Source organism: Ideonella sp., assembly GCF_041918995.1.
GTDB lineage: Bacteria > Pseudomonadota > Gammaproteobacteria > Burkholderiales > Burkholderiaceae_C > Ideonella.
Genome location: NZ_JAYRUN010000001.1, coordinates 331762 through 377159, shown reverse-complemented (window position 1 = coordinate 377159; position 45398 = coordinate 331762). Strand labels below are relative to the sequence as shown.

Genomic DNA, 45398 nt, shown 5'->3' with positions numbered 1-45398 from the left:
GCCCGCCGCAGGGCGTCGATGTCTGCCGTGGCCGCGGCCGCGGAAGGGGAGGGGGAGGGGGTGGGGGCAGACTGGGCGAGGGCCGCGCAGGGGGCGGCCAGGGCGAGCGCAAGGCCCGCGGGCAGAAGCGGATGCATGAAGGGACAACTCCGGACAGGATCGACACGCACTGCCCCCGGGCGCAGGGCGGCCCGGGGGCAGTGAACGGCAGGATCAGGTCGGGAGGGCCGGGGGGGCGCGGCTGAGGTAGGCCGCCGGCGAGCGCGCGCGGCGCCCGGCGGCCAGCGGCGCATCCGGCCGCGCGAACGTGGCCGCGGGTGGTGCGGCCGCGGCCACGGCGTGCGCCAGTGGCGCGGCACCCACGGCCGAGGGCGAGCCCAGGCACACCACGCAGGCACCGAGGGAGTGGCCGGCCTTGCCGCCGCCCTCGGCCGAGCCCGTCTCGCCGAGGTGGCCGATCTCGTGCCAGGCCCCGGCCGCCTGCGCCAGCGGCAGCAGCACGGCCAGCCACACCAGCCAGGGCAGGCCGAGGCGGCGCAGGGTGGGCATCAGGGAGCGGGTGGCAGGCATGCGAGCCGCGGATCATACGGCCGGCCCGCACGAGGCAGGCATCGGGGCGACGCCGGGCCCCGGCTCAGAGCGGCATGGGCGCCGTTTCCTCCACCGTGCGCAGGGGCAGGCGCAGGTGGAAGACCGCGCCGCCTTCGGGCGCGTTGTCGGCGACGATGCTGCCGCCGTGGGCGTCCATGATCTTGCGGCAGATCGCCAGCCCGAGGCCGGTGCCGCCCGAGCCATCCTTGGTGGCGCTCGATTGCACGAAGGCGTCGAACACCTGGTCCAGCTCGGCGGCCGGGATGCCGGGCCCGTGGTCGCGCACGGTGAAGTGGATCTCGGCGGCTGCGTCGGCCGCGCGCTGCGCCGCCGCCGCCTCGACCTCGCCCCGGACCTCCACCACCCCGCCGCGCGGCGAGAACTTCAGCGCATTGGCGAGCACGTTGCGCAGCACCTGCTGGAAGCGCAGCGGGTCCACCTTGGCCACCAGGGGCGCGTCCGCCAGGTGCAGCTCGATGGCCAGGCCGCGCTGGGCGCACTGCGGCGTGAACTCGCGCACCACCTCGCGCGCCAGGCCCCGCAGGTCGGTGCGCTCCAGGTGGAAGGTGCCCACCGTGCTTTCGAGCTTGGCCACGTCGAGCAGGTCGTTGACCAGCGCGAGCATGCGCTGTCCAGCCGAGAGGATGTCGGTGAACAGCATGCGCGCGAAGTCGGGCGAGGGCGGCCGCATCAGGCCGAGCTCGGAGAAGCCGGTGATGGACTGCAGCGGCGTGCGCAGCTCGTGGCTGATGTTGGCGATGAACTCCGACTTCGCACGCGAGGCCTCCTCGGCCGCGTCGCGCGCCTCGCGCGTGGCGCGCTCGGCCTCGTGGAACTCGGTCACGTCGAAGATCGCGTTCAGCACCGCCGGCCGGCCCTGGTCGGCGCCGGGCACCAGCACCTTGGACACCATCACCTCGCGGCGCTGCCCGTCGGCCAGCGTGAGCGTGGTGGCGTAGGAGACCTCGCCGCCCTGCTGCATCAGCCGCGCGTCGTGGGCGTCGTGCACGCTGGCCTGGTCGGTGGGCAGGTACTGGCGCGCCGGCCGGCCCAGCACGTCCTCGCGGCGACGCAGCGTCAGCGCTTCCCACGCCCGGTTGACGCTCAGGTAGCGGCCGTCCGCGTCCAGGATGGACAGGGGCACCGGGCTCACCTCGAGCAGGCGCGCGTTCAACGCGCGCTGCATCTCCAGGTGCTGCTGGGCCTGCCAGGCCTCGGTCACGTCCTGCAGGCTGCCCACGAAGCCGGGTTCGCCGCCCGCCGCGTCCAGCGGGGCCACCGACAGGGCGAAGCGCCGCTTGCCCGTGCCCTGGCCGATGCGCACCTGCACGCTGCGCACGGTGCCGGCGCTGTCCGCAATGAACAGGTCGCGCACGGCACCGCGGTCGGTGCGCACGAAGACATCCGCCAGCGGCTGGTCCATCACGTCGGCCTGCACGACCCCCGTCAGCGCCTCCCAGCGCGGGCTCACGTAGCGCACCACCCCCGCGGCGTCGGTGCGCAGGATGGCCTCGTGCAGGCTGCTCACCAGCACACGCAGCTCGTGCTCCCGGCGTTCCATGCTGGCCCGGGCCTGGCTGAGCGCGCCGCCCACCGCGGCGCGCGCGCGCTGGCTGCGCCAGGCCAGCCAGGTGAGCACGCCGATCAGGGACAGGCCAGGCAGGCCGGCCATCCACAGCGGTCGCACGGCGGCGCGCCATTGCGCCTCAACCAGCCGCTGCGGGCGCTCGACGAAGGCCACGAGCGGAAAGGGCCGCGAGGCCCGGAAGGCGGTGATCTGGGCCTCGCCATCGGCGCCGGCGGCGGTGAAGGTCGCGTGCTCCACGTCGGGCAGGTAGCGGCTGAAGATCGCGTGCGAACGCACGTCGCTGCGGGGCAGCAGGCTGTCCGGCAGCTGCCCGGCGCCGCCCGCCTGGGCGATCAGCACCTGGCCCCGCCAGCTGGCCAGCACGGTGCGCACGCCCGCCTCGGACACGGCCAGGCGCTGGAAGCCCACCAGCGACGCCGGGTTGACCAGGGCCACCATGTGGGCACCGGCGTAGGCGCCTTGGCGCAGCGGATGCACGCAGGGGATGAAGCCCACGGCGCTGCGGTCGACGGTGCCGGGCACATGCCCGCCGGCCGTGAGCTCGGCGAAGTCCTCGAGCTGCCGGCCGGGCAGCCAGCTGCCGATGGCCTCCCCGCGCGCGGGGACCAGCAGGGACAGCGAGACCCGCAGGCCCTCGTCGCCGGGGTGGCTGCTGGCGACCACGCGGCCGTCGGCGTCCACCATCGCGATGGCACGCACGTACGGCAGCGCCACCAGGGCCTGCGTCATGGCCCGGCGCAGGGCCTCGGGCCCGGAGGTTTCCGCCACGCTGGCCAGGCCCCCGAGGGCTGCGCTGGTGGCCTCGAAGCTGCGCGTGGCATGGTCCTCCAGCACGCGGGCCAGCAGCTCCGAGCGGTCCGTCTCGCGCTCCACCAGGCCGACGCGTTCTTCCCACGCCCGCCAGCCGAGCGCGGCCAGCACGATCAGGCCCAGCAGCACGCCCACCAGCAGGGCGCTGCCCCCACGGGCCGCGACGATGCGCGCCAGCCAGCCGGCCGGCTCGTGGGTCTCGGGCGGCGGGGGAAACGGCGCGGGGGCGGGCGCGCCCGACGGCGGCGGGGGGCGGAGCATCAGCGCAGGACGATGGGCAGCAGGCCGTGGCGGCGGGCGGCGGCCTCGAGCCGGCCGTCCTGCTGCACGCGCTGGACGAAGGCGTCCACGGTGGCGTGCCAGGCGTCGTCGCCGGGGCGCACCGCGTAGGCGTAGGGCAGCACGTGGAAGGGCTGGGGCGGCGCGATCAGCTGCGCCCACTCCGCGTTGTCGAGCAGGCGGCGGCTGTAGGGGTAGTCGGTCATGAACACGTCGATGCGGCCGGCCTCCAGCTCACGCTCGCGGGTCGCTGGTGGCTTGATCGACACCACGCGCGCGCGCTTGAGCCGCTCGGTCATCACCGGCTCCATGAACGTGCCGGCCTGCACACCCACGGCCACCCCGGGCTGGTCGATGTCGGCCCACTGGCGCACGGCGGACGAGCCTTTCATCGTGACGGCGTAGATGTCGCTCTGCAAGTAGGGCCGGCTGAAGCGCAGGACCTCTCGACGCTGGGGCAGCATGCCCACCGCGAACATCGCCACGTCGCAGCGCTGTTCCAGCAGGTCGGCCACCAGCGTGGGGAAGGACGAATCCACGTACTGCAGCTTCACGCCGAGATCGGCCGCGAAGGCGGCGGAGAGCTCGATGTCCAGCCCGCTCAGCGCCCCGGTGCGGGGGTGGCGGTAGGTGATGCCGTAGTAGTCGGGCCAGATGCACACGCGCACGCCGCGCTGGCCCAGCACGCGCTCGAGCACGGGGCCGGCCAGGGCGGGGGCGGGCATGGCCGCCCAGGCGGCCAGCGTGGCGGCGCATCCGAGCCAGGCGATGCGGGCGGTCAGGTGGTGCAGGGCCATGGGTCAGTTCCAGTGGGCGCGCTGCGCGGGCCAGAGGTCCTCGCGCGACAGGGGTTCCCGGTGCACATGCTCGATCAGGTGCGCCACCGTCAGCCCGTCGAGGATCAGGCGCTGGCGCAGCGCCAGCAGCTCGTCGAAATGCTGCAGCACCGTGCCCGCCACCCGGGGGTCGAAGGCCCGGCCGACTTCCGCCTCGATCATCTCGCGCACAGGCATCGGTGCCATCGCCGCACGGTACACGCGGTCCATCAGCAGCGCATCGAAGCAATCCACCACGGCGACGATGCGCGCGGCCAGCGGGATGTGGTGGCCGGCGATGCCGCGCGGGTACCCGCGGCCGTCATAGCGCTCGTGGTGGCCGCCGGCGATGTCGGCCGCCATGCGGAACAGCGGCACGCGGGAATTGCCCAGGATGCGTGCGCCGATCTCGGCATGGCGGTTCATCACCTGGCGTTCCTCGGGATCCAGCGGCCCGGGCTTCTTCAGCACGCTGTCGGGGATGCCGATCTTGCCCACGTCGTGCATGGGGGCGGCCTTGCGCAGCAGCTTGGCGAAACCGGGCCGCTCGCCCATCAGGGTGGCCACGCGCTCGGCCAGGAACCCGATGCGCACCACGTGCTCGCCGGTGTCGTCGTCCTTGAACTCGGCGGCCAGGCTCAGGCGCAGCACCGATTCATAGTGCGCGCGCGATGCCTCGGCCAGGGCGTCGTTGCGCTCCTGGTACAGGCGGGCCAGGTCGTGCAGCATGCGTTCCATCTGGGCCGACGGGCCGCCAGGAAAGACGCTGCCGCCCACGTCGTCGTCCAGCTCCACCGGGCGCGTGGGCGGCAGCGGCCGCTCCAGGATGTCCACGGCGGATTCGTCGGGCTCGGCGCTTCGGTCGCCGCCCTGGGGGCGTCCGGGCGGGCTCATGCCGACACCCCCAGCTGGTCAACCAACTGCAGCAGCGTCAGGGGGCTGAAGGGCTTCACCACGTACTCGTCCGCGCCGGCCGCCAGGCCCGCGGACCGGTCGGCGCTGCTGCCGCGGGCCGTCAGCAGCACCACGCGGGTGTGCGCCAGTGCCGGCTCGGCCTTCAGGCGCCGGCAGGTCTCCAGGCCGTCCATGCCGGGCATCATCACGTCCAGCAGGACGATGTCCGGCTTCCACTGCCGTGCCGCCTCCAGGCCGATGCGGCCATCCACGGCCTCCATGATCTGGTGGTCCTCGAACTCCAGGGTGAGTCGCACCAGCCGGCGGATGTCCGGGTGGTCGTCGATGATCAGGATCTTGCTCATGTGTGCTCCGGTGTCATTTATATCATATCGGGCGCGGAAGCCCGGCTTCCCTGGGGCCGTGCGGCTTTGTATGGCGGTGTGAAGTGATAAAATTCGCATGTCGACGGGAGCACGCCCCACACAGAAGATGAGCCAGAACGACACCACCTACTCCACGCTGGAAGCGGCCCGCCTGCTGGGCATGGCCGTGCGCTCGGTGCAACTCATGGTCGACCGGGGCGAGTTGCAGGCCTGGAAGACCCCGGGCGGCCACCGGCGCATTGCCGGCACCTCGCTCGAGGCCGTGCTGCGTGCGCGCGGCAAGGCCGGGCTGCCGGCGCCGACCCCGCAGGGCGCCGCGGATGGCGGCGCGGGCGTGCGGCCGGGCAGCCGCCCGCGCGTGCTGCTGATCGAGGATTCGGTGCACTTCCAGAACCTCGTCCGGCTGCTGGTGGCACGCCACTTCCCCGAGGTCGAGCTGCATGTCGCGTCCGACGGCATCGCGGGGCTGGCGATGTGCGGCCAGCTGCAGCCGCAGGTGCTGCTGGTGGACGTGCTGCTGCCCGGCATCGATGGTGCGACGCTCATCACCAGCCTGCGCTCGCAGCCGCAGTTCGCCACCAGCCGTCTGATCGTCGTCACCTCGCTCGACGAGGCGGGCCGCGCGCCCTACGCCTTTGCCCTGCAGGGGCTGCCCCTGGTCCACAAGCCGCAACTGGCCCTGGAACTGCCGGGCCTGCTGCGGGCGGCGCTGCAGGGCGCGGGATGACCGCGCCCCCGCCCCGGGTGCTGCTGGTGGAGGACGATGCCTCCATCGCCCGCTTCGTGCAGATGGCCACGGCCGACATGCCCCTGCGCCTGGACACGGTCGCCTCAGTGTCGGCCGCGCGCGACGCCCTGGCCGCGGAGCCGGCGGCGCTGGTGATGACGGACCTCATGCTGGGCGGCGAGTCCGGGCTGGCGCTGCTGCAGACGCTGCACGCCCAGCCGGCGCTGCGCGCCGGGGCCCGCCTCGTCGTCTTCAGCGCCGGACTCACGGAGGCGGTGCGCCGCAGCCTGGAGGGCATGGACGTGTGGCGCGTGCTGGGCAAGCCGGCCTCCCTGGCGGCGCTGCGCGGCTGCATCGAGGAGGCGCTGGCGGCCGGTCCCGCCCCCGTTCCCGCCGCCGCGCCGGCGGTGCCAGTGGTCCCGGTGGTGCCGATCGTCGGCGGGCCGTCGCCGCGCACGCTGGCGCTGCAGCGCTTCGGCGGGGATGCGGCCCTGTTCGACGCCTACCGGGCGGGCTGCCTGGCGCAGTTCACCCACGACCTGGCCGAGGGCGACGATGCCGCCGCCCAGGGTAACGTGCCGGTGCTGCACCACCTGGGCCATGCGCTGAAATCGGTGCTGCGGCTCATCGGCGAGGAGCCGGCGGCCGACGACGCGGCGGCGCTGGAGCGCGCCGGCGCGGCCGGCGACGCGGCGACGGCCCGGGCCGGCTGGGCCGCCGTGCGGGCCACCCTGGTCCGGTTGCTGGCCGAGGACGCCGGCGCGGGCGGCTGATCCGCCGGCGTGCCGAGGCAGTCGGTGACACCTGTCGCACGGGGCTGACACCTCGGCGCCCGCGCGGCCATGCGCCTGGCCGCACACTGGGCGCATGCACCTGCCCATCCCCCGCCGCGCGGCCGCCACCGCCCTGCTGGCGCTCGCCGCCGCCGCCCCGCCGACCACGCACGCCCAGGCCTGCCCGCCGGAACTGCCCGTGCAGGGCGCGCCGCCGCCGCTGCCGGTCTTCCCGGCCGACAACTGGTGGAACACCGACATCCGCAGCGCGCCGGTCGACCCCGACTCGGCCCGCTACATCGCCTTCATCGACAACGGCGGCACGCGCCGCCTGCACCCCGACTTCGGCGGTGAGGTCAGGCCGGGCAGCGTGAAGGTCTACGGCTTTCCCTATGCCATCGTGGGCGGCAGCCAGCCCCTGCAGACGGTGCGTTTCCTGTATGCCGACGAGAGCGACGGCGTGGACCACGACACCGGCAAGTCCTATCCCTTCTACCCGCTGCCGGACGAGGCCATCACGCAGCCGCACTGGGTGGAGGGCGGCGCCCCGGCCGAGGTGGACCAGCGCCGGCGCAACGACCGCCACCTCCTGGTGATCGACTGCGCCAACCGCCACCTCTACGAGCTCTACAACGTGTGGTTCAACACCGCGAAGGGGCAGTGGCGCGCCGGCTCGGGCGCCTTCTTCGACCTGACCCGCAACGACCGCCGGCCCGAAGGCTGGACCAGCGCGGACGCGGCGGGCCTGGCGATCTTCCCGGGGCTCGTGCGCCACGACGAGGCCTGGAACGATGCGGTGCCGGAGATCACCCATGCCTTCCGGGTCACCGTGCGCGCCACCAACGGCCACGTGTACCCCGCCTCGCACACGGCAGGCAGCACGCCCGGGGCGCTGCCCATGGGTGCCCGGCTGCGCCTGAAGCAGACGGTGAACGGCCAGGACCCGGTGAACCGCACGAACGACCCCCACCTGCGCAAGATCTTCCGTGCCATGCAGCGGCACGGCCTGATCGTGGCCGACAACGGGTCGGACATGTACATCAGCGGCACCTTCGACGTGCGCTGGGACAACGACGTGCTCAACCCCGGCTTCGCCCTGCTGTCCGCGAGCGACTTCGAGGTGGTCCGCCTGGGGTGGCGTCCGGGCGTCCCCTGAGGGATCGACCGCCCCGCGCCGTGTTAAGGTGCAGGCGGGATGCCGTGGAGGGTATCCCGCCGTCAGCCCACCCCCGGCGCCCGATGTCCCGCAGTACCCCATCCGACGCCCACCCGGCCCCCGACCTCGCCCGTCGACTGCTCGACGCGCTGCCGCCCATGGTGGCCTACTGGGACAGCGACCAGCGCTGCCGCTTCGCCAACCAGGCCTACAAGACCTGGTTCGGCGCGGACCCCGACCGCATGCTGGGCATGCACATCTCCGAGCTGCTCGGGCCCCGGCTGTATGCGCTCAACCGGCCCTACATCGAGCGGGCGCTGGCCGGCCAGCGGCAGGACTTCGAGCGCGCCATCCCCGGCCCCGACGGCCGCGTGCGCCACAGCCTGGCCACCTACCTGCCCGACGTGGTGGGCGGCCAGGTCGAGGGCTTCATGGTCCATGTGTCGGAAGTCACGCCGCTCAAGGAGGCGCAAGCCGCGCTGAGTGGCCAGGCCGACCAGGCCCTGCGCGCCCACCGGGCCTTGCAGGAGGCGCAACGGCTCGGGGGCATCGGCAGCTGGGAGTACGACGCAGTGAGCGGCGTGTCCGTGTGGTCGGACGAGCTGTGTCGGATCTATGGCCTGCCGGCCGGCACGCGCCCCCCGCCGCTGGGCCAGCGGGCCCACATGTTCACCCCCGACAGCGCCCGGCGCCTGCAGGAGGTGGTGGCGCACTCCATGGCGTCCGGCGAACCGTACACCATCGAGCTGGAGATCATCCAGTCCTCGGGCGAGCACCGCTGGATCGAAGGACGCGGCGAGGTCGTCCGCGCGAACGACGGCCATGTGACGGGCCTGCGCGGCACCGCGCTGGACATCACCTGGCGGCGACAGACCGAGCAGGCCAGGCTGCAGCTCGCCGTGGCCGAGGCGGCCAGCCGCAACAAGTCCCAGCTGCTGTCCCGCGTGAGCCATGAGCTGCGCACGCCGCTGAACGCCATCCTCGGGTTCACCGAGCTGTGCCGGCGCCAGGCCGGCGACCAAGCCCCCCTCGCGGACTGGCTGCTGCACATCGCCAATGCGGGCCAGCACATGCTGCGCCTGGTCGACGAGATCCTCGACACCGCCGCCGCGGAGGCGGGGCGGCTGCCGCTGGCGTTGGAGGCGGTGCGCCTGCAGGACGTGCTGCCCGACAGCCTGGCCGGCGTGGGGCCGCAGGCCCAGGCGGCCGGCCTGCACGTGCAGGCGCCGGCGTCGCAGGCACTGGCGCTGCGGGTGCGCGCCGACCGCCGTCGGCTGCGCCAGGTGATCGACAACCTGCTGTCCAATGCCGTCAAGTACACACCGCGGGGCGGCCGCGTGGACCTGGACGCGCAGGCCACTGGCGACGAGGTGGTGCTGCGCGTCTGCGACACCGGGCCCGGGCTGGACGAGGCGCAGATGCAGCAGCTGTTCGAGCGCTTCAGCCGCCTGGGTGCGCAGCGCCTGGGGGTGCCGGGCACCGGCCTCGGGCTGGCGCTCTCGCGCACCTTGGCCGAGGCCATGGGCGGCCGGCTGGACGCCCACAGCCGCCCGGGCGAAGGCTGCGTGTTCGAGCTGCGGCTGCCGGCGGCCTCAGGCGACGCGGCGTGACAGCCGCACGGGCTGCACGCCCGGGCCGTCGGCCGTGAGCGTGCGCGCGCGCAGCTGGCCGCAGCCGCCGTCCACGTCCTGGCCGGCGGAGTGGCGCAGCTTGGTGAGCACGCCGGCGCGGTGCAGGGTGCGGGCCATCTCGGCGGCGCGCTCCCAGCTCGGGCGGCGCCAGGGCAGGCCGTCCACCGTGTTGTACGGGATGAGGTTGAGCACCACGCGGCGCCCGGCCAGCAGCCGCTGCAGGGCCTGCAGCTCGTCGTCGCCGTCGTTCACGCCCTCGATCAGCGTCCACTGCAGCTGCAGCGGGTAGTCGGTGGCGTCGGCGTAGGCGCAGGCCAGCGCCACCAGCTCGTCGGGCGCGATGCGCGGGGCACGCGGCAGCAGCTGCTCGCGCAGCGCCGGCCGGGTGGTGTGCAGCGACAGCGCCAGGGCCGGCTTCACGCGGCCCTGCGGCAGGCGCTCGAACGCGCGCCGGTCACCCACCGTGCTGAAGACGATCTGCTTGTGCGCCAGGCCGCCGGCCGTGCCGAGCAGGTCGATGGCGTCCAGCACCTCGTCGAGGTTGTGCGCCGGCTCGCCCATGCCCATGAAGACCACCTTGCGCACCGGCTGCCGCTGCCGCGCCAGCGCCACCTGCGCCACGATCTCGGCGCTGCCCAGCTGGCGCAGCAGGCCGTCGCGGCCGGTCATGCAGAAGCCGCAGCCCACCGCGCAGCCCACCTGCGTGGACACGCACACGCCCTCGCGCGGCAGCAGCACGCTTTCCACCGTCTGCCCGTCGGCCAGCGCCACCAGCAGGCGGGCGGAACCGTCCTCGCCCGGGTGCTCGGACACCACGCGGGCCAGCGCCGCCAGCTCCGCCTCCAGCGCGGGCAGGGCCTCGCGCAGCGTGCGCGGCAGGAAGCTCTCCACCGGCCGGCTGCCGCTGTCCTGGGGCAGCGCGTTCGACCACAGGCGCAGCACGCGCTCCGCATGCTTGGGGTTGGCGCCCAGCGCGGCCAGGCGCGTGCGCAGGTCGGCGATGCGGTGCGCCGGCGCCGCCACGGGCATCGTCATGTGGCCGCCTCCACCACCATCTGCAGGCGCTGCTGGCCCTGGAACTCGTCCACCGACAGGCGGTAGGCCAGGCGCACGCGGGCGGGCAGCGGCTCGGCATGGCCGAACCAGATGGCGTCACGCAGCTGGCCCTGGTGCTTCACGCGCAGCTTCAGGTGCTTCTCGCCCACGAGACGCTGCTGAACCACCTCCACCTCGTCGCAGAACACCGGCGCCTCGAAGCCCTGGCCCCAGACCTCGGCGTCCAGGCGCTGCACCGTGTCGACGGTGAAGTACTCCAGCGGCAGCGGGCCGTCGGTGGCGATCTGGCGGCGCAGCGCCGCGGGGGCCAGCCACTCGCGTGCCACCGCCTGCAGCGCGGCGTCGAAGGTGTCCACGTCCTCCTCGGCCAGCGTGCAGCCCGCGGCCATGGCGTGGCCGCCGAACTTGCGCAGCAGCCCGGGGTGGCGCTTGCTCACCAGGTCCAGCGCGTCGCGCAGGTGGAAGCCGGGGATCGATCGCCCCGAGCCCTTGAGCCAGCCGTCCTGGCCCAGCGCGAAGACGAAGGTGGGGCGGTGCAGCCGGTCCTTCATGCGGCCGGCCACGATGCCGACCACGCCCTCATGGAACTCGGGGTCGAACAGCACCAGCGCGGCCGGCGGCTCGCCTTCCGGCATGAGCGTGTCCAGCAGGGCCTCGGCCTGCAGGCGCATGCCGGACTCCACCTCGCGCCGCTCGCGGTTGATGGCGTCCAGCATCTGCGCGAGCTCGGTGGCGCGCGCCGGGTCGTCGGTGGTCAGGCACTCGATGCCCAGCGTCATGTCGGCCAGGCGGCCGGCGGCGTTGATGCGCGGGCCGAGGGCGAAGCCGAAGTCGAAGGCCGACGCCCGCGCGGGCTGGCGCGAGGCCGCCGCGAAGAGCGCGGCCACGCCCGGCTGCATGCGCCCGGCGCGGATGCGCCGCAGGCCCTGGGCCACCAGGCGGCGGTTGTTGGCGTCGAGCTTCACCACGTCGGCCACGGTGCCCAGCGCGACGAGGTCGAGCAGGGCGTCCAGGCGCGGCTGGCCGGCGGCGTCGAAACGGCCACGGGCGCGCAGCTCGGCGCGCAGCGCGAGCAGGGTGTAGAACATCACGCCCACGCCGGCCAGGCACTTGCTCGGGAAGGCGCAGGCCGGCTGGTTGGGGTTCACGATCACGTCGGCCTCGGGCAGCCGCACCTGGCCGTCCACCACCGCGGGCAGGTGGTGGTCGGTCACGAGCACCTGCATGCCCAGCGCGCGGGCGTGCGCCACGCCCTCCAGGCTGGCGATGCCGTTGTCCACGGTGACCAGCAGGTCGGGTGCCTGGACGCGGGCCAGGTCCACCAGGGTGGGCGTGAGGCCGTAGCCGTGGATCTGCCGATCGGGCACCAGGTAGGCCAGCGTGCCGGGTGCGGCGCCCAGCATGGCCAGGCCGCGCAGGGCCACGGCGCAGGCGGTGGCGCCGTCGCAGTCGTAGTCGGCGATCACGCAGATGCGCCGGCCCTGGCCGATGGCATCGGCCAGCAGGCGCGCGGCGGCTTCGGTGCCGTGCAGGTGGGCGGGCGGCAGCAGGTGGGTGAGGCCGTCGTCCAGCTCGGCCGCGCTGGCGATGCCGCGGGCGGCGAACAGGCGGGCCAGCAGCGGGTGCACGCCGCCTTGCTCCAGGGCGAAGGCGGTGCGCGGCGGCACGTCGCGGACGAGCAGGGTGGGCGTGGACATGGGCTACCAGAGCAGGGTCAGAGGGCCGCCAGCCAGCGGGCCGGGTCGTCGCGCCGCGGCGCCAGGGGGCCACGCTGCCACCACGGGCGGCCCCGGCCGGCGCCGGCCGTGTCGAAGACCTGGGCATGGCGCTCGCCGCACAGCGTGAGCCGCACCGGCTCGCCGGCCTGTGCGCGGGCCAGCAGGCCGGCGACGGCGCCGGCGTCGAGCGCGGCCCATGCCTCGGCCCAGGCGGTCCAGTCCTCGGCCAGTGCGGGGGCGCGCAGGCCGTCCGCCACCATCACGTCGCCGCCGGCCGCGGCGGGCGCGGGCGTGCCGGTACCGCTGAGCCAGAAGGAATTCACCGGCAGCTGCCCGGCGGCCTCGCGCGCCTCGTTCAGCGGCTGGCGGTGCAGCAGCATCTGCGCCTCGGCCTGCAGCCGGCGCACGGTGCGCGCGGCCGGGTCGCTGCCCAGCCACAGGTCGACGCTGCGGCCGATCACGCGGTCGGCCGAGGCGGTGGGCAGCGTGGCCAGGCTGGGGTGGCGGGCATACCAGCGCGTGGCGGCGCCCCAGTGCAGGCGCCAGCCATCCTCGTCGAACAGCGGCGCCAGGGCGTCGAACAGGGTGCGGGCGTCCGCCTCGTCCAGGGCCAGGTCGGCCGGGTTGGCGAGCGACACATGCTCGGCGCCGACGTGCCAGCTGGCCGGGGCCAGCAGGGCCCAGCCCATGGCGGGCTCGTCGTCCACGGGCAGGCCATCGGCGCGCGCGGCGTCGGCGCCCCAGGGCAGCAGGCCGTCCGGCGCATCCGGCCAGCCGCGGGCGCGGGCGAGCGCGCGCTCGTGCGGCGGCGTCAGGCTGAACTCGTCGCCCTCCAGGCGCTCGGCCGGCGCCAGCCGCGCCAGCAGGCGCTCCAGGGCGGGCCACTGCAGCGTGGACAGCGCCGCTCCCGCCGCGGGCGAGAGGGCGGACGCGAACGGAACCACCAGGTGCATCGCCGGATTATCCCGTGCGCCGCCGCGGCCGCCCGGGGGGCAGCAGGTAGCATGCCGCCCTTATGGGACTTCTTTCCAGGCTGCCCTACGAGTGGCAGATCGGCTGGCGCTACACGCGCGCCGGCCGGGCCGGGCGCAGCAACGGCTTCATCTCCTTCATCTCCTTCGTCTCCATCGTGGGCATCGCGCTGGGCGTGATGGCGCTCATCGTGGTGCTCAGCGTGATGAACGGCTTCCAGAAGGAAGTGCGCGACCGCATGCTCTCCGCCGTGGCGCACGTGGAGGTGATGCCGGCCTACGGCGGCGCCCTGTCGGACTGGCCCGCGCTGGCGGCGCGGGTGAAGCAGGATCCGGCGGTGGTCGCCGCGGCACCGTACGTGTCGGTGCAGTCGCTGCTGGCGCGTGGCGAGGACATGCGCGGCGTGGTGGTGCGCGGCGTGCTGCCCGAGGCCGAGCCCGGCATCACCGACCTCGGCGCGAAGCTGCAGGCCGACGGCACCCTGGCCGAGCTGCAGCCCGGCCAGTGGCGCATCGTGCTGGGCGCCGAGCTGGCGCGCGCGCTGGGCGTGCGGCGGGGCGACCCGGTCACCGTCATCGCGCCGGGCGGCCAGGTGACGCCGGTGGGCGTGAACCCGCGCCTGAAGCAGTTCACCGTGGCCGGCATCTTCAGCGTGGGCCACTACGAGTACGACTCGGGCATGGCGCTGATCCACCTGGACGACGCGGCCCGCCTGTACCGCACGGAGGGGCCCACCGGCGTGCAGCTGAAGCTGGCCGACGTGCACCAGGCACGCGACGTGGGGCTGCGCCTGGGCATGGCGCTGGGGCCCGAATGGCGCGTGCGCGACTGGACCCGCAGCAACGCCGTGTGGTTCGACGCGGTGCAGGTGGAAAAGCGCATGATGTTCATCATCCTCACGCTCATCGTGGCGGTGGCGGCGTTCAATCTGGTGTCCACGCTGGTGATGACGGTGACGGACAAGCGCGCCGACATCGCCATCCTGCGCACCATCGGCGCCAGCCCGCGCTCCATCATGGGCATCTTCGTGGTGCAGGGCGCCACGGCCGGCATCGTGGGCACGGCCGCCGGTGTGGGCCTGGGCCTGCTGCTGGCGCTGAACATCGACGTCATCGTGCCGGCCATCGAGCGCGCGCTCGGCGTGGCCTTCCTGCCCAGCAGCCTGTACCTCATCAGCAAGATGCCCAGCGACCCGCGGGCGTCGGACATCGTGCCCATCGGCGTCATCTCGCTGGTGCTGGCCTTCCTGGCCACGCTCTACCCCAGCTGGCGCGCCAGCCGGGTCAACCCGGCGGAGGCGCTGCGCTATGAGTGACGCCACGTCGGCCGTGATCGAGGCGCGCGGCCTGCACAAGCGCTTCCACGAGGGCCCGCTCGACGTGCACGTGCTGCAGGGCGTGGACCTCACCGTGCCGCGCGGCGAGACGCTGGCCATCGTGGGCGCCTCCGGCTCCGGCAAGAGCACCCTGCTGCATCTGCTGGGCGGGCTGGACGCGCCCACCCGCGGCACCGTGCAGCTCATGGGCCGGCCGCTGCAGGACATGGGCGCGGCCGAGCAGGGCGCCTGGCGCAACCGGCACCTCGGCTTCGTCTACCAGTTCCACCACCTGCTGCCCGAGTTCAGCGCGCTGGACAACGTGGCCATGCCGCTGCGCATCCGGCGCGAGCCGGTGGCTGCGGCGCGCGAGCGGGCCCGCCAGGCGCTGGCCGAGGTGGGCCTGGGCGAGCGCGTGCAGCACCGGCCGGGCGAGCTTTCCGGCGGCGAACGCCAGCGTGTGGCCCTGGCGCGCGCGCTGGTGGCCGACCCGGCCTGCGTGCTGGCCGACGAGCCCACGGGCAACCTGGACCGCGACACCGCCGACCGCGTGTTCGCCCTCATGCTGGCCCGCGCCCGCGAGCGCGGGCTCGCCTTCGTGCTGGTGACGCACGACACCGCGCTGGCGGCCCGCTGCGACCGGCAGATCCGGCTCGACGCCGGCCGCCTGGTGGAGGGCTGACGCGGTGCGCCTGGGCGGCTGGGAGGACATCCACCCGCTGGCGATCATCGTCCCGGTGACGGTGGCCATCGTGCTGCTGTTCATCCGCATCTTCGTGCTCATGCGCATGCGCGACCGCCGCCTGCGCGAGAACCGGCAGGAGACCGAGCGGCTGCGCTCGCTGGTGGTGGCGTACCGGGCCCTGGCCGGCTCCTTCACCCCCGCCGGCCCCGAGCACCGCAGCCAGGTCGAGGAGGCCTTGGCCGATGTGGTGCTGTTCGGCACCGTGCGCCAGGTGGAGCTGGCGGCGGCCTGCGCGCGCGCCCTCGTGGCGCAGGAGCCGGTGGACGCGTCCGCGCTCATCGCCGAGCTGCGCGCTGACCTGCGCCAGCAGCTGGGCCTGGAGCCCATCCCCGACAGCGTGGAGCTGCCGCCCGCCGGCCCGGGCCGCCCGCCACGCGGCGGCGCGCGGCTTGCCGGGGAGGGCGGGGAGGCGCGTGCACACAGCCGCTGGCGCCCGCCCTGACCGCCCCGCCGCCCCCCATGTGGACCGACACCCACTGCCACCTCGACGCCCGCGAGTTCGACGCCGACCGTGACGCGGTGGTGGCCCGCGCGGCCGCGGCAGGCGTGCGCATGCAGGTGCTGCCCGCCGTGGAGGTGGGCAACTTCGCCACCGTGCGTGCGCTGGCACACCGCCATGGGCTCGCCTATGCCCTGGGCATCCACCCGATGTGCGTCATGCAGGCGCGCGACGAGGACCTGGACCGCCTGCGTGATGCGCTGCGCGAGGCGCGCGACGACCCGCGCCTGGTGGCCGTCGGCGAGATCGGGCTGGACGGCTTCGTGCCCGGGCTGGACATGGCGACGCAGCAGCGCTTCTTCACCGAGCAGCTGAAGATCGCCCGCGACGCCGGCCTGCCCGCGCTGCTGCACTCGCGCCGCGCCGCCGACCCGGTGCTGGCCGGCCTGCGCCGCATCGACACGCCCGGCGGCATCGCCCACGCCTTCAATGGCAGCCGGCAGCAGGCCGACACCTTCGTGGCGCTGGGCTACCGGCTCGGCTTCGGCGGCGCCATGACGCACGAGCGGGCGCTGAACATCCGCCGCCTGGCCGCCGAGGTGGCGGACGCGGCCCCGGTGCTGGAGACCGATTCGCCGGACATCGCGCCGCAGTGGCTGTACAAGACCGCCGCGCAGCGCGCCGCGGGGGCCACCATGCGCAACGAGCCGGCCGAGCTGGCGCGCATCGCCGACACGCTGGCGGACCTGCGCGGGTGGACGCGCGAGGCGACCGCGCAGCGCGTGCGCGCCAACACGCTGGCGGCCCTGCCGCGGCTGGCGGCGCTGCTCGACTGACCCGGCCGCCGCCGGCTCAGGCGATGCGCAGCGGGATCGTCACCGGCCCGTCGTTGACCAGGTGCACCTGCATGTCCGCGCCGAACTCGCCCGTGGCCACCACGGGGTGCGCGGCGCGGGCGCGCGCCACCAGCAGGTCGTAGAGCGCCCGGCCCTGGGCCGCCGGGGCGGCGCCGGTGAAGCTGGGGCGGTTGCCGCCGGAGACGTCGGCCGCCAGGGTGAACTGCGAGACGATGAGCAGGCCGCCCGGCGTGCCGCGGCCGTCCAGGTCCTGCACGCTGCGGTTCATCTTGCCGGCATCGTCGCTGAAGATGCGCAGCTTGAGCAGCTTGGCCAGGAAGCGCTCCACCTGCGCCTGGGTGTCGGCCGGCTCGGCGCAGGCCAGCACCAGCAGGCCCGGGCCGATGGCGCCCACGGTGCGCCCGGCGATGTCGACGCGCGCCTCGCGCACGCGCTGGATCACGCCGATCACCGCGGCACCTCCTGCCCGCCGGGAGCGGGCTCGCCGTGGGCGTACTGGCTTTCCACGCCCACGGGCAGCAGCTGGATGCTGGCCCGCAGGCCGGGCACCGCCCCGGTGAGCGCCTGTTCGACCTCGTTGCGCAGCCCGGCAGCGCGTTGCAGCGTCCAGTCGGCCGGCAGGTGCATGTGCAGGTCGGCAAAGCGGCGGGCACCGGCCCGGCGGGTGGCCAGGTGGTCGAAGCGGGCCGGCCCGCGGCGCGCCTGCGCGTGCAGCACCTCCTCGATGGCGCGCAGGTGTTCGGGCTCCAGGGCATGGTCCATCAGCCCGTGCGCGGACCGGCTGACCAGCGACGCCCCTTCGCGCAGGATGTTCAGGGCCACGGCCAGGGCGCACAGCGGGTCCAGCCACTGCCACCCGGTGGCCATGACGGCGAGCAGCCCCGCCACGACGCCGGCCGAGGTCCACACGTCGGTGAACAGGTGGCGCGCGTCGGCCTCGAGCGCGATGGAGTGGTGCTGGCGGGCGGTGCGCAGCATGCCCCAGGCCAGCAGGCCGTTGATCACCGAGCTCAGCACCGACAGCCCGAGGCCCAGGCCCAGGGCCTCCAGCGGCTGGGGGTTCAGCCAGCGGTGCACCGCGGCCGCGGCGATGCCGAGCGCGGCCGCGATGATGAGCACGCCCTCGAAGCCGCTGGAGAAGTATTCGGCCTTGTGGTGCCCGAACGGGTGGTCCTCGTCGGGCGGCTGGGCGGCCACCGTCACCATGGCCAGCGCGAACACGGCGCCGGCCAGGTTGACCAGCGATTCCAGGGCATCGGACAGCAGGCTCACCGAGTCGGTGAGCCACCAGGCGCCCGTCTTCAAGGCAATGGTCGCGAGCGCCGCAGCGACAGACAGTTTCAAGTACGTGGCGACCTGCATCGCGCCATTGTCGCCGGCTGCACTACAGTCTTCGAGGGCGACGGGGGCAGGCGCGCCGCTTGCTCCGCGCCGCTCGCGGCTGTCCGTGAAGGAGAACAACCATGAAACCTCGTATGCGTGTGATGTCGTGGGCCCTGGTGGCGAGCCTCAGCTTCGCCGGGGGGCTGCAATCGGCCCAGGCCGGTGTGATCGGTGCGGAGCAGCTGTCGTCCGCCACCGCGGCCACCGCCCCGGCGCCGGAAGGCAGCGCGCGTGACGCGCTGATGCGCCACTTCGAGCGTGCCGATGTGCAGGCCGCCCTGCAGGAGCGCGGTGTCGACATGGCCCAGGCGCACGCCCGCGTGGCCGCGCTCACCGACGCCGAGGCCCAGCTGCTGCTCGACCAGATCGACAGCGCGCCCGCGGGCGCCAGCGACATCCTCGGTGTGCTGCTGTTCGTGTTCGTGCTGCTGCTGGTCACCGACATCCTCGGCCTGACCAAGGTGTTCCCGTTCACCCGCTCCACGCGCTGAACGCTCCCCTCGGCGCCGCCCTGCCATGAGCCTGCACCGCCGTGCCTGCCTGCGGGCAGCCGCGGTGGCGCCCGCGCTGGGGGTGCTGGCGGGCCTGGGCGGGTTGGGCGGCTGCGCCTCGCTGGCCGCGCCCATGAGCGACGCGCTGCGGCGGGCGCCGCCGACGGGCCTGCCGCGCCGTGTCGCGCTGGACGTGCCCTTCGTCGCCCAGGACGACGAGCTCTGCGGCCCGGCCACGCTGGCCATGCTGCTGGGTGCGGCCGGCCTGCCCGGCGACCTGGCCACGCTGACACCGCAGGTCTACCTGCCGGGCCGGCAGGGCAGCCTGCAGATCGAGATGCTGGCCGCCACGCGTCGCCATGGCGCGCTGGCGTTCACGCTGCCGCCCCGCCTGGAGGCGCTGTGCGCCGAGCTGGCCGCCGGGCGGCCCGTGGGCCTGCTGCTGAACCTGGCGCTGCCGGTGCTGCCGCGCTGGCACTACGCCGTGCTCACGGGCTACGACCTCGACGCCTGCACGGCCCGCCTGCACAGCGGCCGGCAGGGCGCGCAGGGGTGGCCGCTGGCCACGCTGGAGCACACCTGGACGCGCGCCGGCGCCTGGGCCCTGGTGGCGCTGCCACCCGGCCGCTGGCCGGTGGCCGCCACCGCGGACACCGCCGTGGCCGCGGTCGCCGCGTTCGAGCGCGGCGCCGGTGCCGGCGCGCCGGGGCCCGGGCTGGCCTGGCGCAGCGCCACGCAGCGCTGGCCGCAGTCACTGGGCCCGGTGCTGGGCCTGGCCAACTGGCACCTGTCCCGCGACGAGCTGGCCGATGCCGCGGCGCTGCTCGAGCGCGCGACGGGGCAGCACGACAGTGCGGTGGCGTGGAACAACCTGGCGGTGGTGCAGGCACGCCAGGGCCGGCGTGCGGCGGCGCGTGCCTCGATCGAACAGGCCGAGCGCCGGGCACGCGAGGCCGAGCCGCGCTGGCTGCCGGAGATCGCCGCCACGCGGCGCGAGTGGCAGCTCTGAGCGTGCCGGCGGGCGGCTGCGCCGCGTCAATCCGGCGTGACATCCGCCCGCGCCGCGGCGGAACACTCCACCGATAATTCGCCGTTTAGCGCCAGCGAGCCCCCGCCGCCCCATGCCCGACGCCCCTCAGGGCCCGCCCGTCGGCGGTCCGCACGACGACGAGATCCTGGCCCTGCCGGCCGGTACCCGCTTCGGCGAGCTGGAGATCGTCCGCACCATCGGCGTGGGCGGCTTCGGCATCGTCTACCTGGCACGCGACCATGTGCTGCAGCGTGTCGTGGCGCTCAAGGAGTACATGCCCGCCGAGCTGGCGCGGCGCGGCCTGCAGCAGGAGGTGACGCTGCGGTCCCCCGCGGCCGCCGAGGCCTTCGAGGCGGGGCGGCGCTCGTTCAACAACGAGGCGCGCCTGCTGGCCCGCTTCGACCACCCGTCGGTGCTCAAGGTCTACCGCTTCTGGGAAGCGAACGGCACCGCCTACATGGCCATGCCCTACCTGCCGGGCCGCACGCTCAAGGCCTGGCGCGAGTCACTGGCGGGGCCGCCACTGCAGGCCCAGACGCTCGCCGTCATGCTGCCGGTGCTGGACGGCCTGGCGCACCTGCACGCCGAAGGCATCCTGCACCGCGACATCTCGCCGGACAACATCCTGCTGCCCGACGGGGGCGGGGACCCGGTGCTGCTGGACTTCGGCGCGGCGCGGCGCGCCATCGGCGAGCGCACGCAGACGGTGGCCACCATCCTCAAGCCGCGTTTCGCGCCGATCGAGCAGTACGGCGAGGAAGACGGCCTGCGCCAGGGGCCCTGGACGGACCTGTACGCCCTGGGCGCGGTCCTGCACTACCTGCTGCTCGGCCATCCGCCCCCGCAGGCCACGGCGCGCGCGGTGGCCGACAGCTACCAGCGCCTGGCCGACCGCGGCGTGCCGGGCTGGTCGCGGCCGGCCCTGGCCGCCATCGACTGGGCGCTCGCCGTGCGGCCGGGTGACCGGCCGGCCAGTGCGCAGGCGCTGGTCGACGCGTTGCGCGGCGAGCGCCTGGCGCCCGACGCGGCCGCGGCGCCCGCCGAGCCGGCGGCCACGCCGCCCGACGAAGGCGACACCGACCACGTGCCGACCGTGTTGCTGGAGCTGGACACCGTGGCCGCCGTGCCGGCGGAATCCACCGTGCCCATCGACCCGGCACGCGCCGCGGCCGCCCGCCGCCGCGCCGCGTCACGCACGCCACGGCGCGACCGTCGCCAGTGGGGGCTGGCGGGCATCGCGGCCGCCGCCGTGGTGGCGCTGGTCTGGTCGTGGCCGCATCGGCGGGACGAATTGCCGTTGGAGATGCAGGAGGAGCCGCTGGCCACCGTGCCGGCGGCCGCCCCCCCGGAGGCGGACGCGCGGGAGGCCGCGTCCGGGGACACGGCCTCGTCCGGCGGTGACGCGGCGGCGTCCGCGGGGCCGGCAGGGCCCGGAATGCCCGCGGGTGCAGGGGCTGCAGGGGCTGCCGGGGCCGCAGGGGGCCCGGGCGGCCCCGCGTCGGCACGGGTGGGCATGTCGCCGGGCAAGCCGGAGCCGGTGTGGACAGGCAGCCCGCCCGGGCCGGCACCTGCCGGGCCGGTGGCGCCCGCCCCGGCCCCGGCGCGGCGGGTGGCGGCCAGCCCGTCCGATGCGTGTGCCGGCGAAAGCGTGCTGCTGAGGTGGCGCTGCATCGAGCAGCGCTGCAACGAGCCGGCGTGGCAGGCGCATGCCGAATGCCGCACCGGCGAAGGGCGCCGCGCGGGCTCGCGCAACGCCAGCTGAGCCGCGGGCGCGGCCCGGCGCTCAGGGGGCTCAGCGGCCGGCGATGCCCAGCAGTTCCACGTCGAAGTGCAGCGTCGCGTTGGGCGGGATGACCCCGCCGGCGCCCTTGGCGCCATAGGCGATGCCCGGCGGGCAGACCAGCTTGGCCTTGCCGCCGACCTTGATCTTCTGCACACCCTCGGTCCAGCAGGGGATGACGCGATTGAGCGGGAACTCGGCCGGCTGGCCGCGGGTGTAGGAGCTGTCGAACTCCTTGCCGTCGGGGAAGGTGCCGCGGTAGTGCACCTTGACGGTGTCGGTGGCGGCCGGGGCGGGCCCCGCGCCTTCCTTGAGGTGGCGGATGACCAGGCCGCTGGGCCAGGTCTGGCTGCCATCGGGTGCCACCACCGGCTGCGGCGCGCCGGGCGCCATGGCGGTGGCGGAGGATGGCTCCACCTGGGCCTGCGCGGCCAGGCCGCCGATGGCGGCTACGAGGATGAGGACGGACGTGAGTCGGATGCGGTTCATCGGGATCTCCGTTGAACGGAAGGACGAAGAGCGCCGCCCGGTGGGGCGGCCGCTCAGGACAGGGTGACGCGCGCGAACTTGCGCTTGCCCACCTGGACGATGAAGGTGCCGCGGTCGAGCTTCAGGCCCTTGTCCGAGACGACCGATCCGTCGATGCGGACGCCGCCCTGGTCCACCAGGCGCAGCGCCTCGCTCGTGCTGGGCGCCAGGTTGGCCGCCTTGAGCAGCGCGCCGAGCCCCAGGGGCGCGCCGCTCAGGGCGAGCTCCGGGATCTCGTCCGGGATGCCGCCCTTGGCACGCAGCTGGAAGTCGGCCTCGGCGGCATCCGCGGCGGCCGCATTGTGGAAGCGCGCGGTGATCTCCTTGGCCAAGGCCACTTTGGCGTCCTTGGGATTCCGGCCCGCCGCCACCTCGCGCTGCAGCGCCGCGATCTCCGCCTCCGAGCGGAAGGACAGCAGCGTGTACCACTTCCACATCTGCGCGTCGCTGATCGACAGGATCTTGGCGAACATGGTGTTCGCCGGCTCGGTGATGCCCACGTAGTTGTTCTTGGACTTGGACATCTTCTCGATGCCGTCCAGGCCTTCGAGTAGCGGCATGGTGAGAATGCACTGCGGCTCCTGGCCGTACTCGGCCTGCAGCGCGCGGCCCACCAGCAGGTTGAACTTCTGGTCGGTGCCGCCGAGCTCCAGGTCGCTCCTGAGCGCCACCGAGTCGTAGCCCTGCATCAGCGGGTACAGCAGCTCGTGCACAGAGATCGGCGTGCCGGCCTGGTAGCGCTTGGTGAAATCGTCGCGCTCCAGCATGCGTGCCACCGTGTACTTGGCGGCCAGCTCGATCATGCCGCGCGCGCCCAGGGGGTCGCTCCACTCGCTGTTGTAGCGGATCTCGGTCTTCGACGGATCCAGCACCAGGCTGGCCTGGGCGTAATAGGTCTGTGCGTTGGCGGCGATCTGCTCACGCGTGAGCGGCGGGCGTGTCACGTTGCGGCCGGAGGGGTCGCCGATCATCGAGGTGAAGTCACCGATGAGGAAGATGACGGTGTGGCCCAGGTCCTGCAGCTGGCGCATCTTGTTCAGCACGACCGTGTGGCCCAGGTGGATGTCAGGCGCGGTGGGGTCCAGCCCCAGCTTGATGCGCAGCGGCTGGCCGGTGGCTTCGGCGCGCTGCAGCTTCTTCACCCAGTCGGCCTGGGGCAGCAGCTCGCTGCAGCCGCGCAGGCTCACCGCCAGGGCATGCTGCACCGTGTCGCTCAGGGGCGGGGTAGGAGGGGCGGAGCTTGCGGCGTCGGACATACGGCGGTGACAAAGTGCAAACAGGGGATGGCTGATGTAGCGGCTTGGCTATACTCGCGCGCACGCCTGGATCGGGCTCCGGCGCCTCGAGCGCCGCCCCGGCCAGCCAGCCGGCCGGGCCACCACGAAGGTGGCCGGGCAAGCGGCAGATTCTACGGGCCGGCCCCACCCAGGCCCCCGGCCCCTCTCGAGCGCTGCATTGGCCCGGCCCGTCCGATCCCCGTGCAGCGTGTGTTGGACACCCAGGCGGTGCCTGCCGCGGCCCAAGAAGCCGCGCCCAGCGTCCGCCGCCTTCGTGGAACCCCCGGATGCCCCTGGAACCCTCTGCTGCGCCCGGCCTGCCGGCCTCGCTGCGCACCGCGGCCCTCGCCGCCCGCGAATTCCTCGCCGCCCACCGCCGCGGCGTCGTCACCACCCTGGCGGTGCTGATGACCGGCTTCGGCGTCACGGCCTTCGGCATCGCGCCGCTGGCCCCCGACGCGGCCGAGCTGCCCCGCCGCACCATCACCGAAGCCGTCGAGCCGGAGAACCTGCTGGAGCAGGCCAACGCCCTGGCCGAGCTGCCGCTGCAGCTGCGCCGCAGCGAGACCACGCGGCCGAGCGACACTGCGGACACCCTGCTCAAGCGGCTGGGTGTGGCCGACGCGGAGGCCGCGCGCTTCCTGCGCACCGACCGCCACGGACAGCGTGTGCTGGCCGGCCGCGCCGGCAAGATGGTGTCGGCCGAGACCGACGACGACGGCCGCCTGCGTTCGCTGGTGGCCCGCTACCCGGCCGAGGACGACGGTGGGGTGGCCGGTCCGGCGCGGTTCAACCGCCTGACCATCGAGCGCGCCGCCGACGGCAGCTTCACCACCATGCTGGAAACGGCGCCGCTGGGCAGCACCACGCGCCTGGCCGGCGGGGTGATCCGCAGCTCGCTGTTCGCCGCCACCGACGACGCCGGCATCCCCGACGCCGTGGCGGTGCAGATGGCCGAGATGTTCGCGGCCGAGATCGACTTCCACCGCGAGCTGCGCCGGGGCGACGAATTCAGCGTCGTCTACGAAGCGCTCACGGCCGACGGCGAGCCCATCACCTGGAACCAGGGCACCGGCCGCGTGCTGGCCGCCGAGTTCGTCAATGCCGGCGAGGCGCACCAGGCGGTGTGGTTCCAGGGTGCCGACGGCAAGGGCGGCTACTACGACTTCCGCGGCGAGAGCAAGCGCCGGGCGTTCCTGGCCAGCCCGATGGAGTTCTCGCGCGTCACCTCCGGTTTCGCCATGCGCATGCACCCCATCCACAAGGTCATGCGCGCGCACCTGGGCACCGACTACGGCGCGCCCACCGGCACGCCGGTGCGCACCGTGGGCGACGGCGTGGTCGAGTTCGCCGGCCGCCAGAACGGCTACGGCAACGTGGTGATCGTGCGCCATGCCGGTGGCCGCAGCACGCTCTACGCCCACCTGTCGCGCATCGACGTGAAGAACGGCTCCCGGGTGGACCAGGGCCAGCGCATCGGTGCCGTGGGTGCCACCGGCTGGGCCACCGGCCCGCACCTGCACTTCGAGTTCCGCGTGAACGGCGTGCACCAGAACCCGGTGAAGATCGCCAAGGCCTCCGAGGCCGTGGTGCTCGACGCCTCGCAGCGCCCGCGCTTCCAGCAGGTGGCGCTGGCGCTGAAGACGCAGCTGGACGTGGCCGACGACCTGCGCGGCGTGGTCGGCCGGGAGTGACCGCCGGCCCCGGCCCGGCGGGCGGGCTGTTCATCGGCCTGATGTCGGGCACCTCGCTGGACGGGGTGGACGGCGTGCTGGTGGCCTTCGAGCCCGGCGCCGACCGTGCGCTGGAGGTGCGCGCCCATGCGCACCGCCCCTTTACCGCTGGGCTGCGCGCCGAGCTGATGGCACTGAACACCCCGGGCGGCGCCGACGAGCTGCACCGCGCCGCCCTGGCGGCCAATGCGCTGGCACGCGTGCAGGCCGAGGTGGTGCAGGCGCTGCGGCCCCCCGGGGCCGCAGCGGCCATCGCCGCCATCGGCTCGCACGGCCAGACCGTGCGCCACCGGCCGCGTGAGTTCGACGGCACGGGCTACACCCTGCAACTGAACAACCCCGCGCTGCTGGCCGAGCTGACCGGCTGCACCGTGGTGGCCGATTTCCGCCCGCGCGACGTGGCGGCCGGCGGGCAGGGCGCGCCGCTGGTACCCGCCTTCCATGCCCGGGTGTTCGGGCTGCCTGGCCACCCCCGCGCCCTGCTGAACCTGGGCGGCATCGCCAACCTCACGCTGCTGCCGGCCGCCGACGACCCGGCGGGCGTGGTGCGCGGTTTCGACTGCGGCCCCGCCAATGCGCTGCTCGACCATTGGGTGCAGCGGCAGCGCGGCCCAGCCTTCGACGCCGACGGCGCCTGGGCCGCCACCGGCCAGGTGCAGCCGGCCCTGCTGGCGCGCCTGTGCGCCGAGCCCTTCCTGCACCAGCCACCGCCCAAGAGCACCGGCCGCGACCTGTTCCACGCGGGCTGGCTGGACGCCCACCTGCACGCCCACCTGGCGGCGCACGGCAGCCTGCGCCCCGAGGACGTGCAGGCCACCCTGGCCGAGTTCACGGTGGTGGCGGCGGCCGACGCGCTGCGCGCCCATGCGCCCGGCGTGCCCGAGTTGCTGGTGTGTGGCGGCGGTGCCCTCAATGCCCATCTGATGCAGCGCCTGGCCGTGGCGTTGCCCGGGGTGGCCGTGCGGTCCACCGCCGAGGCCGGCCTGCCGCCGCTGCAGGTGGAGGCCGCGGCCTTTGCCTGGCTGGCGCGCGCCTGCCTGGCCGGCGAGCCCGGCAACCTGCCGGCCGTCACCGGGGCCCGCGGGATGCGGGTGCTGGGCGCGGTCCACCCGGCCTGAGCGCAGGCGGAGGGCGCCGCGGGGCGCGCTTGGCGCCCTGCTGCGGTGCAGCAAAGGTGGCACAGGCCGTGCTTGCCACGGCCGCAGTGCCCCGTGCGGCGCCGGCCCACCCTGCCGGACCGCGGCCGGGGTTGGCCATGGCGATCCACCCCGCCACGCCCCTGGAGGACCTCATGCACCCCGCCACTGCCTGCATCCGCCCCACGATCCGACGCCGCGGCGTGCCGCGCGGCACCTGGGCCGCCCTGGCGCTGGCCTGCACCTCGATCACCGCCCTGGTGGCGGTGATGATGCTGGACACCGAGATGCCGCCGCCCGCGGCCACGCGCACCGCCCAGGTGGCGGGCACCACGGCGGCGCGTTGAACGGCTGAAGGGGCCGCTCCGGCCGATCAGCTGCGGCGCACCCGCCGCAGCTCGTCCAGCACCAGGCAGATGGCGCCCAGCGTGATGGCGCTGTCCGCCAGGTTGAAGCTGGGAAAGGCACGGCCGGCGTAGTGCAGCTGGATGAAGTCCACCACGTAGCCGTGCAGCAGGCGGTCGATGACGTTGCCCAGCGCGCCGCCCAGAATCATGGTGACCGCGAAGCAGAACAGCGTCTGGCCGGGGTGCTTCTTCAGCATCCAGACGATGAGCGCCGAGGCCACCAGCCCCAGGCCGATGAAGAACCAGCGCTGCCAGCCCGAGGCGCCGGCCAGGAAGGAGAAGGCCGCCCCGGTGTTGTGCACCCGCACCACGTTGAAGAACGAGGTGACCGTGCGGCTTTCGCCGTACTGGAAATCGCCCAGGATCAGCGTCTTGGTGAACTGGTCCAGCAGGATGACCACCAGCGCCAGGCCCAGCCACAGGGCCAGGCCCGGCGTGCTGCCGGCAGCGGAGGAGCGGCGGGCGGTGGCCATCAGGCGATGTGGCGGGTTTCGCCCGCGCCGTGCAGGTTGGTGTCGCAGCGGCCGCACAGCGTGGGGTGCGCGGGGTTCGTGCCCACGTCGTCGCGGTAGTGCCAGCAGCGCTCGCACTTGGGCGCCGTGGCCGGGCTCACCTGCACGGCCAGCGTGTCACCCTCCACCACGGTGGCGGCGGAGGTGATGGTGACGAAGCGCAGGTCGTCGCCCAGGCTGCGCAGCAGGGCCGCGTCTTCCGGCGGGCAGGTCAGCGTGAGCGTGGCCTGCAGCGAGGCACCCACCGCGCCGGTGGCGCGCACCGCCTCGATCTCCTTGTTGGCCAGCTCGCGGATGGCGCGGATGCGGCCCCAGCGCTCGAGCAGCCCGGCGTCGGGCGCCGGCAGCGGCCAGTAGGTCTCGGTGAAGATGGTCTGGCGCGAGGCCGTGCCGTGGGCGAAGACCTGCCAGGCCTCCTCGGCGGTGAAGCTGAGGAAGGGCGCCATCCAGCGCAGCATGGCCTGGGTGATGTGCCACAGGGCGGTCTGCGCGCTGCGCCGCGCCAGGCTCTTGGGCGCGGTGGTGTAGAGCCGGTCCTTCAGCACGTCCAGGTAGAACGCGCCCAGGTCTTCCGAGCAGTACACCTGCAGCTTGGCCACCACCGGGTGGAACTCGTAGGCCGTGAAGTGCTTGAGGATGTCGGCCTGCAGCTCGGCACAGCGCGCCAGGGCGTAGCGGTCGATCTCCAGCAGCTCGTCGCCCGCCACGGCGTCGGTGGCCGGGTCGAAATCGCTCACGTTGGCCAGCAGGAAGCGCAGCGTGTTGCGGATGCGGCGGTAGGCGTCCACCACACGGGCCAGGATCTTGTCGTCGCCGGCGATGTCGCCGGAGTAGTCGCTGGCGGCCACCCACAGGCGGATGATCTCGGCGCCCAGCTTCTGGCTCACGGCCTGCGGGTCGATGCCGTTGCCCAGCGACTTGCTCATCTTGCGGCCCTGGCTGTCCACGGTGAAGCCGTGGGTGAGCAGGCCGCGGTAGGGCGCGCGGCCTTCGAGCGCACAGGCGATCAGCAGCGACGAGTGGAACCAGCCGCGGTGCTGGTCGTGGCCTTCGAGGTACAGGTCGGCCTCGGGGCCGCTGTCGTGAAAGCCCGCGGTGCCGCGCGCGTCCTGCGCATGGGTGCCGCGCAGCACGTGGCTGAAGGTGGAGCCGGAGTCGAACCACACCTCCAGGATGTCGCTGCTCTTGGTGTAGTGCGGCGCGTCCTCTGCGCCCAGGATCTCCTCGGCCGTGACGCGGCTCCAGGCCTCGATGCCGCCGCGCTCGACGATGTCGGCCGCCTGGTCCAGGATCTCCATGGTGCGCGGGTGCAGCTCGCCCGAGTCCTTGTGCAGGAAGAAGGGCAGCGGCACGCCCCAGCTGCGCTGGCGCGAGATGCACCAGTCGGGCCGGTTGGCGATCATGTCGCGCAGCCGCGCCCGGCCGTTCTCGGGATAGAAGCCGGTCTGGTCGATGGCGTCCAGCGCCATCTGGCGCAGGGTCTTGGGGGCCTTGTCCTTGGTGAACACGCCCTGGCCTTCGTCCATGCGGATGAACCACTGCGCCGCGGCGCGGTAGATCACCGGCGTCTTGTGGCGCCAGCAGTGCGGGTAGCTGTGGGTGATGGTCTCGGTGGCCATCAGCCGCCCCGCCTGGCGCAGGGTGTCGATGATGACCGGCGCTGCCTTCCAGATGTTCTGGCCGCCGAATAGCGCCAGCTCCGGCGCATAGCTGCCGTTGCCCTGCACGGGGTTGAGGATCTCGTCGTAGGCCATGCCGTGCGAGACGCAGGACATGAAGTCGTCCAGGCCGTAGGCGGGCGACGAGTGCACGATGCCGGTGCCGTCGTCCGCGGTGGCGTAGTCGGCCAGGTAGATGGGGCTCAGCCGGTCGTAGCCGGCATCCACGTGGGCCAGCGGGTGGCGGAAGCGGATGCCGCCCAGCTGCTCGCCCAGCGTGGTGGCCACCACCTGGCCGGTCAGGCCGTAGCGGGCGAGGCACTTCTCGACCAGCTGCGTGGCCAGCAGCAGGAAGGCGGTCCGGCCGTCCTTCTGCGTCTCCACCAGCGCGTACTCGATCTTCGGGTTGAGGTTGAGCGCCTGGTTGGCAGGCAGCGTCCAGGCGGTCGTCGTCCAGATCACCGCGAAGGCCTCGCCGGCCAGCGCCGGCAGGCCGAAGGCCGCGGCCAGGCGCTCGTTCTCGGCGCACAGGAAGGCGACGTCCAGCGTCTGGCTCTTCTTGTCCGCGTACTCGATCTCGAACTCGGCCAGCGACGAGCCGCAGTCGAAGCACCAGTACACCGGCTTCAGGCCGCGGTAGACGAAGCCGCGCTCCATCACCCGCTTGAAGGCGCGGATCTCGCCGGCCTCGTTGGCGAAATCCATGGTGCGGTAGGGCCGGTGCCAGTCGCCCAGCACGCCCAGGCGCTTGAAATCGGCCATCTGCTGGGCGATCTGCTCGGTGGCGTAGGCGCGGCTCTTCGCCTGCATGTCGTCGCGGCTGAGGTTGCGGCCGTGCTTCTTCTCGATGGCGTTCTCGATGGGCAGGCCGTGGCAGTCCCAGCCGGGCACGTACTGCGCGTCGAAGCCGGCCAGCTGCCGGGCCTTGACGATCATGTCCTTGAGCACCTTGTTCACGGCGTGACCCATGTGGATCTGGCCGTTGGCATAGGGCGGGCCGTCGTGCAGGATGAACTTGGGCGCGCCGCAGCGCGCCTCGCGCAGGCGCTGGTAGGTGCCTTCGTCCTCCCACTGCGTCACCCAGCCCGGCTCGCGCCTGGCGAGGTCGCCGCGCATGGGGAAGGGCGTGTCGGGCAGGTTCAGCGTGCGGCGGTAGTCGGGGGTCGCGTCGGTCATGGCGGGGGCGCGCTCGCTTGTTGGGCGCAAGGCGCGCGGTGTCGGGCGGTGCAGGCGGCGCAGCGACCCCGAGAGGTGGCGCGCCGGGCGGGAGTGAACGCGGACGAAGAAGCCGCGTCAGCCGCCGTGCCGAATTCGGTCGCGCGTCGTCTGCCGGCGCGTGCAGGCATGGCCTTGCGCGAGGCGCAGGGCGCGCCAGATGCGCACAGGGCGGACGAAGGGGGTGACCATGGGCCGATTCTAGTCGCGCGGGGGGATGGCCGGCAGGGCGGCGCCGGCGCATGCTGCGGATGTCGAACGGTCGGCCCGCCGATCGTCGTGACCCATGCGCGGACCGGCGACCGGTCCTTCTTCCCGCCACCACCAGGAGCACGGCATGCCCAGCAAGAACACCATCTGCCTTTGGTACGACGGCACGGCCCTCGAGGCCGCCGAGTTCTACGCCAGCGTCTTTCCCGACAGCCATGTGGACGCCGTGCACCGGGCACCGGCGGACTTCCCCTCCGGCAAGCGCGGCGACGTACTGACCGTGGAGTTCACCGTGCTGGGCATCCCCTGCCTGGGCCTGAACGGCGGCCCGATGTTCAAGCACAGCGAGGCCTTCTCCTTCCAGGTGGCCACCGACGACCAGGCCGAGACCGACCGCTACTGGAACGCCATCGTCGGGCATGGCGGCCAGGAAAGCGCCTGCGGCTGGTGCAAGGACCAGTGGGGCCTGTCGTGGCAGATCACGCCGCGCGTGCTGACCGCCGCCATCGCCCACCCCGACCCGGCCACCGCCCGGCGCGCCTTCGAGGCCATGATGGAGATGGGCAAGATCGACGTCGCGGCGATCGAGGCGGCGGTGCGGGGGTGAGCCGATCCGCCGGCCCAAAGTGTTCACAATGCGGCCATGAAGCCCCTGCTCCTCACCGCCCTGTCGTCCCTCGCCCTCGCCGTGGCCCACGCCCCCCGCGCCGAGCCGGTGGGCGAGGTGGACACCGTGTTCAAGCTCGTCGGGCCGGACCACAAGATCGTCGTGGACGCCTATGACGATCCGGGGGTCAGGGGGGTGACCTGCTATGTCTCGCGCGCCAAGACGGGAGGCATCAAGGGGGGCCTCGGGCTGGCGGAGGACAAGGCGGAAGCCTCCATCGCCTGCCGGCAGACCGGGCCCATCTCGTTTCCCAGGCCGCTCAAGCAGCAGGAGGAGATGTTCAGCGAACGGATCTCGCTGGTCTTCAAGCGCTTGCGCGTGGTGCGGATGGTGGATGCGGGGCGCAACACGCTGGTCTACCTGACCTACTCGGACCGGGTCATCGAAGGCTCCCCGCAGAACAGCGTGACGGCAGTGCCGGTGGACCGCGCCGTGCCGATCCCGCTGCGTTGAGGGAGGCCCGCCGTGCGCACCATCGACGAAATGCTCCACCTGGACCTGCTGACCCCGACGGAGCACGGGGCGATCGAGGCGTGGATCGCGCGGGCGAAGTCGCCCGACGCCATCCTCGCCATGCCCCCACCGCTGTGGCAGGCGCTGGAGCGCGCCAGCGAGGCGATGAACGTGGACGCGGATCTGGCGCGCCTGCCCGCCTGGCTGTCTGAAGGCTGAGGGCTGAGGCCTGAGGGCTGTGCCGGCCACCGCCTCAGTGGCCAGGCCTGCGCTGCGAGGCCAGCGCGGCCACGAACTCACCAAAGGCGTCCAGCAGAGGGTGGCCGTCGAACGACGGGCCCTCCAGCATCGCCAGCGCCTGCACCGTGGCCTCCAGCGTGGAGACCTGGTCGGCCCGACGCGCCGCCCGGATGGCGCGGTAGCGCGTGGGCGGGGGGGTGTGCAGCGCCAGCCTCGGCAGCGCCGCCAGCGCGGGATGCACCAGCAGCATGCGCAGGCTCTTGCGCCAGGTGGCGTCGATGACCACCAGCCGCACGGGTGCGCCTGGCGTGACCGGCGCGGCGGCCGGGGCAGGCGCCGCGGGGACGTCGGGGTACAGCAGCCGCGTGTCGCGTCCCGGGCGGTGCAGCAGGGCCTGCAGGGCCTCCGGCGGGAAGTGCTCCCCCACCACCACGTCGCAGCGGGCCAGCGACAGGCGCAGCAGCGTCACGCTGTTCTTGGCCTGGCGCTGCTCGTGCGGGTGCTGCAGCACCAGCACCTCGGTGCGGTGGGCCGTGGGCCGCGCCAGGGCGCAGACGCAGGTGGGCTGCGGGCGCAGGCAGCGCGGGCAGACGGGCCGGCGACTGTGGGGTGGCGGGTTCAAGCGTTCGCGGCGAACCAGGCCCGCGCGTCGGCCTCGTCCTGCGCGATGCCGGCCTTCAGCGCGTCCAGCGAGGGGTAGCGGCGCTCGTCGTGCAGCTTGTGCAGCAGCTCCACCGAGACGAGGCGGCCGTAGCCGGCGTCCAGGCCGAGCGCCTGGGGCCACTGCAGGCAGTGGGTCTCCAGCAGCACGCGGCCGGCGTCCTCCACCGTGGGGCGCACGCCCAGGCTGGCCACCCCGGGCAGCGGCGTGGCCGACAGGCCGTGCACGCGCACCACGAAGATGCCGTGCGCCGCGGGGCGGTGGAAGGGAAAGCGCAGGTTGAGGGTGCGAAAGCCCAGGTCGCGGCCCAGCTGGCGGCCGTGCACCACATGGCCGCTGATGGCGTAGGGGCGCCCCAGCAGCGTGGCCGCGCGCGCCATGTCGCCCGCGGCCAGGGCCTCGCGCACGGCGGAGCTGGACACCCGCAGGCCGTGCACCTCGTAGCTCATCATGCGGGCCACGTCGAAGCCGGCTTGCGCGCCCGCGGCGTCGAGCATGGCGTAGTCGCCGGCGCGCCGGGCACCGAAGCGGAAGTCGTCTCCCACCAGCACATAGCGCGTGTCCAGGCGCTCGCGCAGCATGCGCTGGATGAAGTCCTCGGCCGGCAGGCTGGCCAGGCGCTCGTCGAAGCGCAGCACCAGCACCTCGTCCACGCCGCAGCGGGCCAGCTCGGCGAGCTTGTCGCGCAGGGTGGCGATGCGCGTGGGCGCCAGCTCCGGCTTGCCCGCGCGCTGCGCGAAGAAATCACGCGGATGGGGCTCGAAGGTCATCACGCAGCTGGCCAGGCCGCGGTGCCGTGCCTCGCTGTTCAGCAGCGCCAGCATGGCCTGGTGGCCACGGTGCACGCCGTCGAAGTTGCCGATGGTCAGGGCGCGGCCGCGGCCGCGGGAGAGGCCGGCGGCTGCCTGGTCGGCGTGCAGGCCACGAAGTATGCGCATGGGGCGGGATGTTATGCGTTGGCCGCCACCCGTCAGCGGGCGGCGGCCGGGCTGGGCGGCGGGGCGGCGCACCAATCGGGGCCCCCGTGGTCGATGTCCACCCAGGCCCATTGACCCGGCGCCAGGCCGGGCGGGATCAGCAGCGGGCCGAAGGCGCTGCGGTGCAGGCGCTCCACGCGGTTGCCGGCCGCGGCCACCATGCGCTTGACCTGGTGGTACTTGCCTTCGGTGAGCACCAGCCGCAGGTCGTGCGTGCCGGTGGCCTCGCAGGCGGCAGCGCGCACGGGGGCCGGGTCGTCGTCCAGCACCACGCCGTCGCGCAGGCGCTGCAGGACCGCCGGCTCCACCGGGTGCTTGCAGCCCACCTCGTACACCTTGGGCACGTGCTTCTTCGGCGAGGTGAGGCGGTGGATGAGCGTGCCGTCGTCGGTCAGCAGCAGCAGGCCGGTGGTGTCCTCGTCCAGCCGGCCCACCGGCTGCAGGCCCCGCTCGCGCAGCGGCGCGGGCAGCAGCGTCATCACGCTGGGGTGGTGGCGCGGCTTCTGGGAGCACTCGTAGCCGGCCGGCTTGTGCAGCATCACCAGGGCGCGCGCGTGGTAGGGCCAGGGCTTGCCGTCGACCTCCAGCACCAGCCCCTCGGTGGGCAGGTCGGCGTCGGGGTCGTCCACCACGGCGCCGGCCACGCGCACGGCACCGCCCAATGCCAATCCCACGCAGCCGCGGCGCGTGCCGAAGCCCTGGGAGAACAGAATCTGCGAGAGTTTCACCCCGCCATGGTAGGGCCTGGGGCCGCGTCGGCCCGGCTGCCATGGCGGCGCACAGGAGCTGCCCATGATCGATCACACGGGTGTCGCGGTGAGCGACTTCGCCCGCAGCAAGCGCTTCTACGAGGCCGCGCTGGCGCCAATCGGCTACCGACTGCTGATGGAGCTGCCCGCCGCGGTGACGAAGTCGTCCGACGTGGCCGGCTTCGGCGAGCCGCCCAAGCCGGATTTCTGGATCCATGGCGGCACGCCCAACCAGCCGCCGATGCATGTGGCGTTCCGTGTGGAACGGCGCGAACTGGTGGATGCGTTCTACCGCGCGGCCATGGCGGCCGGCGGCACCGACAACGGCCCGCCCGGCCTGCGCCCGCACTACCACCCCGACTACTACGGCGCCTTCGTGCGCGACCCCGACGGCCACAACATCGAGGCCGTCTGCCACGCGCCGGCGCCGGGCTAGGCCCGGGCCGGGCGGCGTGGCCTCAGGCCAGGTGCCGCAGCTCGCGCAGCGCCACCGACAGCATGGCCAGGTCGGCCTGCGGGGCGTCGGCCAGCTCGCCCAGCACGCGCTGCACGCGCTCCAGCGCGTCGGTGTTGGCGGCCTCCCACACGGCCAGCATCGAGCCGGACGTGCTGCCGCCGGAGACATCGGCGGCGAGCACCTGCTGGGTGATGGCGCGCTGCACGCCGGCCAGGTCGTCGCCCAGGGCGGCCTTGGCCAGCGCCTGCCAGTGGCTGCGGCCGGGCAGGGCCTCGATGCGCTGGCGCAGCGCGCCCAGTCCCAGGCGGGCGGCAATGCCCACGTGCACCTCGCCCACGTCGCGCACCTCGCGCTGGGTGGCCTCGGCCACCTCTGCGATGTCCAGCGCGGCGAACAGGCCGTCCGCGCTGGCCACGCGGCAGGCGAGGGCGGACGGCACCCCGGCCGTCACCCAGGCCTGTGCCTGGGAGGACGCAGCGGCCTGCACGGCCAGCGGCTCGCGCAGCGCGTCCACCGCCGCGCGGAAGCGGCCGAAGGTCTGCTCCATCGGTTCGGCCAGGCGCTTGTAGCGCAGGAACCAGGTGGTGGCGCGGGCGGTGAGCCAGCCTTCCTCGATGAGCATCTCGCTCTGCACGGTGTCGGGCACGTGGTTGTCCAGCGCCTCCACCTGCTGCCACAGCGCCACGTGGCCCATGACCTCGCGCGTGCACAGGTAGGCGCGCACCACCTGCGCCGGCCGGGCCCCGGTCATGTCGGCCAGGCGGTGCACGAAGGTGGCGCCCACGCGGTTGACCATGCTGTTGAGCACGTGCGTGGCGATGATCTCGCGCTTGAGCGGGTGGCGCGGGATGTAGGCGCCCAGGCTGTCGCGCAGCGCGGCCGGGAAGTAGCGCTCCACCGCGGTGCCGATCCACGGGTCCTCCGGCAGGTCGGAGGCGAGGATCTCGTCGAACAGCCACATCTTGCTGTAGGCCAGCAGCACGGCGCGCTCGGGCGTGGTGAGCCCCTGGCCCTTGGCGGCCCGCTCGGCAATGGTCTCGTCGCTGGGCAGGTACTCGATGGCGCGGTTCAGGCGCCCGGCCTTTTCCAGGAAGCGGATGAAGCGCGCCTCCTGGTCCAGCAGCCGCACGCCCAGCCGGTTGGTCACCGACAGTGCCTGCGTCTGGAACACGTTGTCGCGCAGCACCAGCGCCGCGACCTCGTCGGTCATCTGCGCCAGGATGGTGTTGCGCTGCTTCAGCGTCATCTCGCCGTCGGCGATGGCCAGGCCGAGCAGGATCTTGATGTTCACCTCGTGGTCCGAGGTGTCCACGCCGGCCGAGTTGTCGATGGCGTCGGTATTGATGGACACGCCCGCCAGGGCCGCCTCGATGCGGCCGCGCTGCGTGAAGCCCAGGTTGCCGCCTTCGCCCACCACCTTGGCCCGCAGGTCGCGCCCGTCGATGCGCAGCGCGTCGTTGGCCCGGTCGCCCACCTCGGCGTGGCTCTCGGTGCTGGCCTTCACGTAGGTGCCGATGCCGCCGTTGTAGAGCAGGTCCACCGGCGCCTTGAGGATGGCGGAGATGAGCTCGGTCGGCGTCAGGCGCTCGGAGGTGATGCCCAGCACCGCACGGGCCTGGGGCGACACGGGGATCGACTTCTCGGAGCGGGCCCACACGCCGCCGCCCTCGGAGATGAGCGGGGTGTCGTAGTCGGCCCACGACGAGCGGGGCAGCGCGAACAGCCGCTCCCGCTCGGCGAAGGAGACGGCCGCATCCGGGCTGGGGTCGATGAAGATGTGGCGGTGGTCGAACGCCGCCAGCAGCCGGATGTGGCGCGACAGCAGCATGCCGTTGCCGAACACGTCGCCCGACATGTCGCCGATGCCCACCACGGTGAAGTCGGTGGTCTGCGTGTTCAGGCCGCGCTCGCGGAAGTGGCGCTTCACCGATTCCCAGGCGCCGCGGGCGGTGATGCCCATGGCCTTGTGGTCGTAGCCCACGCTGCCGCCGGAGGCGAAGGCGTCGCCCAGCCAGTGGCCGTACTCGGCGCTCACGGCGTTGGCGAAGTCCGAGAAGGTGGCCGTGCCCTTGTCGGCGGCCACCACCAGGTACGGGTCGTCGTCGTCGTGGCGCACCACCTGCGGCGGGGCCACCACCGCGCCGGCCACCCGGTTGTCGGTCAGGTCGAGCAGGCCGCGCAGGTAGTCCTGGTAGCAGGCGATGCCTTCCTTCAGCCAGGCCTCGCGCTCGGTGGGCGGCGGCGCCTTCTTCAGCACGAAGCCGCCCTTGCTGCCCACCGGCACGATGACCGTGTTCTTCACCATCTGCGCCTTCACCAGGCCCAGCACCTCGGTGCGGAAGTCCTCCGGCCGGTCGGACCAGCGCAGGCCGCCGCGGGCCACCTTGCCGCCGCGCAGGTGGATGCCCTCGAAGCGCGGCGAGTAGACGAAGATCTCCACCATGGGCCTGGGCTCGGGCAGCCCGGGCACGCGGCGCGAATCCAGCTTGAACGACAGGAACGGCCGCCGCGGGCCGGCCGCGCCGGAGTGGCCGGTGCCGGTGCGCCAGAAGTTGGTGCGCAGCGTGGCCTGCACCAGCGCCAGCAGCTGGCGCAGCACGCGGTCGTCCTGCAGGTTGCTCACCTTGTCCAGCGCCTGGGTGATGGCGTTGACCTGGGCCGTCTCGCCCTCGGGGTGGTGGGCGGCGGGGTCGAAACGCAGGCGGAACAGCGCGACGAGCATGCGCGCGATGCGCGGGTGGCTGGTGAGCGTGGCCTCCACCGCGGCCTGGGACAGGGCGAAGCCGATCTGCTTGAGGTAGCGCGTGTAGGCGCGCAGCACCACGATCTCGTCGGCGGCCAGGCCGGCGCGCAGCACCAGCTTGTTGAGGTCGTCGCTTTCCACCTCGCCGCGGAAGACGCGGCCGAAGGCGTCCTCGAACAGGCGGGCGAGCGCCTCGTGCTCGATCTCCTCCGTGACGCCGGCCGCGTGCAGCTCGAAGTCGTGGATCGACACCTGGCGGCCGTCCTGGCGCAGCCGGTGGTTCTGCTCGCCCAGCACACGCACGCCCATGTGCTCCAGCATGGGCAGGCTGTCGGACAGCACGATGGGCTCGCCCAGGCGGTAGACCTTGAAGCCCAGCGCTTGGGGCGACGCCCCCAGCGGGCGGTACAGCGTGAGCGCGAGCGCCTGCGCGTCGCCCAGCGAGGCCACGGCGCGCACATCGGGCACGGCGGCGCGCGCCGGCACGCGCGAGCGGTAGTCGGCCGGGAAGGCCGGGCCCCAGGCCTTCAGCAGCGCCAGGCCACGCGCTTCGCCCTCGGCCTCGGTCAGGGCGTCGCGCAGCGCGTCGTCCCAGCGGTGCGCGGCTTCCGCGAGGCGCTTTTCCAGCGTGCGCCGGTCCACCTGCGGCGTGGCGTCGGGGGCGGTGCGCACGGTGAAGTGGATGCGCGCCAGCACGGCGTCGGACAGCAGCACGTCGAACTCGGCGCTGGTGCCGGCGTAGGCCTCCATCAGCAGGCGCTGCATCTTCACCCGCAGCTCGGTGGAGTAGGCCTCGCGCGGCACGTACACCAGGCAGGACACGAAGCGGCCGAAGGGATCGTGCCGCACGAACACGCGCAGGCGCTGGCGGTCGCCCAGCGCGAGGATGCCCAGCGCGGTCTCGTACAGCTCGTCGTCGCGGATCTGGAACAGCTCGTCGCGCGGGTAGGTTTCCAGGATGTGGGCCAGCGCCTTGGCCAGGTGGCCACCGGCCGGCAGGCCGGCACGCTCGGCGATCGCGCCCACCTTGCCGCGCAGCAGCGGTGTCTCCGCCACCCGGGCGCTGTAGGCGGTGGACGTGAGCAGGCCCAGGAAGCGGTGCTCGCCGACCACCCGGCCGTCGGCGTCGTAGCGCTTGACGCCGATGTAGTCGGTGTAGCCGGGGCGGTGCACGGTGGAGCGGGTGTTCGCCTTCGTCACGACGAGCAGGGGCGCCGGGGCCAGGGCCAGCTCGCGCGCCTGCGGCGGCAGCAGCGACAGGCCGGCGGAGGCCTTGTCGCCCGGGCTCTCGCGCAGCACGCCCAGGCCGGTGCCCGGGACCAGCTTCAGCGCGCTGTCGCCGGCCAGGTGCACCAGGTCGTGCTGGCGGTAGCCCAGCAGGGTCAGGTGCTCGTCCGCCAGCCAGCGCAGGAAGGCGACGCTCTCGGCGCGCTGGTCCGCCGGCAGCAGGGCGGGCGCCTGCGCCAGTTCGTCGATGACGGCCTGCAGCCGCTCGGACATGGCCGGCCAGTCCTCCACGGCGGCCCGCACGTCGGCCAGCACGCGCTCGATGCCGCCCACCAGGGCGGCGCGCTGGGTGGCGTCCACCAGGCGGTCCACCTCGATGTGCATCCACGATTCGCGCAGGGCCCCGTCGCCCGCCTCGCCGCCCGCGGCGATGGACGTCAGCTGGCCCTGGGCGTCGCGCTGCACGCGGAAGATCGGGTGCACGATGAGGTGCAGGGTCAGGCCCTGGCGGTGGATCTCGATCGACGTGGAATCGACGAGGAAGGGCATGTCGTCGTTGACCACCTCCACCACCGTGTGGCGCGATGACCAGCCATGCTCGGCCACCACCGGGCTCAGCGCCCGCACCTTGGGCTGGCCCGGGGTGCGCTGGGCGCCGAACTGCCAGTGCGAGAGCAGGCCGCCGCACTGGTCCTCCGCGCTGCGGGCCTCCAGGTCGTCCCCGTCCAGTTGCCGCAGGCACTCGCGCGCATAGGCTTCGAATGGCGGCAGGCGGTCCGCAGGGAGCCGCTGGGCGGCCAGGGCCATCACGGCGGCCAGTCGTTCGCGGCGCGGGGTGTCGGTGGATTCGCTCATCAGGCGTGCCCTTCGTGCTGAGGTGGGGGCAGCTTACGCCGGCCGACGGCCGGCGGGGCCTGGGCCTGTCCCTTGCCGACTCGGCGCCGTGGATCAACGCCCCCTGTTCGACGCGGCCGAGGCGCCGCCGCTGCTGCCGCCCGGCGGGCGCTACGAGGAAGGCTTTCTCACGCCTGCCGAGCAGGCGCACTGGCTGGAGGTGGTGCGCGCCGTGCCCCTGGCCCACGCCGACTACAAGGGCCACACCGCGCGCCGCCGCGTGGCCAGCTTCGGGGGGCGCTACGACTTCGATGCCCACCGGCTGGACCCGGCGCCGCCCCTGCCGCCCGCCCTGTGGCCGCTGCGCGACCGCGTGGCGGCGTGGATGGGCGTGGCGCCGCAGGCGCTGGTGCAGGCGCTGGTGGCCGAGTACGCCCCGGGCACGCCCCTGGGCTGGCACCGCGACGTGCCCGACTTCGAGCGCATCGCCGGCGTCTCCCTGGGGACGCCGGCCGTGCTGTGCCTGCGGCCCTGGCCGCCCACGCCCGGCGGGAGGGTGTGCCGGTGGTCGGTGGCGCCGGGCTCCGTGTACGAACTGGCCGGTTCGGCGCGCTGGGGATGGCAGCACCAGGTGCCGCCGGTGCCGGACTGGCGCTGGTCGGTCACCTTCCGGACTGCCCGCGAGCAGTGAGGCGCGCCGGCAGGCCGCGTGATAGAAGTCGCAAGGCAGCGCCGATCAAAATGATACTAATGAAATGAAAGTGATAGAGTGCAGGTGCGCTCTCCTCCTCTTTTCGAGCCCCCCTGCCATGCACCTACATTCCCTCTCCGTCCGCGCCCGACTGACCGCCGGTTTCGGCATCCTCGTGGTCGTCATGCTGCTGCTGGCCGCCTGGTCCTTGTATGCCCTGGGCCAGAGCAACCGCAGCTACACGCACTACGTCAATGACAAGGCGCGCTCCATCGAGCTGGCCAACAAGGTGCTCGATGCCGCCAACGCCAGGGCGGTGAGTGCACGCAACCTGGTGCTGATCGCCGACCCGGCGCAGCGCGAGGTGGAGCACGGCCGGGTGACGCAGGCCCACGCCGCCATGGGCACGACCCTGGCGGCGCTGAAGGCCGCGCTGGCCCTGGACCCGGATGCCCGCGAAGACGCCGCGCTCGTGGCGGCCATCGACAGCGTGGAATCGCGCTACGGCCCGGTGGCGCTGGACATCGTGGGCCTGGCCATGGCCGACCGGCGCGACGAGGCCGTGCAGCGGATCGACCGCGACTGCCGCCCGCTGCTGGAGGCGCTGCTGGCCGCGGTGCAGGCCTACACCGACCACGCCACGGCCGCCGCGCGCGCCGAGGCCGACCAGGCGCAGGCCAGCTTCGAGCTGAGCCGCCAGCTGCTGCTGGCCGGCTGCGCCCTGGGCCTGGTGCTGGCGGGCGCGCTGGCCTTCGCCATCACCCGCAGCCTGGTGCGCGCCCTCGGCGCCGAGCCGGACCGGCTCGGCGAGGTGGCGCGCCAGGTGGCCGAGGGCAACCTGTCTCCGATCGCCGATGCGCAGTCCGCGCCGGCGGGCAGCGTCATGGCCTCGCTCGGCCACATGCAGCAGGGGCTGGCCCAGGTGGTGGGCCAGGTGCGCAGCGCGTCCGATTCCATCGCCACCGCGTCGCAGGAGATCGCCACCGGCACCTCCGACCTGTCGCAGCGCACGGAGCAGCAGGCGTCGAACCTGCAGCAGACGGCGGCGTCGATGGAGCAGATGAACGTGAGCGTGAAGCAGCACGCCGATTCGGCCCGCGAGGCGACCCAGCTGGCCACCTCGGCCAGCGCTGTCGCGCAGCAGGGCGGCGACGTGGTGCAGCGGGTGGTGGCGACCATGGGTGACATCAGCGCCAGCTCGCGGCAGATCGCCGAGATCATCACGGTGATCGACGGCATCGCGTTCCAGACCAACATCCTGGCGCTCAACGCCGCCGTGGAAGCCGCCCGCGCCGGCGAGCAGGGCCGCGGTTTCGCCGTGGTGGCCACCGAGGTGCGCAGCCTGGCGGGCCGCTCGGCCGAGGCGGCGCGCGAGATCAAGGCCCTGATCGGCACCAGCGTGGACAAGGTGGAGGCGGGCGCGCAGCTCGTCAACGAGGCGGGCGCCACGATGCAGGAGATCGTGCGCCAGGTGGGCCGCGTCAGCGCGCTCATCGCCGAGATGGGCACCGCCACGGTGGAGCAGAGCCGCGGCGTGGACCAGGTGGCCAATGCGGTGTCGCAGCTCGACGACGTGACGCAGCAAAACGCCGCGCTGGTGGAGCAGAGCGCCGCCGCCGCGGACAGCCTGCAGCAGCAGGCCCGCGGGCTGGCCGAGGTGGTGCAGTCCTTCCGTCTGGGTGCCAGCGGGCCCATGGACACGGCGGCGCGCCCCCGGGCGGCCATGACGCGCGGCATCGCCGTGGCCACCCCGCAGCCCGCGGCGGCCGCGGCGCAGTGGCAGAGCTTCTGAGCGGCCCGGGCGGGCGCTCCGCCCTCAGACCAGCGCGCCCGCCGTCTCCTGCATGCGGGCGGACACCTCGCCCAGGTGGTGCAGCGTGTCGCCGAACTGCATCTCGATCATCGTCAGGCGCTTGAAGTAGTGGCTGCCGGCGTACTCGTCGGTGACGCCGATGCCGCCGTGCAGCTGGATGCATTGCTGGCCCACGAAGCGCGCGGCCTGACCGACCTGCACCTTGGCCTGCGACACGGCCTGCCGACGCCGCGCCGGCTCGTCGCCCAGGCGCAGGCTGGCGTAGTAGCTCATCGAGCGGGCCAGCTCCACCTGCATCTTCACGTCCGCGACGCGGTGGCGCAGCGCCTGGAAGCTGGCGATGGGCACACCGAACTGCTTGCGCGTGTTCATGTACTCCACGGTCATGGCCAGCAGGCGGTCCATCACCCCCACGCCCTCCGCGCACACCGCGGCGATGCCCACGTCCACGCCGGCCTGCAAGGCCTGCAGGCCGTCGGCGGTGATCAGCTCGGCGGGCGTGTCGGCCAGCATCAGCTCGGCGGCGCGCGCGCCGTCCTGCGTCGCGTAGCCGCGGGGTGACAGGCCGGCAGCGGCCTTGTCCACCAGGAACAGGCCGATGCCGCTGTCGTCGTCGTCCGCACCGCCCAGCACCGCTGGCACGATGAAGGCGTCGGCCTCGTCGCCGGCAGGCACCAGGCTCTTGGTGCCGGTGAGCCGGTAGCCGGCCCCCGCTGCCACCGCCCGGGTCGCCACGCGGTCCAGGTGGTAGCGCGCGGCGCGCTCCTGGTGGGCCAGCACCACCAGCGCGCTGGCGTCGGCCACCCTCGGCAGCCAGGCCGCCTGCAGCGCCTGGGGCGCCTGCGCCAGCAGCGCGGGGGCGATGAGGGCACCCTGGGCGAGCGGGGCGTTCACCAGGCCGCGGCCGAGTTCCTCCATCACCACCATGGCCTCCACCGGGCCGAAGCCCATGCCACCGTGGGCCTCGGGCACCGCCAGCGCGGTGAGGCCGAGCTCGGCGAGCTCGCCGTACACGGCGCGCGTGGCACCGCCGGCCTGCGCGATCGCGTGGCGGCGCTCGAAGGGAAAGGCCTTGTCCACCCAGCGGGCCACCGCATCGCGCAGCGACACCTGGTCATCGGAGAAATCGAAATCCATGTCGTCGGTCTCCTCCGGCCTTCAGCCCAGCACGGTCTGCGCCACGATGTTGCGCTGGACCTCGTTGCTGCCACCGTAGATGGTGGTCTTGCGGTAGTTGAAGTAGGTGCCGGCCAGCGGTGCCGCATGGGCGACGCCGCCGGGCCACGCGCCGCCGAGCGCCTGGTCGCCCTGCCAGCCGGCCTCCATGGCCTCGTGGAGGTACGGCCAGGAGAAGGGGCCGACGGCCTGCATCATCAGTTCGGTGTAGCGCTGCTGCAGCTCGCTGCCGCGGATCTTCAGCAGCCCGGCCACGTCCAGGCTGTGCTTGCCGCTGCGCTCGGCGCTGGCCACGCGCAGCACCATCATCTCCAGCGCCACCACCTCCACCTCCAACTGCGCGATCTGGTCACGGAAGCGGTGGTCGTCCCACAGGCCCTCGGACTGCGCGATGCGCTTGAGCCGCTCCAGCTCGCGCTTGGCGCGGTTCACGTCGGCGATGTTGGTGCGCTCGTGCGCCAGCAGGTGCTTGGCGTAGGTCCAGCCCTTGTTCTCCTCGCCGATGAGGTTGGCGGCCGGCACCTCGACGTTGTCGAAGAACACCTCGTTCACCTCGTGCTCGCCGTCGAGCATGATGATCGGCCGCACGGTCACGCCGGGCGACTTCATGTCGATGAGCAGGAAGCTGATGCCGGTCTGGGGCTTGCCCTCGGTGCTGGTGCGCACCAGGCAGAAGATCCACTCGCCGTACTGGCCGAGCGTGGTCCAGGTCTTCTGGCCGTTGACGATGTAGACATCGCCGCGCCGCTCGGCGCGCGTCTTCAGCGACGCCAGGTCGGAGCCTGAGCCGGGTTCGGAATAGCCCTGGCTCCACCAGACCTCGCCGGAGGCGATGCCCGGCAGGAAGCGCTGCTGCTGCTCGGGCGAGCCGAAGGCCATGATCACCGGCGCCACCATCACCGGGCCGAAGGGCACGATGCGCGGCGCGCCGGCGAGCGCACATTCCTCCTCGAACAGGTGCTTCTGCACCGCGTTCCAGCCCGGGCCGCCGAACTGGCGCGGCCAGGCATAACCCAGCCAGCCCTTGGCGCCGAGGATCTTCGCCCAGCGCTGCATGTCGTCGCGCGACAGGCGCTGCGAGGCGAAGACCTTGCGGCTGATGTCCTCGGGCAGGTTGGCGCGCACCCAGTCGCGCACCTCGTGGCGGAAGCTGAGTTCTTCCGCGGTCAGGTTCAAGTCCATGGCGGCGTGTCTCCGGTCTCAACCGGAGTTTCTAGCACGACCGTGCGATGCCGCCTTGTCCCTGAGGCGACAAGCCCGGGCCACCCCAGGGTGAGTCCCGAGGGCAGGGGCCGCGTTCACTCGATGCGCTTGACCCGCGGCATGCGGCCGGTGCCGTCGATCTCGAGGTAGAACGCGCCCAGGACGCCCCGGCGCACGCGCACCTTGGGCTGGTTCAGGTCGAGCACCGCGGAGCTGCCGTCCATGACCTGCCAGACCTGGCCGTTGGCCAGCCGCAGCCGGTCCTTGGGGCGCCAGCCGTCGAAGCGGCCCTCGATGTGGCTGTCGATCGCGTCGGGCGCGGCCGCCACGTCGCGCTGCTCGAAGCCGAACTGGGCGGTGGGCGACCGCGCGGCAGGCGCGGCGGCAGCTGCCGGCGCGGCCCCGGCCGACGCGGTCGGGGTGGCGGTGGCCGGCGGCGGGCCGCCCGCGGGCGCGGTGGCGGCAGGCAGGGGCAGGGCGTCGTAGCAGGCCAGGCGCTTCGCCGGATCGGCCAGCGCGCGGCAGGCGGCCAGGGACGTGGCCGGCTGGGCCAGCGCCAGCGGCGTGGCGAGCAGGGCGGCCAGGCTGGCCAGGGCGGCCAGGGCACAAGGACGTCGGGTCATGGGAGTTTCTCCAGCCGCATGGTGTCGCCCTCCCGCCGCATGCGGAAGCGCGAGAGGAAGTTGTTGCCCAGCAGGATATGCGGCATGGCGGCCTGCACCACGCCGGCGGTGAGGTTGTTCAGCTCCACGTCGCCGATGCGCACGCTGCGCAGGGTGACCTCGTACATCGGCACCATGCCGCCGGCCGTGCTGGCCATGCCGCGGCGCCCGCCCTCGTACTTCAGGCCCAGGCGCTCGGCATCGGCCGCGCCCATGGCGATCTGGGTGGCCCCGGTGTCCACCATGAAGCGGGCCGGCCGGCCGTTGATGCTGCCCTCGGTGACCACGTGGCCGCCTGCGCCCACCGGCAGCACAATCTCGCGCCCGCCTCCGGCCGTGCCCGAGCCGCCGAGGCTGACCGGGCTCTCGCCCAGCCGCACGGTGCGCGGCTCGCCGCCGACCACCACCACCGCCTCATCCGCCCCCAGGCGGCGCAGCGTGACGCCCCGCACCGTGGCCCCCACGGCCACCGTGTGCAGCTGGCCGTCGATGACCAGCACCGCCTTGCTGCTGCCCAGCGTGCCGTTGAACTGCACCTGCTGCGCCCGCGCCTGCCCCTGCACGCACAGCGCCACGCCCACGGTGGCGACGATGCGCAGCATCGAACGCCACCCTCCAAGCGGCGTGCGCGGAGCCGGCTCTGCCGGTCCGCGGCATGCGCCCCCTCGGGGGGCAGCGAGCGCCAGCGAGCGTGGGGGTTCCATGCCCGGAGCCGGCTCTGCCGGTCCGCGGC

42 protein-coding genes are annotated in these 45398 nt (G+C 73.6%); 20 read left to right on the top strand and 22 right to left on the bottom strand.

Features of this window, described 5'->3' with window-relative positions; genetic code table 11:
* Positions 1-213 precede the first annotated feature (213 nt).
* From ACE3UN_RS01770 to ACE3UN_RS01750, 5 genes are all read right to left on the bottom strand, one after another.
* On the bottom strand, positions 214-549 hold the full coding sequence (locus ACE3UN_RS01770; protein ID WP_374673179.1) for a hypothetical protein: 336 nt from the start codon (positions 547-549) through the stop codon (positions 214-216).
* An 85-nt stretch (positions 550-634) separates the two neighbouring features.
* Positions 635-3250, bottom strand: a complete 2616-nt coding sequence (locus tag ACE3UN_RS01765; RefSeq protein WP_374673178.1) for a PAS domain S-box protein — start codon at positions 3248-3250, stop codon at positions 635-637.
* Positions 3250-4065: an ABC transporter substrate-binding protein gene (locus ACE3UN_RS01760; protein WP_374673177.1), complete on the bottom strand. Its 816-nt coding sequence runs from the start codon at positions 4063-4065 to the stop codon at positions 3250-3252. The genes ACE3UN_RS01765 and ACE3UN_RS01760 overlap by 1 nt, the downstream gene beginning before the upstream one ends.
* Positions 4066-4068: 3 nt before the next feature.
* Entirely contained in the window at positions 4069-4977 is a 909-nt protein-coding gene (locus ACE3UN_RS01755; RefSeq protein ID WP_374673176.1) for an HD-GYP domain-containing protein, read from the bottom strand.
* Positions 4974-5342: a response regulator transcription factor gene (locus ACE3UN_RS01750; RefSeq protein ID WP_374673175.1), complete on the bottom strand. Its 369-nt coding sequence runs from the start codon at positions 5340-5342 to the stop codon at positions 4974-4976. The genes ACE3UN_RS01755 and ACE3UN_RS01750 overlap by 4 nt, the downstream gene beginning before the upstream one ends.
* Positions 5343-5469: 127 nt before the next feature.
* Between ACE3UN_RS01750 and ACE3UN_RS01745 the strand changes: the two genes are divergently transcribed.
* From ACE3UN_RS01745 to ACE3UN_RS01730, 4 genes are all read left to right on the top strand, one after another.
* Positions 5470-6090 carry a response regulator gene (locus ACE3UN_RS01745; protein WP_374673174.1) on the top strand — a complete coding sequence of 207 codons (621 nt, stop codon included), beginning with the start codon at positions 5470-5472 and terminating at the stop codon, positions 6088-6090.
* On the top strand, positions 6087-6863 hold the full coding sequence (locus tag ACE3UN_RS01740) for a response regulator (RefSeq protein WP_374673173.1): 777 nt from the start codon (positions 6087-6089) through the stop codon (positions 6861-6863). Before ACE3UN_RS01745 ends, ACE3UN_RS01740 begins: the two co-directional genes overlap by 4 nt.
* A 94-nt stretch (positions 6864-6957) precedes the next feature.
* Positions 6958-8019 (top strand): hypothetical protein, encoded by a 1062-nt coding sequence (locus ACE3UN_RS01735; RefSeq protein WP_374673172.1) that lies wholly within the window; start codon positions 6958-6960, stop codon positions 8017-8019.
* An 83-nt stretch (positions 8020-8102) separates the two neighbouring features.
* A complete protein-coding gene (locus ACE3UN_RS01730) occupies positions 8103-9629 on the top strand; it encodes an ATP-binding protein (RefSeq protein ID WP_374673171.1) in 1527 nt (508 codons plus the stop codon).
* Here the strand turns inward: ACE3UN_RS01730 and ACE3UN_RS01725 are convergent.
* From ACE3UN_RS01725 to ACE3UN_RS01715, 3 genes are read right to left on the bottom strand one after another with little or no spacing between them, the layout of a single operon-like run.
* Positions 9612-10685 carry an RNA methyltransferase gene (locus tag ACE3UN_RS01725; protein WP_374673170.1) on the bottom strand — a complete coding sequence of 358 codons (1074 nt, stop codon included), beginning with the start codon at positions 10683-10685 and terminating at the stop codon, positions 9612-9614. The genes ACE3UN_RS01730 and ACE3UN_RS01725 overlap by 18 nt on opposite strands.
* Positions 10682-12403 carry a single-stranded-DNA-specific exonuclease RecJ gene (recJ, locus tag ACE3UN_RS01720; protein WP_374673169.1) on the bottom strand — a complete coding sequence of 574 codons (1722 nt, stop codon included), beginning with the start codon at positions 12401-12403 and terminating at the stop codon, positions 10682-10684. Before recJ ends, ACE3UN_RS01725 begins: the two co-directional genes overlap by 4 nt.
* A 17-nt stretch (positions 12404-12420) precedes the next feature.
* Positions 12421-13377 carry a hypothetical protein gene (locus tag ACE3UN_RS01715; RefSeq protein ID WP_374673168.1) on the bottom strand — a complete coding sequence of 319 codons (957 nt, stop codon included), beginning with the start codon at positions 13375-13377 and terminating at the stop codon, positions 12421-12423.
* A 62-nt stretch (positions 13378-13439) separates the two neighbouring features.
* Here ACE3UN_RS01715 and ACE3UN_RS01710 point away from each other — a divergent pair, with 62 nt between their 5' ends.
* The 4 genes from ACE3UN_RS01710 to ACE3UN_RS01695 are packed head-to-tail and all read left to right on the top strand — an operon-like array spanning position 13440 to position 16731.
* The gene (locus tag ACE3UN_RS01710; RefSeq protein ID WP_374673167.1) at positions 13440-14711 is read left to right on the top strand and encodes a lipoprotein-releasing ABC transporter permease subunit; all 1272 of its coding nucleotides are present in this window, start codon (positions 13440-13442) and stop codon (positions 14709-14711) included.
* The gene (locus ACE3UN_RS01705; protein ID WP_374673166.1) at positions 14704-15393 is read left to right on the top strand and encodes an ABC transporter ATP-binding protein; all 690 of its coding nucleotides are present in this window, start codon (positions 14704-14706) and stop codon (positions 15391-15393) included. Before ACE3UN_RS01710 ends, ACE3UN_RS01705 begins: the two co-directional genes overlap by 8 nt.
* 4 nt (positions 15394-15397) lie before the next feature.
* The gene (locus tag ACE3UN_RS01700; RefSeq protein ID WP_374673165.1) at positions 15398-15898 is read left to right on the top strand and encodes a preprotein translocase subunit YajC; all 501 of its coding nucleotides are present in this window, start codon (positions 15398-15400) and stop codon (positions 15896-15898) included.
* 17 nt (positions 15899-15915) lie between these two features.
* On the top strand, positions 15916-16731 hold the full coding sequence (locus ACE3UN_RS01695; protein ID WP_374673164.1) for a TatD family hydrolase: 816 nt from the start codon (positions 15916-15918) through the stop codon (positions 16729-16731).
* A 16-nt stretch (positions 16732-16747) separates the two neighbouring features.
* Here the strand turns inward: ACE3UN_RS01695 and dtd are convergent, their stop codons facing one another.
* Positions 16748-17203: a D-aminoacyl-tRNA deacylase gene (gene dtd, locus ACE3UN_RS01690; RefSeq protein WP_374673163.1), complete on the bottom strand. Its 456-nt coding sequence runs from the start codon at positions 17201-17203 to the stop codon at positions 16748-16750.
* Entirely contained in the window at positions 17200-18114 is a 915-nt protein-coding gene (locus ACE3UN_RS01685; protein WP_374673162.1) for a cation diffusion facilitator family transporter, read from the bottom strand. Before ACE3UN_RS01685 ends, dtd begins: the two co-directional genes overlap by 4 nt.
* Positions 18115-18215: 101 nt before the next feature.
* Here ACE3UN_RS01685 and ACE3UN_RS01680 point away from each other — a divergent pair, with 101 nt between their 5' ends.
* From ACE3UN_RS01680 to ACE3UN_RS01670, 3 genes are all read left to right on the top strand, one after another.
* Positions 18216-18626, top strand: coding sequence for a PA2779 family protein (locus ACE3UN_RS01680; protein WP_374673161.1), 411 nt, complete (start codon positions 18216-18218; stop codon positions 18624-18626).
* Positions 18627-18651: 25 nt separating this feature from the next.
* Positions 18652-19635, top strand: a complete 984-nt coding sequence (locus ACE3UN_RS01675; RefSeq protein WP_374673160.1) for a PA2778 family cysteine peptidase — start codon at positions 18652-18654, stop codon at positions 19633-19635.
* Between the two features lie 112 nt (positions 19636-19747).
* Entirely contained in the window at positions 19748-21418 is a 1671-nt protein-coding gene (locus ACE3UN_RS01670) for a serine/threonine-protein kinase (protein ID WP_374673159.1), read from the top strand.
* A 30-nt stretch (positions 21419-21448) separates the two neighbouring features.
* Here ACE3UN_RS01670 and ACE3UN_RS01665 read toward each other — a convergent pair whose 3' ends face one another.
* Positions 21449-21925, bottom strand: coding sequence for an FKBP-type peptidyl-prolyl cis-trans isomerase (locus ACE3UN_RS01665; RefSeq protein ID WP_374673158.1), 477 nt, complete (start codon positions 21923-21925; stop codon positions 21449-21451).
* A 53-nt stretch (positions 21926-21978) separates the two neighbouring features.
* Entirely contained in the window at positions 21979-23220 is a 1242-nt protein-coding gene (gene tyrS, locus ACE3UN_RS01660; RefSeq protein WP_374673157.1) for a tyrosine--tRNA ligase, read from the bottom strand.
* A gap of 308 nt (positions 23221-23528) precedes the next feature.
* On the opposite strand from tyrS, the gene ACE3UN_RS01655 reads away from it, so the two are divergent.
* From ACE3UN_RS01655 to ACE3UN_RS01645, 3 genes are all read left to right on the top strand, one after another.
* Positions 23529-24935 carry a peptidoglycan DD-metalloendopeptidase family protein gene (locus ACE3UN_RS01655; protein WP_374673156.1) on the top strand — a complete coding sequence of 469 codons (1407 nt, stop codon included), beginning with the start codon at positions 23529-23531 and terminating at the stop codon, positions 24933-24935.
* Complete coding sequence (locus ACE3UN_RS01650; RefSeq protein WP_374673155.1) at positions 24932-26092, top strand: anhydro-N-acetylmuramic acid kinase; 1161 nt, start codon at positions 24932-24934, stop codon at positions 26090-26092. The genes ACE3UN_RS01655 and ACE3UN_RS01650 overlap by 4 nt, the downstream gene beginning before the upstream one ends.
* A gap of 173 nt (positions 26093-26265) precedes the next feature.
* Positions 26266-26457 carry a hypothetical protein gene (locus tag ACE3UN_RS01645; protein ID WP_374673154.1) on the top strand — a complete coding sequence of 64 codons (192 nt, stop codon included), beginning with the start codon at positions 26266-26268 and terminating at the stop codon, positions 26455-26457.
* Between the two features lie 26 nt (positions 26458-26483).
* Here the strand turns inward: ACE3UN_RS01645 and lspA are convergent, their stop codons facing one another.
* Together lspA and ileS are read right to left on the bottom strand one after the other, a co-directional pair.
* Complete coding sequence (gene lspA / locus ACE3UN_RS01640; RefSeq protein ID WP_374673153.1) at positions 26484-26990, bottom strand: signal peptidase II; 507 nt, start codon at positions 26988-26990, stop codon at positions 26484-26486.
* Entirely contained in the window at positions 26990-29863 is a 2874-nt protein-coding gene (gene ileS, locus ACE3UN_RS01635) for an isoleucine--tRNA ligase (RefSeq protein ID WP_374673152.1), read from the bottom strand. Before ileS ends, lspA begins: the two co-directional genes overlap by 1 nt.
* A 376-nt stretch (positions 29864-30239) precedes the next feature.
* On the opposite strand from ileS, the gene ACE3UN_RS01630 reads away from it, so the two are divergent.
* The 3 genes from ACE3UN_RS01630 to ACE3UN_RS01620 are packed head-to-tail and all read left to right on the top strand — an operon-like array spanning position 30240 to position 31451.
* The gene (locus tag ACE3UN_RS01630; RefSeq protein ID WP_374673151.1) at positions 30240-30719 is read left to right on the top strand and encodes a VOC family protein; all 480 of its coding nucleotides are present in this window, start codon (positions 30240-30242) and stop codon (positions 30717-30719) included.
* Between the two features lie 36 nt (positions 30720-30755).
* Complete coding sequence (locus ACE3UN_RS01625; protein WP_374673150.1) at positions 30756-31232, top strand: CreA family protein; 477 nt, start codon at positions 30756-30758, stop codon at positions 31230-31232.
* Between the two features lie 12 nt (positions 31233-31244).
* Positions 31245-31451, top strand: a complete 207-nt coding sequence (locus ACE3UN_RS01620; RefSeq protein ID WP_374673149.1) for a hypothetical protein — start codon at positions 31245-31247, stop codon at positions 31449-31451.
* 34 nt (positions 31452-31485) lie between these two features.
* Here the strand turns inward: ACE3UN_RS01620 and ACE3UN_RS01615 are convergent, their stop codons facing one another.
* The 3 genes from ACE3UN_RS01615 to ACE3UN_RS01605 are packed head-to-tail and all read right to left on the bottom strand — an operon-like array spanning position 31486 to position 33838.
* The gene (locus ACE3UN_RS01615; protein ID WP_374673148.1) at positions 31486-32094 is read right to left on the bottom strand and encodes a DTW domain-containing protein; all 609 of its coding nucleotides are present in this window, start codon (positions 32092-32094) and stop codon (positions 31486-31488) included.
* Positions 32091-33071 (bottom strand): bifunctional riboflavin kinase/FAD synthetase, encoded by a 981-nt coding sequence (locus ACE3UN_RS01610; RefSeq protein ID WP_374673147.1) that lies wholly within the window; start codon positions 33069-33071, stop codon positions 32091-32093. Before ACE3UN_RS01610 ends, ACE3UN_RS01615 begins: the two co-directional genes overlap by 4 nt.
* Positions 33072-33103: 32 nt before the next feature.
* A complete protein-coding gene (locus ACE3UN_RS01605) occupies positions 33104-33838 on the bottom strand; it encodes a 16S rRNA pseudouridine(516) synthase (protein ID WP_374673146.1) in 735 nt (244 codons plus the stop codon).
* Positions 33839-33902: 64 nt separating this feature from the next.
* Here ACE3UN_RS01605 and ACE3UN_RS01600 point away from each other — a divergent pair, with 64 nt between their 5' ends.
* Complete coding sequence (locus ACE3UN_RS01600) at positions 33903-34295, top strand: VOC family protein (RefSeq protein WP_374673145.1); 393 nt, start codon at positions 33903-33905, stop codon at positions 34293-34295.
* A gap of 22 nt (positions 34296-34317) precedes the next feature.
* Here the strand turns inward: ACE3UN_RS01600 and ACE3UN_RS01595 are convergent, their stop codons facing one another.
* Positions 34318-39141: an NAD-glutamate dehydrogenase gene (locus tag ACE3UN_RS01595; protein ID WP_374673144.1), complete on the bottom strand. Its 4824-nt coding sequence runs from the start codon at positions 39139-39141 to the stop codon at positions 34318-34320.
* Positions 39142-39229: 88 nt separating this feature from the next.
* On the opposite strand from ACE3UN_RS01595, the gene ACE3UN_RS01590 reads away from it, so the two are divergent.
* Together ACE3UN_RS01590 and ACE3UN_RS01585 are read left to right on the top strand one after the other, a co-directional pair.
* The gene (locus ACE3UN_RS01590; protein WP_374673143.1) at positions 39230-39811 is read left to right on the top strand and encodes an alpha-ketoglutarate-dependent dioxygenase AlkB; all 582 of its coding nucleotides are present in this window, start codon (positions 39230-39232) and stop codon (positions 39809-39811) included.
* A 118-nt stretch (positions 39812-39929) separates the two neighbouring features.
* Complete coding sequence (locus ACE3UN_RS01585) at positions 39930-41603, top strand: methyl-accepting chemotaxis protein (protein ID WP_374673142.1); 1674 nt, start codon at positions 39930-39932, stop codon at positions 41601-41603.
* Between the two features lie 24 nt (positions 41604-41627).
* On the opposite strand, the gene ACE3UN_RS01580 is transcribed toward ACE3UN_RS01585, so the two are convergent.
* From ACE3UN_RS01580 to ACE3UN_RS01565, 4 genes are all read right to left on the bottom strand, one after another.
* Positions 41628-42761: an acyl-CoA dehydrogenase family protein gene (locus ACE3UN_RS01580; RefSeq protein ID WP_374673141.1), complete on the bottom strand. Its 1134-nt coding sequence runs from the start codon at positions 42759-42761 to the stop codon at positions 41628-41630.
* Positions 42762-42782: 21 nt separating this feature from the next.
* On the bottom strand, positions 42783-43982 hold the full coding sequence (locus ACE3UN_RS01575) for an acyl-CoA dehydrogenase family protein (RefSeq protein WP_374673140.1): 1200 nt from the start codon (positions 43980-43982) through the stop codon (positions 42783-42785).
* Positions 43983-44098: 116 nt separating this feature from the next.
* Complete coding sequence (locus ACE3UN_RS01570; RefSeq protein ID WP_374673139.1) at positions 44099-44626, bottom strand: hypothetical protein; 528 nt, start codon at positions 44624-44626, stop codon at positions 44099-44101.
* Positions 44623-45267 carry a TIGR02281 family clan AA aspartic protease gene (locus ACE3UN_RS01565; RefSeq protein WP_374673138.1) on the bottom strand — a complete coding sequence of 215 codons (645 nt, stop codon included), beginning with the start codon at positions 45265-45267 and terminating at the stop codon, positions 44623-44625. Before ACE3UN_RS01565 ends, ACE3UN_RS01570 begins: the two co-directional genes overlap by 4 nt.
* Positions 45268-45398 lie beyond the last annotated feature (131 nt).

Bases quoted from the DNA above. Each gene is read 5' to 3' on its own strand.
- ACE3UN_RS01770 (WP_374673179.1), bottom strand. From the start codon at position 549: ATGCCCACCCTGCGCCGCCTCGGCCTGCCCTGGCTGGTGTGGCTGGCC.
- ACE3UN_RS01765 (WP_374673178.1), bottom strand. From the start codon at position 3,250: ATGCTCCGCCCCCCGCCGCCGTCGGGCGCGCCCGCCCCCGCGCCGTTT.
- ACE3UN_RS01760 (WP_374673177.1), bottom strand. From the start codon at position 4,065: ATGGCCCTGCACCACCTGACCGCCCGCATCGCCTGGCTCGGATGCGCC.
- ACE3UN_RS01755 (WP_374673176.1), bottom strand. From the start codon at position 4,977: ATGAGCCCGCCCGGACGCCCCCAGGGCGGCGACCGAAGCGCCGAGCCC.
- ACE3UN_RS01750 (WP_374673175.1), bottom strand. From the start codon at position 5,342: ATGAGCAAGATCCTGATCATCGACGACCACCCGGACATCCGCCGGCTG.
- ACE3UN_RS01745 (WP_374673174.1), top strand. From the start codon at position 5,470: ATGAGCCAGAACGACACCACCTACTCCACGCTGGAAGCGGCCCGCCTG.
- ACE3UN_RS01740 (WP_374673173.1), top strand. From the start codon at position 6,087: ATGACCGCGCCCCCGCCCCGGGTGCTGCTGGTGGAGGACGATGCCTCC.
- ACE3UN_RS01735 (WP_374673172.1), top strand. From the start codon at position 6,958: ATGCACCTGCCCATCCCCCGCCGCGCGGCCGCCACCGCCCTGCTGGCG.
- ACE3UN_RS01730 (WP_374673171.1), top strand. From the start codon at position 8,103: ATGTCCCGCAGTACCCCATCCGACGCCCACCCGGCCCCCGACCTCGCC.
- ACE3UN_RS01725 (WP_374673170.1), bottom strand. From the start codon at position 10,685: ATGACGATGCCCGTGGCGGCGCCGGCGCACCGCATCGCCGACCTGCGC.
- recJ (WP_374673169.1), bottom strand. From the start codon at position 12,403: ATGTCCACGCCCACCCTGCTCGTCCGCGACGTGCCGCCGCGCACCGCC.
- ACE3UN_RS01715 (WP_374673168.1), bottom strand. From the start codon at position 13,377: ATGCACCTGGTGGTTCCGTTCGCGTCCGCCCTCTCGCCCGCGGCGGGA.
- ACE3UN_RS01710 (WP_374673167.1), top strand. From the start codon at position 13,440: ATGGGACTTCTTTCCAGGCTGCCCTACGAGTGGCAGATCGGCTGGCGC.
- ACE3UN_RS01705 (WP_374673166.1), top strand. From the start codon at position 14,704: ATGAGTGACGCCACGTCGGCCGTGATCGAGGCGCGCGGCCTGCACAAG.
- ACE3UN_RS01695 (WP_374673164.1), top strand. From the start codon at position 15,916: ATGTGGACCGACACCCACTGCCACCTCGACGCCCGCGAGTTCGACGCC.
- ACE3UN_RS01685 (WP_374673162.1), bottom strand. From the start codon at position 18,114: ATGCAGGTCGCCACGTACTTGAAACTGTCTGTCGCTGCGGCGCTCGCG.
- ACE3UN_RS01680 (WP_374673161.1), top strand. From the start codon at position 18,216: ATGAAACCTCGTATGCGTGTGATGTCGTGGGCCCTGGTGGCGAGCCTC.
- ACE3UN_RS01675 (WP_374673160.1), top strand. From the start codon at position 18,652: ATGAGCCTGCACCGCCGTGCCTGCCTGCGGGCAGCCGCGGTGGCGCCC.
- ACE3UN_RS01670 (WP_374673159.1), top strand. From the start codon at position 19,748: ATGCCCGACGCCCCTCAGGGCCCGCCCGTCGGCGGTCCGCACGACGAC.
- ACE3UN_RS01665 (WP_374673158.1), bottom strand. From the start codon at position 21,925: ATGAACCGCATCCGACTCACGTCCGTCCTCATCCTCGTAGCCGCCATC.
- tyrS (WP_374673157.1), bottom strand. From the start codon at position 23,220: ATGTCCGACGCCGCAAGCTCCGCCCCTCCTACCCCGCCCCTGAGCGAC.
- ACE3UN_RS01655 (WP_374673156.1), top strand. From the start codon at position 23,529: ATGCCCCTGGAACCCTCTGCTGCGCCCGGCCTGCCGGCCTCGCTGCGC.
- ACE3UN_RS01645 (WP_374673154.1), top strand. From the start codon at position 26,266: ATGCACCCCGCCACTGCCTGCATCCGCCCCACGATCCGACGCCGCGGC.
- lspA (WP_374673153.1), bottom strand. From the start codon at position 26,990: ATGGCCACCGCCCGCCGCTCCTCCGCTGCCGGCAGCACGCCGGGCCTG.
- ileS (WP_374673152.1), bottom strand. From the start codon at position 29,863: ATGACCGACGCGACCCCCGACTACCGCCGCACGCTGAACCTGCCCGAC.
- ACE3UN_RS01630 (WP_374673151.1), top strand. From the start codon at position 30,240: ATGCCCAGCAAGAACACCATCTGCCTTTGGTACGACGGCACGGCCCTC.
- ACE3UN_RS01625 (WP_374673150.1), top strand. From the start codon at position 30,756: ATGAAGCCCCTGCTCCTCACCGCCCTGTCGTCCCTCGCCCTCGCCGTG.
- ACE3UN_RS01610 (WP_374673147.1), bottom strand. From the start codon at position 33,071: ATGCGCATACTTCGTGGCCTGCACGCCGACCAGGCAGCCGCCGGCCTC.
- ACE3UN_RS01600 (WP_374673145.1), top strand. From the start codon at position 33,903: ATGATCGATCACACGGGTGTCGCGGTGAGCGACTTCGCCCGCAGCAAG.
- ACE3UN_RS01595 (WP_374673144.1), bottom strand. From the start codon at position 39,141: ATGAGCGAATCCACCGACACCCCGCGCCGCGAACGACTGGCCGCCGTG.
- ACE3UN_RS01585 (WP_374673142.1), top strand. From the start codon at position 39,930: ATGCACCTACATTCCCTCTCCGTCCGCGCCCGACTGACCGCCGGTTTC.
- ACE3UN_RS01580 (WP_374673141.1), bottom strand. From the start codon at position 42,761: ATGGATTTCGATTTCTCCGATGACCAGGTGTCGCTGCGCGATGCGGTG.
- ACE3UN_RS01575 (WP_374673140.1), bottom strand. From the start codon at position 43,982: ATGGACTTGAACCTGACCGCGGAAGAACTCAGCTTCCGCCACGAGGTG.
- ACE3UN_RS01570 (WP_374673139.1), bottom strand. From the start codon at position 44,626: ATGACCCGACGTCCTTGTGCCCTGGCCGCCCTGGCCAGCCTGGCCGCC.
- ACE3UN_RS01565 (WP_374673138.1), bottom strand. From the start codon at position 45,267: ATGCTGCGCATCGTCGCCACCGTGGGCGTGGCGCTGTGCGTGCAGGGG.